Origin of the sequence: Leucobacter sp. gxy201, assembly GCF_051043335.1 — a bacterium.
Taxonomy (GTDB): Bacteria; Actinomycetota; Actinomycetes; order Actinomycetales; family Microbacteriaceae; genus Leucobacter.
Window position 1 is genome coordinate 1 of record NZ_JAMXWS010000001.1, and the last position, 56,658, is coordinate 56,658.

At 70.2% G+C, this 56,658-nt stretch carries 50 protein-coding genes and 1 riboswitch (1 of these 51 only partly in view); of the genes, 27 read left to right on the forward strand and 23 right to left on the reverse strand.

All coding sequences use genetic code 11. From position 1 onward, the window contains the following. Both NHL51_RS00005 and NHL51_RS00010 read right to left on the reverse strand, forming a co-directional pair. A partial coding sequence (locus tag NHL51_RS00005; RefSeq protein WP_434140842.1) for an extracellular solute-binding protein occupies nucleotides 1-1,183 on the reverse strand: 1,183 nt, incomplete at its 3' end. 99 nt (nucleotides 1,184-1,282) lie between these two features. After that, on the reverse strand, nucleotides 1,283-2,437 hold the full coding sequence (locus NHL51_RS00010; protein WP_434140843.1) for an ABC transporter ATP-binding protein: 1,155 nt from the start codon (nucleotides 2,435-2,437) through the stop codon (nucleotides 1,283-1,285). A 189-nt stretch (nucleotides 2,438-2,626) separates the two neighbouring features. Between NHL51_RS00010 and NHL51_RS00015 the strand changes: the two genes are divergently transcribed. Together NHL51_RS00015 and NHL51_RS00020 are read left to right on the forward strand one after the other, a co-directional pair. Beyond that, on the forward strand, nucleotides 2,627-3,451 hold the full coding sequence (locus NHL51_RS00015; RefSeq protein ID WP_434140844.1) for a FadR/GntR family transcriptional regulator: 825 nt from the start codon (nucleotides 2,627-2,629) through the stop codon (nucleotides 3,449-3,451). A 9-nt stretch (nucleotides 3,452-3,460) separates the two neighbouring features. Then, nucleotides 3,461-4,186 (forward strand): hypothetical protein, encoded by a 726-nt coding sequence (locus NHL51_RS00020; protein ID WP_434140845.1) that lies wholly within the window; start codon nucleotides 3,461-3,463, stop codon nucleotides 4,184-4,186. Nucleotides 4,187-4,228: 42 nt separating this feature from the next. Here NHL51_RS00020 and NHL51_RS00025 read toward each other — a convergent pair whose 3' ends face one another. Beyond that, a complete protein-coding gene (locus NHL51_RS00025; protein ID WP_434141662.1) occupies nucleotides 4,229-5,350 on the reverse strand; it encodes a mannose-1-phosphate guanylyltransferase in 1,122 nt (373 codons plus the stop codon). Between the two features lie 303 nt (nucleotides 5,351-5,653). On the opposite strand from NHL51_RS00025, the gene sdhC reads away from it, so the two are divergent. From sdhC to NHL51_RS00050, 5 genes are all read left to right on the forward strand, one after another. Further along, nucleotides 5,654-6,070, forward strand: coding sequence for a succinate dehydrogenase, cytochrome b556 subunit (gene sdhC, locus NHL51_RS00030; RefSeq protein ID WP_434140846.1), 417 nt, complete (start codon nucleotides 5,654-5,656; stop codon nucleotides 6,068-6,070). Between the two features lie 17 nt (nucleotides 6,071-6,087). Continuing rightward, nucleotides 6,088-6,534 (forward strand): succinate dehydrogenase hydrophobic membrane anchor subunit, encoded by a 447-nt coding sequence (locus NHL51_RS00035; RefSeq protein WP_434140847.1) that lies wholly within the window; start codon nucleotides 6,088-6,090, stop codon nucleotides 6,532-6,534. A gap of 66 nt (nucleotides 6,535-6,600) precedes the next feature. Then, entirely contained in the window at nucleotides 6,601-8,433 is a 1,833-nt protein-coding gene (sdhA, locus tag NHL51_RS00040; RefSeq protein ID WP_434140848.1) for a succinate dehydrogenase flavoprotein subunit, read from the forward strand. Nucleotides 8,434-8,436: 3 nt separating this feature from the next. Further along, nucleotides 8,437-9,204, forward strand: a complete 768-nt coding sequence (locus tag NHL51_RS00045; RefSeq protein ID WP_434140849.1) for a succinate dehydrogenase iron-sulfur subunit — start codon at nucleotides 8,437-8,439, stop codon at nucleotides 9,202-9,204. A 49-nt stretch (nucleotides 9,205-9,253) separates the two neighbouring features. Next, entirely contained in the window at nucleotides 9,254-10,291 is a 1,038-nt protein-coding gene (locus NHL51_RS00050; protein ID WP_434141663.1) for a YihY/virulence factor BrkB family protein, read from the forward strand. Between the two features lie 36 nt (nucleotides 10,292-10,327). Here the strand turns inward: NHL51_RS00050 and NHL51_RS00055 are convergent, their stop codons facing one another. Next, entirely contained in the window at nucleotides 10,328-12,103 is a 1,776-nt protein-coding gene (locus tag NHL51_RS00055; protein WP_434140850.1) for a sigma-70 family RNA polymerase sigma factor, read from the reverse strand. Nucleotides 12,104-12,458: 355 nt separating this feature from the next. Between NHL51_RS00055 and NHL51_RS00060 the strand changes: the two genes are divergently transcribed. Continuing rightward, complete coding sequence (locus tag NHL51_RS00060) at nucleotides 12,459-16,553, forward strand: DUF7507 domain-containing protein (RefSeq protein WP_434140852.1); 4,095 nt, start codon at nucleotides 12,459-12,461, stop codon at nucleotides 16,551-16,553. Nucleotides 16,554-16,949: 396 nt separating this feature from the next. Here NHL51_RS00060 and NHL51_RS00065 read toward each other — a convergent pair whose 3' ends face one another. From NHL51_RS00065 to NHL51_RS00075, 3 genes are all read right to left on the reverse strand, one after another. Next, nucleotides 16,950-17,894 carry an ADP-dependent NAD(P)H-hydrate dehydratase gene (locus NHL51_RS00065; protein ID WP_434140853.1) on the reverse strand — a complete coding sequence of 315 codons (945 nt, stop codon included), beginning with the start codon at nucleotides 17,892-17,894 and terminating at the stop codon, nucleotides 16,950-16,952. Between the two features lie 2 nt (nucleotides 17,895-17,896). Next, nucleotides 17,897-19,690, reverse strand: a complete 1,794-nt coding sequence (locus NHL51_RS00070) for a phospho-sugar mutase (protein WP_434140855.1) — start codon at nucleotides 19,688-19,690, stop codon at nucleotides 17,897-17,899. Nucleotides 19,691-19,869: 179 nt separating this feature from the next. Further along, nucleotides 19,870-20,562 (reverse strand): hypothetical protein, encoded by a 693-nt coding sequence (locus NHL51_RS00075; RefSeq protein ID WP_434140856.1) that lies wholly within the window; start codon nucleotides 20,560-20,562, stop codon nucleotides 19,870-19,872. 155 nt (nucleotides 20,563-20,717) lie between these two features. On the opposite strand from NHL51_RS00075, the gene NHL51_RS00080 reads away from it, so the two are divergent. After that, a complete protein-coding gene (locus NHL51_RS00080; RefSeq protein ID WP_434140858.1) occupies nucleotides 20,718-21,359 on the forward strand; it encodes a CueP family metal-binding protein in 642 nt (213 codons plus the stop codon). Nucleotides 21,360-21,606: 247 nt separating this feature from the next. On the opposite strand, the gene NHL51_RS00085 is transcribed toward NHL51_RS00080, so the two are convergent. Further along, nucleotides 21,607-22,587: an LLM class flavin-dependent oxidoreductase gene (locus NHL51_RS00085; protein WP_434140859.1), complete on the reverse strand. Its 981-nt coding sequence runs from the start codon at nucleotides 22,585-22,587 to the stop codon at nucleotides 21,607-21,609. 129 nt (nucleotides 22,588-22,716) lie between these two features. Beyond that, on the reverse strand, nucleotides 22,717-24,483 hold the full coding sequence (locus NHL51_RS00090; protein ID WP_434140861.1) for an acetyl/propionyl/methylcrotonyl-CoA carboxylase subunit alpha: 1,767 nt from the start codon (nucleotides 24,481-24,483) through the stop codon (nucleotides 22,717-22,719). Between the two features lie 220 nt (nucleotides 24,484-24,703). On the opposite strand from NHL51_RS00090, the gene NHL51_RS00095 reads away from it, so the two are divergent. The 6 genes from NHL51_RS00095 to panB all read left to right on the forward strand — a co-directional run bounded on the left by NHL51_RS00095 (nucleotide 24,704) and on the right by panB (nucleotide 29,538). Beyond that, nucleotides 24,704-25,147 (forward strand): FAS1-like dehydratase domain-containing protein, encoded by a 444-nt coding sequence (locus tag NHL51_RS00095; protein WP_434140862.1) that lies wholly within the window; start codon nucleotides 24,704-24,706, stop codon nucleotides 25,145-25,147. Nucleotides 25,148-25,163: 16 nt separating this feature from the next. Next, nucleotides 25,164-25,592, forward strand: a complete 429-nt coding sequence (locus NHL51_RS00100) for a MaoC/PaaZ C-terminal domain-containing protein (RefSeq protein ID WP_434140864.1) — start codon at nucleotides 25,164-25,166, stop codon at nucleotides 25,590-25,592. A gap of 74 nt (nucleotides 25,593-25,666) precedes the next feature. Next, on the forward strand, nucleotides 25,667-26,863 hold the full coding sequence (locus NHL51_RS00105) for an FAD-binding protein (RefSeq protein WP_434141664.1): 1,197 nt from the start codon (nucleotides 25,667-25,669) through the stop codon (nucleotides 26,861-26,863). 74 nt (nucleotides 26,864-26,937) lie between these two features. Next, complete coding sequence (locus NHL51_RS00110) at nucleotides 26,938-27,783, forward strand: DUF2520 domain-containing protein (RefSeq protein ID WP_434140866.1); 846 nt, start codon at nucleotides 26,938-26,940, stop codon at nucleotides 27,781-27,783. Further along, the gene (panC, locus tag NHL51_RS00115) at nucleotides 27,780-28,676 is read left to right on the forward strand and encodes a pantoate--beta-alanine ligase (protein ID WP_434140868.1); all 897 of its coding nucleotides are present in this window, start codon (nucleotides 27,780-27,782) and stop codon (nucleotides 28,674-28,676) included. The genes NHL51_RS00110 and panC overlap by 4 nt, the downstream gene beginning before the upstream one ends. A gap of 4 nt (nucleotides 28,677-28,680) precedes the next feature. Continuing rightward, nucleotides 28,681-29,538 carry a 3-methyl-2-oxobutanoate hydroxymethyltransferase gene (gene panB, locus NHL51_RS00120; protein ID WP_434140869.1) on the forward strand — a complete coding sequence of 286 codons (858 nt, stop codon included), beginning with the start codon at nucleotides 28,681-28,683 and terminating at the stop codon, nucleotides 29,536-29,538. A gap of 59 nt (nucleotides 29,539-29,597) precedes the next feature. Here panB and NHL51_RS00125 read toward each other — a convergent pair whose 3' ends face one another. The 3 genes from NHL51_RS00125 to NHL51_RS00135 all read right to left on the reverse strand — a co-directional run bounded on the left by NHL51_RS00125 (nucleotide 29,598) and on the right by NHL51_RS00135 (nucleotide 33,043). After that, nucleotides 29,598-31,019, reverse strand: a complete 1,422-nt coding sequence (locus NHL51_RS00125) for an O-acetylhomoserine aminocarboxypropyltransferase/cysteine synthase family protein (RefSeq protein WP_434140871.1) — start codon at nucleotides 31,017-31,019, stop codon at nucleotides 29,598-29,600. After that, on the reverse strand, nucleotides 31,016-32,428 hold the full coding sequence (locus NHL51_RS00130; protein ID WP_434140872.1) for a MalY/PatB family protein: 1,413 nt from the start codon (nucleotides 32,426-32,428) through the stop codon (nucleotides 31,016-31,018). Before NHL51_RS00130 ends, NHL51_RS00125 begins: the two co-directional genes overlap by 4 nt. Nucleotides 32,429-32,563: 135 nt before the next feature. After that, entirely contained in the window at nucleotides 32,564-33,043 is a 480-nt protein-coding gene (locus NHL51_RS00135) for an ATP-dependent zinc protease family protein (protein WP_434140874.1), read from the reverse strand. Between the two features lie 25 nt (nucleotides 33,044-33,068). Here NHL51_RS00135 and NHL51_RS00140 point away from each other — a divergent pair, with 25 nt between their 5' ends. Continuing rightward, nucleotides 33,069-34,265 carry a RimK family alpha-L-glutamate ligase gene (locus NHL51_RS00140; protein WP_434140876.1) on the forward strand — a complete coding sequence of 399 codons (1,197 nt, stop codon included), beginning with the start codon at nucleotides 33,069-33,071 and terminating at the stop codon, nucleotides 34,263-34,265. Between the two features lie 373 nt (nucleotides 34,266-34,638). On the opposite strand, the gene NHL51_RS00145 is transcribed toward NHL51_RS00140, so the two are convergent. The 3 genes from NHL51_RS00145 to NHL51_RS00155 form a co-directional block, all read right to left on the reverse strand. Then, nucleotides 34,639-35,685, reverse strand: a complete 1,047-nt coding sequence (locus tag NHL51_RS00145; RefSeq protein ID WP_434140877.1) for a hypothetical protein — start codon at nucleotides 35,683-35,685, stop codon at nucleotides 34,639-34,641. Nucleotides 35,686-35,983: 298 nt separating this feature from the next. Beyond that, the gene (locus NHL51_RS00150) at nucleotides 35,984-36,730 is read right to left on the reverse strand and encodes a YceI family protein (RefSeq protein ID WP_434140878.1); all 747 of its coding nucleotides are present in this window, start codon (nucleotides 36,728-36,730) and stop codon (nucleotides 35,984-35,986) included. Nucleotides 36,731-36,926: 196 nt separating this feature from the next. Beyond that, nucleotides 36,927-37,499 (reverse strand): hypothetical protein, encoded by a 573-nt coding sequence (locus NHL51_RS00155; protein WP_434140879.1) that lies wholly within the window; start codon nucleotides 37,497-37,499, stop codon nucleotides 36,927-36,929. Nucleotides 37,500-37,590: 91 nt separating this feature from the next. Here NHL51_RS00155 and NHL51_RS00160 point away from each other — a divergent pair, with 91 nt between their 5' ends. Beyond that, nucleotides 37,591-39,291, forward strand: a complete 1,701-nt coding sequence (locus NHL51_RS00160) for a deoxyguanosinetriphosphate triphosphohydrolase family protein (protein ID WP_434140880.1) — start codon at nucleotides 37,591-37,593, stop codon at nucleotides 39,289-39,291. A gap of 18 nt (nucleotides 39,292-39,309) precedes the next feature. Here the strand turns inward: NHL51_RS00160 and NHL51_RS00165 are convergent, their stop codons facing one another. From NHL51_RS00165 to NHL51_RS00180, 4 genes are all read right to left on the reverse strand, one after another. Beyond that, on the reverse strand, nucleotides 39,310-39,504 hold the full coding sequence (locus tag NHL51_RS00165) for a helix-hairpin-helix domain-containing protein (RefSeq protein ID WP_434140881.1): 195 nt from the start codon (nucleotides 39,502-39,504) through the stop codon (nucleotides 39,310-39,312). 66 nt (nucleotides 39,505-39,570) lie between these two features. Further along, nucleotides 39,571-40,311, reverse strand: a complete 741-nt coding sequence (locus NHL51_RS00170; protein WP_434140883.1) for an NUDIX hydrolase — start codon at nucleotides 40,309-40,311, stop codon at nucleotides 39,571-39,573. A gap of 26 nt (nucleotides 40,312-40,337) precedes the next feature. Continuing rightward, nucleotides 40,338-40,610 (reverse strand): hypothetical protein, encoded by a 273-nt coding sequence (locus NHL51_RS00175; protein WP_434140884.1) that lies wholly within the window; start codon nucleotides 40,608-40,610, stop codon nucleotides 40,338-40,340. Nucleotides 40,611-40,623: 13 nt separating this feature from the next. Then, complete coding sequence (locus NHL51_RS00180) at nucleotides 40,624-42,216, reverse strand: acyl-CoA carboxylase subunit beta (RefSeq protein WP_434140885.1); 1,593 nt, start codon at nucleotides 42,214-42,216, stop codon at nucleotides 40,624-40,626. A gap of 113 nt (nucleotides 42,217-42,329) precedes the next feature. On the opposite strand from NHL51_RS00180, the gene NHL51_RS00185 reads away from it, so the two are divergent. After that, a complete protein-coding gene (locus NHL51_RS00185; RefSeq protein WP_434140886.1) occupies nucleotides 42,330-43,187 on the forward strand; it encodes a biotin--[acetyl-CoA-carboxylase] ligase in 858 nt (285 codons plus the stop codon). A 22-nt stretch (nucleotides 43,188-43,209) separates the two neighbouring features. Here the strand turns inward: NHL51_RS00185 and purU are convergent, their stop codons facing one another. Next, a complete protein-coding gene (purU, locus tag NHL51_RS00190; protein ID WP_434140888.1) occupies nucleotides 43,210-44,094 on the reverse strand; it encodes a formyltetrahydrofolate deformylase in 885 nt (294 codons plus the stop codon). 66 nt (nucleotides 44,095-44,160) lie between these two features. Here purU and NHL51_RS00195 point away from each other — a divergent pair, with 66 nt between their 5' ends. The 6 genes from NHL51_RS00195 (at nucleotide 44,161) to NHL51_RS00220 (ending at nucleotide 51,169) form a co-directional block, all read left to right on the forward strand. Continuing rightward, nucleotides 44,161-45,555, forward strand: a complete 1,395-nt coding sequence (locus NHL51_RS00195) for a hypothetical protein (RefSeq protein WP_434140889.1) — start codon at nucleotides 44,161-44,163, stop codon at nucleotides 45,553-45,555. A gap of 211 nt (nucleotides 45,556-45,766) precedes the next feature. Beyond that, nucleotides 45,767-47,494, forward strand: coding sequence for a carbon starvation CstA family protein (locus tag NHL51_RS00200; protein WP_434140890.1), 1,728 nt, complete (start codon nucleotides 45,767-45,769; stop codon nucleotides 47,492-47,494). A gap of 3 nt (nucleotides 47,495-47,497) precedes the next feature. Further along, complete coding sequence (locus NHL51_RS00205) at nucleotides 47,498-47,821, forward strand: cory-CC-star protein (protein WP_434140892.1); 324 nt, start codon at nucleotides 47,498-47,500, stop codon at nucleotides 47,819-47,821. Further along, the gene (locus NHL51_RS00210; RefSeq protein ID WP_434140893.1) at nucleotides 47,812-48,816 is read left to right on the forward strand and encodes an ArsA family ATPase; all 1,005 of its coding nucleotides are present in this window, start codon (nucleotides 47,812-47,814) and stop codon (nucleotides 48,814-48,816) included. Before NHL51_RS00205 ends, NHL51_RS00210 begins: the two co-directional genes overlap by 10 nt. Before the next feature lie 51 nt (nucleotides 48,817-48,867). After that, nucleotides 48,868-48,950: riboswitch (ZMP/ZTP riboswitch) on the forward strand. Nucleotides 48,951-48,986: 36 nt separating this feature from the next. Further along, nucleotides 48,987-50,270 carry a serine hydroxymethyltransferase gene (gene glyA / locus NHL51_RS00215; RefSeq protein WP_434140894.1) on the forward strand — a complete coding sequence of 428 codons (1,284 nt, stop codon included), beginning with the start codon at nucleotides 48,987-48,989 and terminating at the stop codon, nucleotides 50,268-50,270. Between the two features lie 14 nt (nucleotides 50,271-50,284). Continuing rightward, nucleotides 50,285-51,169, forward strand: a complete 885-nt coding sequence (locus NHL51_RS00220) for a bifunctional methylenetetrahydrofolate dehydrogenase/methenyltetrahydrofolate cyclohydrolase (protein ID WP_434140895.1) — start codon at nucleotides 50,285-50,287, stop codon at nucleotides 51,167-51,169. Between the two features lie 42 nt (nucleotides 51,170-51,211). On the opposite strand, the gene NHL51_RS00225 is transcribed toward NHL51_RS00220, so the two are convergent. Both NHL51_RS00225 and NHL51_RS00230 read right to left on the reverse strand, forming a co-directional pair. Then, nucleotides 51,212-51,535 (reverse strand): DUF6907 domain-containing protein, encoded by a 324-nt coding sequence (locus NHL51_RS00225; RefSeq protein WP_434140896.1) that lies wholly within the window; start codon nucleotides 51,533-51,535, stop codon nucleotides 51,212-51,214. 75 nt (nucleotides 51,536-51,610) lie between these two features. After that, nucleotides 51,611-51,895 (reverse strand): helix-turn-helix domain-containing protein, encoded by a 285-nt coding sequence (locus tag NHL51_RS00230; RefSeq protein WP_434140897.1) that lies wholly within the window; start codon nucleotides 51,893-51,895, stop codon nucleotides 51,611-51,613. Nucleotides 51,896-52,077: 182 nt separating this feature from the next. Between NHL51_RS00230 and NHL51_RS00235 the strand changes: the two genes are divergently transcribed. After that, nucleotides 52,078-55,281, forward strand: a complete 3,204-nt coding sequence (locus NHL51_RS00235; RefSeq protein ID WP_434140898.1) for a DUF5979 domain-containing protein — start codon at nucleotides 52,078-52,080, stop codon at nucleotides 55,279-55,281. Nucleotides 55,282-55,386: 105 nt separating this feature from the next. Here the strand turns inward: NHL51_RS00235 and NHL51_RS00240 are convergent, their stop codons facing one another. Then, entirely contained in the window at nucleotides 55,387-55,551 is a 165-nt protein-coding gene (locus NHL51_RS00240) for a hypothetical protein (protein WP_434140899.1), read from the reverse strand. Nucleotides 55,552-55,798: 247 nt separating this feature from the next. Between NHL51_RS00240 and NHL51_RS00245 the strand changes: the two genes are divergently transcribed. Both NHL51_RS00245 and NHL51_RS00250 read left to right on the forward strand, forming a co-directional pair. Further along, complete coding sequence (locus NHL51_RS00245; protein ID WP_434140900.1) at nucleotides 55,799-56,482, forward strand: VTT domain-containing protein; 684 nt, start codon at nucleotides 55,799-55,801, stop codon at nucleotides 56,480-56,482. Between the two features lie 74 nt (nucleotides 56,483-56,556). Beyond that, nucleotides 56,557-56,658, forward strand: the beginning of a protein-coding gene (locus NHL51_RS00250) for an ArsR/SmtB family transcription factor (protein ID WP_434140901.1). 270 nt of this gene lie beyond the right edge of the window; 102 of the gene's 372 nt are visible here — the first part of the coding sequence; it begins with the start codon at nucleotides 56,557-56,559; its stop codon lies beyond the right edge, outside the window.

Sequence of the window (56,658 nt, forward strand, 5' to 3'; positions counted from 1 at the left end):
ACTTGACGGTCATCCAGGCGTCGGTCCACTGCTGGAAGTTGGTGCAGGTGACGTCGGTGCGGCCGTCGATGCACTGCTCGATCGGGGTGGTCCAGAACCATACCTTCGAGAAGTACTCTTCATCGGTCGCGTTGAAGGTGTCGCAGTGCTCGCGGGCCTCGTCGCTGGTCTCGCAGAATGCCGCGTTCGCGGGGGCCATGCCGAAGTTCATGGCGATCGCACCGTTCACCTCGGGCGACGAGGTGTAGTCCATCCACAGGTAGCCGCAGTTGGGGTTGTCGGATTCGGCTGCCAGCATCCAGGCATCCGACCAGCCGGTCGAGCCTTCTTCGGGCAGCGTGCCCTCGAGCGACGGGTTCTCCGACAGCTTCTTCAGCACCTCCCACGAGGTGCCGGCGACGACGTCGCCGCCGTTGAACGCGGTGATCTGCGCGGTCGGGTCCGACCAGTAGTCGCCGATGATCTCGTTCTGCTGCTTCAGCAGCTCGACTGCGGCATCGAGCTGATCCTGATCGAGCGCGTAGGGGTTGGTGATGCCGAGGTCGGGCTCGTGCTCCATGAGGTAGACGGCCGCGTCGGCGATGTAGATCGGCGCATCGTAGCCGATGATCTTGCCGGCGTAGGGGCTGTCCTTCTCCCAGGTGATGTCCCAGCTGGTGGGTGCTTCCTTCACGACATCGGTGTTGTACTGCAGGATGTTCGCCCCGCGGCCGATGGGCACGCCGTACGACTGGCCGTTGAGCGTGTCGTAGAGCTGGCCCTTCATGCCCTCCACGATGTCGTCGCCGAAGTTCGGGATGAGGTCGAGGTTGAGGGGCTGCACGTCGCCGCCGACGATGAGGCGCAGGCTCGCGTCGCCCGAAGCCGAGACGAGGTCGTAGTTGCCGGTGCGCATGAGCTGCACCATCTCGTCCGAGGTGCCGGCGATCTTGCGGTTGACCTTGCAGCCGGTCTCTTCTTCGAACTGCTGGGTCCATTCGGGCTCCACGAAGCCCGACCAGGCGACGATGTTGACTTCCTTCTCGGCATCGCCGAGCGACTCCATCATCGGGATATCGGGCACGTCGATCTTGAGTTCGCCCGAGCCGCCTGCGGTGTCGCCGCCGCCGGCGCAGCCGACGAGGGCGAGCCCGATCGCAGCGGTCATGGCGAGCGGTGCTGCCAGTTTCTTGAGTTTCATCATTACTCCTTCGTGTGATGTCCCGCTGTGCGAGAGAGTGCGGGCCGGGCCCGCGGTGGTGATGCTTCCGGGTAGTGGTGGGTGTACGGGGTCTGGGGGGGGTCAGGCGGCGGTCTGCTCGGCGCCCGTGCCATCGGCGCCGGGGATCGGCGTGGCGTGATCCCTGTGGAAGCGCACCGCGACCCGGTCGCCCCGCTGCGCCGAAGCGACAGTGGAGGGGGTCTGCGAGTTGTGCTTCTCGGCGATGATGCGCTCGCCGCCGTCGGTATCGATGAGGTAGCGGGTGTTGGGGCCGGCGTACACGGCCTCGGCGATGGTGCCGCCGAGGGTGACGGTGCCGAGCTCTTCGGGCGCCGTCGGGTCGACGAGGTGCACGCGCTCCGGGCGCAGGCTGTGGGTCTGCGCCGAGCCGAGCAGCTCGTGCGAGAGCTCGGCGGGGAGCAGGTTCGTGACGCCGAGGAACTTCGCGACGAACTCGGTCTGCGGGAATTCGTAGACCTCGCGGGGGCTGCCGACCTGCTCGATCTTGCCGTTGTTGAAGACGGCGACGCGGTCGGAGAGCGTGAGCGCCTCCTCCTGGTCGTGCGTGACGAAGATGAAGGTGATGCCGACTTCGCGCTGGATCTGCTTGAGCTCGACCTGCATCTGCTCGCGCAGCTGCTTGTCGAGGGCGCCGAGGGGCTCGTCGAGCAGCAGCACGCGGGGGCGCAGAATGAGGGCTCGGGCGAGGGCGATGCGCTGGCGCTGGCCGCCCGAGAGCTGCGAGGGGCGGCGGTCGGCCACGTGGGCGAGCTGCACCTGCTCGAGCGCTTCGGCGACGAGGCGGTCGCGCTCCGCCTTGGCGACCTTGCGCACCTTCAGGCCGTAGGCGACGTTCTCGGCGATGGTGAGGTGCGGGAAGAGCGCGTAGTCCTGGAAGACCGTGTTGACCTCGCGGTCGAAAGGGGCGTCGTTCGTGACGTCGTTGCCGTGCAGCTCGATCTTGCCCGCGGTGACGTTCTCGAAGCCGGCGATCATGCGCAGGACCGTGGTCTTGCCCGAGCCCGAGGGGCCGAGCATGGAGAAGAACTCGCCGTCGCGGATCTCGATGTCGAGATCCTTCACCGCCGTGAACGAGCCGAACTGCTTCGTGACACCTTGCACCGATACCGCGGTGGAGGCGGTGGGGAGCAGGTGGGTGTGCTCCTCGTGCTTGCGAGGCCGGGCGATGCCGTGGCCGAAATCCGCGCCGGTGTCGGCGGGTGAAGTGTGAGACATGTCTCGCTCCTCAACGTCGTTGTCGAATCGATGTTTGAAACCATAACATATGTTTTTATAGGTAATAATTGCAAACGGGCGCTCCCGAATCACGTTTTGGTTACGATCGATGCATCGGATTCAGTGGCTTCGAAGGCGGGACCTGCCAGAATCGAGGCGTGGCGCATGCCGCACGGAAAGGAGACTCCGATGAACACCATCGCCGCGCAGTCTCCGCCGAGCCGCCTGCGCACCGCGGCATTCGCCCCCATCGGCGAAGAGGGCCGCACCGCGCTCGTCGAATCGCGACTGGTGCAGGCGATCTCGGTCGGCGCGTTCACCGAGGGCGAGAAGCTGCCGAGCGAGAACGAGCTCTCGAGCCTCATGGGCGTGGCCGTCGTGACGGTGCGCGAGGCGCTCGGCACGCTGCGGCACCGCGGTCTCATCGAGACCAAGCGCGGCCGCAACGGCGGCAGCTTCGTGCGGCCGAGCCGCATGGCCGTCGAAGAGGTGAACGCGCGCGCCCTCATGGAGATCCCGCGCGTCGAGCTCTCGGATCTCGGGCTGCACTACGAGGTCGTCTCTGCCGCGTGCGCCGAATACGCTTGTCAGCGCGCGATGGAGGACGAGCTCGACATCGTCCGGGGCATCCTCGAGGCCGCGCGCGGTCTCGAAAGCGACGCCTGGCGCCGACGCATCACCGAGGTGCAGCTCGAGCTCGCCGCCCTCAGCCAGTCGGTGCGCCTCACGCGCGAGCATGTGCGCGTGCAGACGGAGTTCACGCCGCTGCTCGCGCTGCAGGATCTGGACGACGCGGCGCGCGGCGCCACCCACGAACTGCTCGCCGCCCAGATCGCCGCGACGCGCGCGGGGGATGTCGCCGCGGCCCGCGCTTCGGTGCGCGAGAGCGTGCGCGGGTCGATGCGCTGGCTCATCGGATTCCGCACCGAGCTCCTCGCCGCTCCGCAGGGGAGCGATCTTCATGACACACTTGAGGCACGTCGACAGCCGGAGGCGGCGGTCGAGAGCCGGTAGGGGGAGTTGATGACGCTGACGTGCCAGACCCGCGATGAAGCGCTGAGCGGGATGCTCTCGAAGGTCGACGTGTTCTTCGACGGGGTCTTCACGCCGCTCGAAGCGTGGCGCCCGCGGCTCGTCGACGAGCTGCGCGGCGCGGTGGCCTCCGGCCGCCTGACGGGCGCGCAGCTCGCAGCCCTCATCCGCCCCGGTGCCCACGAGGTGCTGTCGGTCACCGAACGGCCCATCTACGGCGCCGGCTACTGCGCGAGCGACGCGGTCGTGTCCGAGGGCAACCCGCTGGCCTGGTGGCAGGGCGAAGACCGCAGCCTGCTCGCCTCCTCGACGTTCGGGCCGGGCCAGGCCGCCATCGACCTCGTGCGCCTCGAGTGGTATCGGGTGCCGCAGGAGACGGGCGAGCGCCATGTCGCAGGCCCCTTCGTCGACTACCTCTGCTCGAACGAGATCACGCTGACCTCGGCGGTGCCGCTCGTCGTCGATGGCGCGTTCTGGGGCGTCGCGTGCGCCGACGTGCTGGTGTCGTCGCTCGAGCGCGCCATGCTCGCCGACCTCGCCGACGTGCCGAACGTCACCCTCGTGAACTCGGGCGGCCGCGTCGTCATCTCGACCGACCCCGACTTCGACACGGGGCAGCGCTACCCGGGCGCCGATGCCGCGGGCGGCGTCGGCGGCGACGGGGTGCGGGTCGCGCGCTCCGAGCGCTACCCGTTCTCGCTCGTCGTGCCCGAATAGGGGCGTTCGAGAGCAGGCGCGCGCCCGAATCTGGTCGGCCGGCTACAGCAGGTGGCGGCCGCCCGACCCCTTGATGCGGTTCACCAGGTTCTTCACGTCTTGAGCGCGGCTCTTCGAAGTGACGAGCAGCACGTCGGCCGTGTCGACGACGACCACGTCGTCCATGCCGACGAGCGCGACGAGCCGGTCGCTGTCCGAGACGACGATGCCGCTCGACGCGTCCGAGAGCACCTGCGCCCCGTCGCCGAGTACGGCGAGGTCGCTGCCTCGGCCGCGGGTGAGCAGGTTCGCGACCGACGCGAAGTCGCCCACGTCGTCCCAATCGAAGTGCGCGGCGACGCAGACCATATTGCCGGCCGCCGCCGCAGGCTCGGCGACCGTGTAGTCGATCGCGATCTTCGGCAGCGTCGGCCACAGGCGCTCGCGCACCGCCGCGGCATGCTTCGTGCCCCACGCGGCGGCGATCTCTCGCAGCGAGGCGACCATCTCGGGCTGCTGCTCGGCCATCTGATCGAGCAGCACGCTCGCCCGCGCGATGAACATGCCGGCGTTCCAGAGATAGCCGCCGTGATCGAGGTAGGCCTGCGCCTGCACGGCGTCGGGCTTCTCCACGAACTCGGTCACGTCGTAGAGGTCGAACGGCGCGATGTCGGTGCGGGCGCCGCCGCACGCGATGTAGCCGAAGCCGGTCGCAGGGTTCGACGGGTGGATGCCGATCGTCGCGATGTAGCCCTGGGCCGCGGCGCGGGCAGCTGCGGCGACGGCGCGCTGGAAGAGCACATCGCCGCGGATGACGTGGTCGGCCGCGAACGAGCCGAGGATCGCATCGGAGTCGCGCAGCTCGAGGATGGCCGCGGCGAGCCCGATCGCGGCCGACGAATCCTTCGGCTCGCTCTCGGTGATGAGGTTCTCGGGCAGCAGTTCGGGCAGCTGGTCGACGACCGAAGCGCGGTGCGCGTTGCCGGTCACGACGAGCACGCGCTCGGGCGGCGCGATCGGGGCGAGCCGCGACCACGTGTCGCTGAGCAGGGAGTCGCCCGAGCCCGTGAGGTCGAGCAGGAACTTCGGGGCGTTGGCGCGCGAGAGCGGCCAGAGCCTCGAGCCGACGCCGCCGGCAGGGATCACGCACGTGAGTCGATCCAACGCGCTGTCTCGCACAGGCATAGCTGAACACATGCCGACCAGACTATCGCGCGCAGGAGGGCGATCGGCTGGATGCGGACATCGGGCGGAACGATCGCGCCAGCGCCCGGGCGGCCGGCATCGGCCCGCCGGCATCGCAATCATCAGATGTTGCGGGGGTGCGGAGCGCAGCCGTGCCGTGCTGGAGCCGGGCGAGAATGGTGCCATAATGGGTCTGCAGCGGATTCTCAGTTACGGTTCGGCGCGCCTCGACGTGCCCGGGCCACGGAACCGCGGCGGCAGCGTCGGGCAGGCCCCGACTCGGCAGGACCAAGGAGGACGCACGTGACAGCCCAAACGGCAGAGGCCGCAGCCGCGCCGAAGCGGAAGAGCCGGCCCGGCGGCACGCTCTACCGCGGCAACGAAGGAATGTGGTCGTGGGTGCTGCACCGCATCACCGGTGTCGCGATCTTCTTCTTCCTCCTCGTGCACGTGCTCGACACCGCCCTCGTGCGGGTCAGCCCCGAGGCGTACAACGCCGTCATGAGCGTGTACAAGACCCCGATCATGGGCCTCGGCGAGGCCGTGCTCGTGGGAGCCGTCGTCTTCCACGCCTACAACGGCATCCGCATCATCCTCGTCGACTACTGGCGCAAGGGCGCGCACCACCAGCGCGCCATGTTCTGGATCGTTATCGCACTGTGGGTCATCACCATGGCCGGCTTCCTGCCGCGCCACCTGATGAACGTGTTCGGGTTCTGAGAGGGGAGACCAGGGATATGACATCGACCATCGAAGCTCCTCGTTCGCAGGCTCCGGCCAAGAAGCGCACCAACTGGGAGAAGTGGGGCTGGATCTACATGCGCGTATCGGGCGTTCTGCTCGTCGTGCTGGTCTTCGGCCACCTCTTCTCGAACCTCATCGCGACGCCCGGCGGCGTGCACGCGATCGACTTCGGCTTCGTCGGCGGCAAGCTGGCCAAGCCCTTCTGGCAGTGGTGGGATGTGCTGCTGCTCTGGCTCGCGCTCATCCACGGCGGCAACGGCATGCGCACCATCGTCAACGACTACGTGTCGCGCACGGGCGTCGCGAAGACCCTCAAGGTGCTGATCTTCCTCGCGGTGGCGCTGCTGATCGTGCTGGGCACCCTCGTGGTGTTCACCCTCGACCCCTGCCCTGCCGGAGCCGACCCCTCGCTCGTCGCCTCCTTCTGCCCGGCGAGCTGACCGGCATCCCGCTCACGGGCTGAGCGGCGCACGCAGTGAACACAGATTTCGAAGAATAGGAAGCACGTGACTACGAACACCCACGAGGGCGAAGAAGTTACCGTCAAGGACGGCGTCACCTACCACCAGTTCGACGTCGTCATCATCGGCGCCGGCGGTGCCGGGATGCGCGCGGCGATCGAGGCGGGGCCGAAGGCGAAGACGGCCGTCATCACGAAGCTCTACCCGACCCGCTCGCACACGGGTGCGGCGCAGGGCGGCATGGCCGCGGCGCTCGCCAACGTGGAAGAGGACAACTGGGAGTGGCACACCTTCGACACCGTCAAGGGCGGCGACTACCTCGTCGACCAGGACGCGGCCGAGATCCTCGCGAAGGAGGCCATCGACGCGGTCATCGACCTCGAGAACATGGGCCTGCCCTTCAACCGCACCCCCGAGGGCAAGATCGACCAGCGCCGTTTCGGCGGTCACACCCGTGACCACGGCAAGGCGGCGGTGCGCCGCGCCTGCTACGCCGCCGACCGCACCGGCCACATGATCCTGCAGACGCTGTACCAGAACTGCGTCAAGCTCGGCATCAACTTCTTCAACGAGTACTACGTGCTCGACCTCGTCATGACCGGCGAGGGCGCGGACCGCCGCCCCTCGGGCGTCGTCGCCTACGACCTCGCCTCCGGCGACCTGCACGTCTTCCAGGCGAAGTCGTTCGTCTTCGCGACCGGCGGCTTCGGCAAGATCTTCAAGACCACCTCGAACGCGCACACCCTCACGGGCGACGGGGTCGGCATCGTCTGGCGCAAGGGCCTGCCGCTCGAGGACATGGAGTTCTACCAGTTCCACCCGACGGGCCTCGCGGGTCTCGGCATCCTCCTCACCGAGGGCGCGCGCGGCGAAGGCGCGATCCTGCGCAACGCTTCGGGCGAGCGCTTCATGGAGCGCTACGCCCCGACCATCAAGGATCTCGCGCCGCGCGACATCGTGGCGCGTTCGATGGTGCAGGAGGTGCTCGACGGCCGCGGCGCCGGCCCGCACAAGGACTACGTCTTCCTCGACTGCACCCACCTGGGCGCCGAGGTGCTCGAGACGAAGCTCCCCGACATCACCGAGTTCGCCCGCACCTACCTGGGCGTCGACCCGGTGACCGAACCGGTGCCCGTCTTCCCGACCGCGCACTACGCGATGGGCGGTATCCCCACGAACGTGCAGGCCGAGGTGCTGCGCGACAACGAGACCGTCGTGCCCGGCCTCTACGCCGCCGGCGAGTGCGCCTGCGTCTCGGTGCACGGCTCGAACCGCCTCGGCACGAACTCGCTGCTCGACATCAACGTGTTCGGCAAGCGCGCGGGCAACGCCGCGGCCGACTACTCGCAGACCGCCGAGTTCACCCCGCTGCCCGAGGACCCGGCCCGCGAGGTGCGCGAGATGGTCGAGCAGCTGCGTACCGGAGGCGGCACCGAGCGCGTCGCCGATCTGCGCCGCGAGCTGCAGGAGAACATGGACCGCGGCGCCCAGGTGTTCCGCACCGACGAGTCGCTCACCCAGGTGCTCGGCACCATCCACGATCTGCGCGTGCGCTACATGAACGTCGGCGTGCAGGATCGCGGCAAGCGATTCAACACCGACCTGCTCGAGGCGATCGAGCTCGGCTTCCTGCTCGACCTCGCCGAGGTGCTCGCGTACACCGCGCGCAACCGCAAGGAGAGCCGCGGCGGCCACATGCGCGACGACTACCCGAAGCGCGACGACGAGAACTATATGAAGCACACCATGGCGTACCTCGTCGGCGACCCGCATTCACCGGACCCCGAGGATCACATCCGTCTGGACTGGAAACCGGTCACGTTCACGAAGAACGAGCAGGGCGAGTTGCGCTACCCGCCGCTGGAGAGGAAGTACTGAGCCATGAGTCACGCCACCGCACCCGCACCGAAGGCCGCTCCCGACGCGCCCCAGCCGTTCACCGTCACCTTCCTGGTCCGCCGCTACATCCCCGAATCGGGGCGCGAGGCGTACTGGGAGGACTTCGACGTCGAGATGTACCCGACGGACCGCGTGCTCGATGCGCTGCACCGCATCAAGTGGGAGGTCGACGGCTCGCTGTCGTTCCGCCGCTCGTGCGCGCACGGCATCTGCGGCTCCGACGCGATGCGCATCAATGGTAAGAACCGCCTCGCCTGCAAGACCCTGATCAAGGACCTCGACATCTCGAAGCCGATCTACGTCGAGGCGCTCAAGGGCCTGCCCCTCGAGAAGGACCTCATCGTCGACATGGAGCCGTTCTTCGACGCGTTCCGCGCCGTCAACCCGTTCCTGATGCCGAACTCGGCACCGGCGACGCCCGGTAAGGAGCGCCTCCAGTCGGCCGAGGATCGCGAGCGCTTCGATGACACCACCAAGTGCATCCTGTGCGCCGCGTGCACGACGAGCTGCCCGGTCTTCTGGACCGACGGCCAGTACTTCGGCCCGGCCGCCATCGTGAACGCGCACCGCTTCATCTTCGACTCGCGCGACGACAACGCGCAGGTGCGCCTCGACATCCTCAACGACAAAGAAGGCGTGTGGCGCTGCCGCACGACCTTCAACTGCACCGACGCCTGCCCGCGCGGCATCCAGGTCACCAAGGCGATCGCCGAGGTGAAGGCTGCGATCCGCACCGGCAAGACCGACTGAGTCAAGGCCCTCACGCCCGCTGCGGCGAGTGCGATAGGCTCTGCCCGTGATGACGCCCCCTGAAGCCCCCCGGCGAGATGCCGAGGCCGCTTCCGGGGCGTCGCTCGTCTCCGAGACCGTCGAACGCGGCAAGGGCTTCTGGGCGTGGGTGCAGCGCACCCGCGCCTGGCGCACCTTCTCGCGCTTCACCGACGTCGGCGGCAGCGTGCTCACCGGCGGCATGAGCTATCAGGCGCTCTTCGCGGTGTTCGCCGCGCTCTGGCTGGGCTTCGGCATCTTCGGCATCCTGCTGCGTTCGCACGACGAGCTCTTCGACACGCTCGTCACGCAGATCAACGGCTTCGTGCCGGGGCTGCTGTCCCTCGACGGCCAACCGGGCGCGGTCGACCCGGCCCTGCTGCTGCAGGCGCGCACGCTCGACTGGACGAGCGCCGTCGCCGGCGCCTCGCTGCTGTGGGTCGCCGTGAACTGGTTCACCGGCACACGGCGCTCGCTGCGGCTCATCTTCGGGCTCGAGGTGAAGCAGTACAGCAACGCGCTGCTGTTGAAGCTGCGCGATCTCGTGCTCGCGGTCGTCTTCTTCCTGCTGATCCTGACCTCGGCGGCGCTCACGGTGGCGAGCACGACGCTCATGTCGGTCATTCTCGACTGGCTCGGTGCGAGCCCCGACAACTGGCTGCTCGGCACGCTCGGCCGGCTCGTGCGCTATGCCGTCATGGTCGCCTTCGACACGCTGCTGCTCGCGATCATGCACCGCTACCTCGCCGAGATCGAGGTGCCGTGGCGGAGGCTGCTCATGGGATGCCTGGTCGGCGGGCTCGCCCTGCTCGGGCTCAAGCTCGGCGGCACGGCGCTGCTCGGCGGGGCGACGAGCAACCCCCTGCTCGCGACCTTCGCAGTGGTGGTCGGTCTGCTGATCTGGTTCAACCTGATCTGCCGCGCCCTGCTGCTCACCTCGTCGTGGATCGCGTGCGGCCTCGACCGCGCGCTCGGGGTGCGCGAGGCCGACCTCGGAACGTCCGATGCGTCCGCCCCGCTGCGGGAGGGCGTCGACGGCGCGAAACCCGACGGGGCGGAGCGGGACTGATCTCCGCTGCCGTTCCGGGGGCGCCGACGCTCCGGATCAGCAGTTCGGCGTCGCGCTGCCGGCGGTCTTGATCGTCTCCCAGGGGGAGACCGCGCCGCCCGGCGTGACGAGGCGGGCCTCGATGACGGCTGTCGCGTAGTCCGTGCCCACCGCGGCCGCGCCCCACTGATCGAGCGGTGCCAGCGCGGGGAGCTGCCAGTAGGTCAGCCAGCTCGGATCGGTCAGCGTCATGAAGCCGGTGGTGAACGCATTGCCCCGCGGGTCGATGTAGACGCCGTCCACGAACAGGGACGCGGGGCTCGCGGGGTCGAAGTCCGGGTGCACCAGTTCGACCGGTTCGCGGCCCGGCGATGTCGCGCGCATCTCGATCGCTCCATAGGCATTCGCGATGCCCCAGAACTCGAAATCCGTGCGGCAGACGAACCCGGTGGTGAGCATCGGATCGACCCAGGGGGTCGGCGGATCGACCGGCGGGACGACGACCGGCTGCTCGGTCTCCCCTGAGCCTTCGGAGTCCCCGGAGCCTCCGGAATCTTCGGGCGCCGGCGGCTCCGGGGGAGCGGCGGTCGACGGGTCGGCGGCGCCCGCCGCTGCGTCGACGACCGCCTTTCCGGGACCACCGGCGTCGCCCACGGGTGCGGCATCGGGTACGACGCGCGTCTCGCGCTCCTGCTCGGACCCGATATCCTGCTGGCCGTCTTCGTCGTCGGTATCGGAGGCGGCGCCGTTCGCGGGCTCGTCGGCGGAGGAGGCCGCGGGCGGCTGGGCGATTATCTCCGACGACGGCGGGCTGGACAGCCAGACCGACGCCGTGACTACCGCTGCGGCGACCGCGATCCCTGCCGCCACGAGCGAGATGCCGCCGAGCCCGATGCCCGCGCCGACGGTGCCCGCTGCGGTCGTGCCCGCTGCCGTCGCGCCCGCGGATACCGAGCCTGCTGAGGCCGTGCCGGCAGAACCCGCCGTTCCGGTCGAGCCAGCCGTGCCGGTCCCTGCGCCCGGGATCGCCGGCAGCGCGGCGGCCATCGCGGCCGTCGGCTGCAGCGTCTGCAGCAGCGCGGCGGCTCCTCCCATGCCGAGCACGATGCCCGCGAGCACGAGGCCGATGCGACGGTTCAGGGTGCCGAACTCGGCGGCGATCTGCGCGCACTGCTCGCAGTGCTCGAGGTGCGCGGCGACCTCGCGGCCCGCCCGCGCGGTGAGCGTGCCGCGCTGGTAGCGCTGCAGGCGTTCGATCGTCGTGCGGCACTCCGCGGCAGCGACCTCGCGGTTCGCGTGCGCCTCGACCCAGGCCGACTGCAGCGCCGACCGGGCTCGCGCCGCGAGCGCCGATGTGCTGTTCGCCGAGAGCCCGAGGTGCTTGGCAGCCTCACGGGGCGGCAGCTGCTCCACTTCGGTGTACCAGAGCGCCGCCTGCCAGCGCGGCGACAGCGTCTCCCAGGCCTCGGCGACGGCGTTGAGGTCGAACGCGTTGTCCTCCCACGGGCCCGCCTCGTGCAGCTCGGGCACGCTCTCGATGTCGGCGTGCATGCGCTCGGGCGAGCGCAGGCGGTCGGCGGCGACCGTCTTGATGACCTGGTACAGGTAAGGGCGGAACGCGCCCTGCGGCCCGCGGCCGTTGCGCACCAGCGTGAAGATCTTCAGATAGGCCTCCGAGACCACGTCCTCGGCCTCGAGGCCGGGGGCGAGACTGCGGGCGGCAACGATCCCTGCCCCGCGGTGCATCTCCCAGAGCTTGGAGAATGCGGCGGTATCGCCTTCGCGGCTGGCGCGGAGGAGCTCTTCATCGGCTCCGGACTCGCTGCGTTCCAAGATGGTCTCCCCGAGAAAAACGCACGCGCATCGTCCGAATGCGCATGCGCGTCGTGCGCGACTGATGCACCGCAACGGGCTGTTCCCGTCGAGTTCCCCCGCTCCAGTATGCGCAATTTTCCTGAAAGTTACACATCGACCGGAAATTTTTTTCAGATCTTGTCAACCGAGCGTCACGAAACGCGAATTCCGCCGTGTTAGAGAGTGCCCGGCTTCTGCCCTGAAGTTCCCCCCTGAACACATCGCGGGGTAGAAGCCGGGTCGGTGCAGCGCGATCTGGCGCTGCGGAGCAGACCTGGGGAAGAGGGTAGTGATGGAACTGCGGAACGAGTCGCCTCGCGGCGCGAGGTGGCGATTGAAGCTGAAGCGCGCGATCGCCGGAGTGGTCGGGTTCGCACTCGCGGCCACCGGAGCGGTCGCGACGTCGAGCGTCGCCTACGCCGCTGAGGGCGACGGCAACACGATCAACTCGATCACCCTCTCCACCGTCTACGACGGCGCCCAGGTGCCGAACGAGTTCGATGACGGCGCGAACAACGGCGTCGTCGCGAACAATGACGTCGTCGGGTTCCGCTGGGACCTGAACGCGACCGACCTCACCGGCGGCGTGTTCGAGCAGACTCTGCCCGAGGGCTGGAGCTGGGACCCGCAGTCGCTCGGCTCGCTCGACAGCTCGAGCAGCGCCTACCAGGCGAGCTACACGCTGTCGCCCGACGGCCGCACCCTCACCGCGACCGTGAGCATCGGGAGCGGCACGGGCAACCCGAGCGTCGTCGGCTTCGGCGTGCTCAAGGCGATTCCGTCGGGCGCGGTGCTGAACGGCAGCGTCTACGAGCCGGAGCTCACCGCATCGGTCGCGGAGACGCAGGTGACCGCGACGACCGGCCCGATCGAGGTGCGCGGCGCACCCCGCGCCGACATCGTGAAGACCCGCGCCGACAACAACAAGAAGTCGACCTTCGACTTCGGCGACGGCGCAGGCGCCGTGCCCGCCCGCTACATCGACTTCCCGATCACAGTGACGGACGCGGCCGGCAAGATCGGCGCGATCGACACCCAGCTCGCGCAGCCCTTCACCATCACCGACAGCTTCGCGCTCGAAGCCCCGAACGGTTTCGCCGACGCAGAGTTCGTCGCGCAGGTCGTGTCGGTCTCCGAGGCGAACGCGAGCGTCGGCATCGAGCAGTCGGGCAACAGCCTGACCCTGACCTACGACGGCTTCGCCCAGGCCCCGACGGCCTCGGCGACCGTGCGCTTCTGGGTGCGCGACGCCGAAGTGCCCGTCGACACCGTCGGCGCGATCAAGCTGAAGAACACCGTCGCCGCGGGCGACGGATGGACGAGCACGACCGGCGGGCCCGTCGCCGAGGAGCCCGCAGGCAACACCGCCGAGGGCACGGTGAACCGACCGCCGGCGCACGGCAACATCTCGCGCGACAAGTCCATCTGGCTCTACACCGACCAGCAGGGCGATTTCTCGATCACCGCCGACCCCTACCGCAAGGGCCAGCCGTTCCAGAACGTCAGCCAGAAAGAGATCTCGCTGGGCAGCGTCGTCGCCTCGCGCACCTCGCTGCGCCCCGCGGTCGACAACGCGACCGGCCAGGCGACGCCCGCGACGAACCTCGTCGCGTACGATTTCTGGAACCCGGCCGAGCAGCAGATCGTCGACGGCGCGAGCATCTACGTCGGCTCGAACAACGGAACCGCCCCGACGGATGCAGCGAACTACACGCTGCAGTACACCTCGGGCACCGACACCGCGAACCCCGAGAACAACACCTGGGTCGACTCGATCGCCGCAGCCGGCGGCGTCGCCGGCGTGAGCGGTGTGCGCATCGCCTACACCGCGGGCGCCTGGGTCGCGCAGAACGGCTACTTCACCGTCGCGGTGCCGCTGAAGATCGTGGCCCCGCTCGGCGCGAGCGTGCAGGATCACGCCCGCTGGTCGTTCACCGACTGGCAGGGCGCGACGCAGACCCCCGCCGTCACGCAGTACGTGAACATCGGCTCGTACCGTCTGGGCCTCGCGAAGAGCTCCGACCGCAGCTCGATCGTGAGCGGCTCGCAGCTCGCCTACACGCTCACGCCCACCGTGCAGCGCGCGCTCGGCGCGATCGAGGACGTCGAGGTGCGCCAGCTCCAAGTGGTCGACACGCTGCCGGCCGGCCTCGTGTCGGTCGACACGAGCTCGCTCCAGGCCCCGTGGCAGGTGACCCGCAGCGGCAGCGCCGAATCGGGCCTCGTACTGACCTTCACCTACGACGGCGTCGTGCGCACCGGCGACACGCTGCCCGAGATCACCTACACCGCCACCACCTCGGTGCAGGCGCCCGCCGACAGCCGCCTGGTGAACACGGCGGTCGTGAGCGCGGAGGGCACGCTGCAGCCCGAGCGGGCGCGCACCGCGACGAACACCGTCACGGTCTACCAGGCCGAGGTCATCACCGAGGAGAAGGTCGTCGTCGGCGAGGAGCAGATCGAGGTCGGCGACCCGCAGGTATCGTGGGAGGGCCGCTGGTTCAACTTCCAGACCGCCTCGCAGGGCGAGAGCCACTTCGTCGACGTGCTGCCCTACAACGGCGACGCGCGCGGCACGAGCTTCTCGGGCACCGCGAAACTCGCGTCGGCGGTCGTGACCGACGGCGCCGGCAACCCGGCGGCCGACGGCTACGGCACGCTGCAGTACACGACGGCCCCCGCGGCAGACGTGTATCAGGCAGCCGCGAACGATGACTCGATCGGCTGGGTCGACGCGACCGGCGTCGACCTCGCATCGATCGACGGCATCACCGCGCTGCGCGTGGTCGTGCACGACTTCGTGAGCGGCGCCGCCGGCACCGGCGGCCTGCTCGTCACGATGGATGTCGCCGGGCAGCGCTCGGGCGACCGCTACGTCAACACGATCAACGGCTGGCTCGGCCACAACGGCGAACTCGGCCGTTCGAACCCGGCCGAGGTGAGCGTAGTGGGCTCGTCGATCAGCGGCGTGGTCTGGGAAGACCTCAACGCCGACGGCGTGCGCGACGCGGGCGAGCCCCTCATCCCGGGCGGCACCGTCCAGCTGCTCGACGCCTCGGGCACCGTGATCGGCACGGCGCAGACCGCGGCCGACGGCTCGTACCTCTTCGACCAGCTGCACTCGGGCGAGTACCGCACCGTCGTCGACCCCGCATCGCTCGGGTTCGCCGCGAACATGGTCGTTGTCAACACGTACGACCTCGACGGCGATCTGAACAGCGACTCGGGGCCCATCGTGCTCGCGAAGGCCGAGCAGCGCACCCTCGTCGACTTCGGCTACATCACCCGCGTCTCGGATATCGATCTCGAGAAGACCGGGAAGCTCGCGGGCGAAGCGCGCGCGGGCGAGTGGGTCGACTGGTCGTTCACGATCACGAACTCGGGCGAGAACCCGCTGACGGCGGTCGAGCTGATCGACCACCTCGACGGGGTCGTCGACCTCGAGATCCAGTGGCCGGGCGCAGCCGGCGAGCTCGAAGCGGGCGCCAGCGCTCCCGCGACGGCCCGGTACCAGCTGACGCAGCAGGATATCGACCGCGGCTACGTGACCAACACGGCGACCGCGCAGGGCCTCGACCCCAACGAGACCCCCGTCGACGACCCCGCCGACGCCACGGTGACCCTGCCCGAGGGCGGTTCGCTGCAGCTGCTGAAGAGCGGCGAGCTGACGGGCGACGCCGCGGCGGGAGAGACGGTGCGCTGGAGCTTCACGCTCGTCAACACCGGCAATGTGACGCTCACGGGCATCGAGCTGCACGACGATCTCGCCGGCCTCGGCGAGATCGCGTGGGGCGAGTGGCCGGCCGAGCCGTTCGTGCTCGCTCCGGGCGAGCAGGTGCAGGCGACCGCCGACTCGGGCCTGACCCAGGCGCAGGTCGACGCGGGGTGCGCGGTGAACACCGCGAACGCCCAGGCGACCACCCCGGGCGACGCGACAGTGCCCTCGAACGAGGCGACTGCCGAAGCGTGCTTCAGCGCCGCGTCGTCGATCTCGCTGGTCAAGAAGACCAACGGGGTCGAGTACGACAAGGCGCCGGGCGCGCAGCTCACCGTGGGCGACAAGGTCGAGTGGAGCTACGTCGTGACGAACACCGGCGCGACGACGCTCACCGATGTGCGGGTCGATGACGACATGGAGGGCGCCATCGCACCCCCGGCCGGCTTCGACGGCGTGCTGCTGCCCGGCGAGTCGGTGACCTTCACCGCTCACGGAGTCGCGAAGCTCGGCCAGTACCACAACACGGCCGTGGCGACCGGCGAGACCCCGTCGCAGCAGGGCGTGACCGACGACGACGAGTCCTGGTACTCGGCGGCGGCACCGGTGCCCCTCGCGGTCACCGGTGGGCAGCTCGCGGGCCTCGCGGGCGGCGGTGCGTTGCTCATCGCAGCCGGTGCGGTGCTCTGGCTGATGCGCCGACGCCGCGCATAACCCGCAGCGGTCCCAGGGACCGCAGGGATCGACGGTGGCCCCCGGCGCTTGCGCGCCGGGGGCCACCGCTCGTCCGGGTGCATCGTCGCCGGGGCCGGGGCCGGGGCCGGGGCCGGGGCCGGGGCCGGGGCCGGGGCCTTGCCGATCCTTGCCGTGCCAGTTCGCGCACGGCCGCGAACGCTACGATGGTGCCCATCTGACCGTGTTCCGAAGGAGAACTACTGTGTGCGCACGCGTGACCTGTGAAAACTGCAGCAAGCCGACCTGGCAGGGGTGCGGCGAGCATATCGAAGACGCGCTCGCGGGCGTGCCCCAGGCCGACCGCTGCGCCTGCGCGCGCTGAATTCATCGGCGGGCTGATCGAGCCGGCTCGCTGAACTCATCGGCCGGCTGAACTCACCGGCCTGCTGGTCGAGACGGCCCGCTGAGCTCGCCTGCCCGCAGCCGCGCGAACGCCGCAGGCAGCGCATGCGCCGCATCGAGCGCCGTGATCGGTCGGCCCTCCGCCGCATCATCGATGCCGCCGCTCGCGATGCGGGCGGCGGCATCGTGCAGGTGGGCGGCCGCGGCGCCGAGCTCGGCGAGCAGCGCCGGGTCCTGCCGCACCGCATCGGCATGCGCGGCCACGAGCGCGCCCAGCGTTCCCGCGAGCACGTCGCCCGTGCCGGCCGTCGCGAGCCACGCGGTCGCAGGCCCCACGAGCACGGGGGCGGCGCCGGGAGCAGCAGTGATCGTCACCGATCCCTTCAGCAGCACCGTCGCACCGAGCGCCTCGGCGAGCCGGGCGACGCCCGCCGCCCGTGAGCGCTGCGACCCGGCATCGGGCGTCTCCCCGAGGCCTGCAGCGACCCAGAGCCCGGTGAACTCTCCGAAGTGCGGGGTGAGCACCGCGGGCGCGAGCGCCTCTCCCGAGCGCGCGATCTCGGCCGTGAGCCCCAGCGCCCCCGCGTCGACCACCACCGGTGCATCGCCCGTGAGCATCGCGCGCAGCTCGGACGTTTCGGCGTCCGGCCGCGTCGCCGCGTCGGTGCCCGAGCCGATCAGCCACGCGTCGCAGGGCCGCCCGCTCCCCTCACCGAAGACAGTCTCGGGGTGCGCGGCGAGTACGGCGGCGGCGGGGGAGGGCAGGCCGTGATCGGCCCGACGCACTTCGACCGGCGGCACGTAGCGCACCATGCCGATGCCGGCCCGCCAGGCCGCGGCGACGCCGAGTACGGCGGCCCCGGGGTATGCGGCAGAGCCGGTGCGGGCGCCGAGCACTCCGCGACGGTATTTGTGGTCATCGGCGCCGGGCACGCGCAACCAGGCGGCGGTACGCGTCTCATCCCAGCGGGCCGGCACGGTTACGCGTCTCCCTGCAGACCCTCGAACAGCGCCCGCACCGCAGCCTCTACGCGCGAAAGGGCCGCCTCGGCCGCGGCGCGCCGCTCGGCCGCCGTGCCCGTGTCGCTGAACGTGTCGAGATACACCTTCAGCTTCGGCTCGGTGCCGCTCGGCCGCATCATGATGCGCGAGCCGTCGACCAGGTCGAATCGCAGTACGTCGGCGGGCACCTCGGCAAGGCCCGGCTCGAGCAGATCACGCACCTGCTCGACCGCGACGCCCGCGAATGCGCTCGGCGGGCTCTGCCGCACCCGCTTCGACAGCGCGCTCGCCGCGGCCATCGACTCGAGGCGCAGCGTGACCTGCGTGCTCGCGAAGTGGCCGAATCGTTCGCTCGCCTCGTCGAGCAGGTCCCACAGCGTGCGGCCCGTCGCCTTGCACTCGCGCGCCATCGCGATGGCATCGGCGCTCGCCGAGATACCGTCTTTATCGCGTACGACCGCGGGGTGCGTGAGGTAGCCGATGGCCTCCTCGAACCCGAAGATGAGGTCGGGCACCCGCGACACCCATTTGAACCCCGAAAGCGTCTCGGCGTAATCGAGGCCGTAGGCGTCGGCGACGACGCGCAGCGCGGGCGACGAGACGATGGTGCAGGCGAGCGCGCCGCGCGGCTCGACGCCCGCGAGCTCGGCACGTACCCGTTCGCGTTCGGCGGCGCGCCAGCCGAGCAGCAGACCGAGTTCGTTGCCGCTCAGGCGGCGGTAGCCGCCGGCATCGCCGGGGCTCGTACCGGGCGCCGGAGCCGCGATCGCGAGCCGGTCGGCGTCGGGGTCGTGAGCGACGATGAGTTCGGCGCCGAGCGCCTCCGCGTCGCGGAACGCCAGATCGAGGGCGCCGTGCTCCTCCGGATTCGGGAACGCGACGGTCGGGAAAGCACTGTCGGGCCGATCTTGTTCGGCGACCGGATGCACCGCGGGCAGCCCGGTCGCGGTGAAGACGCGGCGGGCGATATCGGCGCCGACGCCGTGCATCGCGGTGTAGACGATCTCGAGGTCCTCGGTGAAGCCGATCGCGGTGCCGGGCGCTGCCGGCTCCTGCGGCAGGCCCGCCAGCACGGCCGCAGCGGTGAGCGCCACGTAGCGGTCGGCGACTTCGCCGCCCGCCGTGCGATAGGCGTTCGAGCGCGGCAGTTCGGCGACGGGCCCGGCCGCGGCGGCGCGCTCGATGCAGGCCGCGATCTCGGCATCGACCGGCGGCACGATCTGCGAGCCCGCGTCGGCGTCGCCCAGGTAGACCTTGTAGCCGTTGTCCTGCGGCGGGTTGTGGCTCGCGGTGACCATGATGCCGGCCGAGACGCCGAGCTCGCGCACGGCGAATGCGGTGAGCGGGGTCGGGCCGGCGACGGGCAGCAGCGTCACGGCGATGCCCGCGGCGGCCATGACCTCGGCGGCGTCGCGTGCGAAGACGTCGGAGTTGACGCGGCCGTCGTAGCCGATGACGACCGACGGCGGCGTCGCACAGGCTCCGGCTGCGGCACGATCGTGCAGGTAGGCGGCGAAGCCCGCGCTTGTCTGCGAGACGACGACTCGGTTCATGCGGCGGGGGCCCGGGCCGATCTTGCCGCGCAGACCGGCGGTGCCGAAGGCGAGGCGGCCCGAGAAGGCATCGCGCAGCTCGTCGATCGAGCTCTCGGAGCCGGTGCGGGCGAGCGCCACGAGGTTCAGCGCGGCGCTGCGGGTCTGCGGGTCGATGTCGAGCTCTGCCCAGGCCTCGGCCTGTGCGATCAGATCATCGAGCGCGGCGGGTGCAGCCATAGCCGGTTCCTCATCCCTCCCCGGGGACAGCCGGGTCGTTTCAAGCTATCACTTGAAGCCGCGCCCGCCTATCACGTGCGGCGCCGGTGTCGCGGCTCGGTCGTGTCACGGGTGCGCAGCGGCAGCCGCAGCGGCAGCCGCGCTGCTGCCGCGCTGCTGCTGCCGCCCGGTCGCAGCGGTCATGCCGCCCCTGCACCCGCGCGCTGCCGCCTGCCGAGTTCGAGCGCGTTGTCGGCCTCGAGCCTCGCCTGCAGCTCGGCGACGAGCAGCGCGAAGTGCTCGTTGCAGTCGGCGATCTCGGCTCCCAGCGCCCGTTCGGCCGCGTCGGAAGGCCGTGCCTCGAGCTCGAGCGCAGCATCGCGCACCCGGTCGAGCTGGAACGCGATGCGGGCGACGTGCTGCAGCACGTCTTCGTTGTCGCCGGTGGTGGTGAGAAATTCGGCCCAGCGGCTGAGCGCCTCCGAGAGCGCTCTGCGCTCGGTCGCGACGGTTTCGCGCAGGGCGTGCAGTTCGGCGGCGAGCTCGGGCGACGCCTGTCCGGCGACGGCCTCGGGGAGCCGCCGCGGCACGATCACCCCGTGCGCGATCTCGCTGCGGTCGTCGTCGGCGATGGCGTGCAGAAATTCGACGATCGCGATGCGGTTCACCGGCGCCCAGCGCTTCGCGGTCGCCCGCGCGACGAGCGAGCGGAGCACGAGCGTGGTGAGGAAGAACGACACGAAGCCCGCGGCGAGCCCCGAGAGGATGACGAGGTTCTGCCAGATGCCGGTCGCGACATCGATCCACACGATGACCACGATCATGAGCGCTCCGCCGACGAACGAGGCGATCTTGAGAATGCGCTGGCGATCCTCTTCGCGAATGCGGGTCACGGTCTGCTCCTTCTCGAACCGGCTGTGATTGCCGCCCACCATAGCGCGGAATCATGCCGCGCGGCGCGGCCTGCGGGGTGTCGCGTGCGGGTGCGGCTCCGTGCCCCCGGAACGTCTGCGGGACATCCCAGGCAGCGTGTGCCAGGATACCCGGTATGGGTATCGGAGTCAGGTTCGCGCCGCTGATCGTCGCCGCCGCGCTGCTGCTCTCGGGCTGCGCCGCCGGGACCGGAGGGGCAGCGGGTGCCGACGGCCCCGAAAGCTCTGACGGCCCTGCCGCGCCCGCGGGCGCGCTGCCGTCGCCGGCCGACGCGCTGCAGCAGCTCGGGCTTTCAGGCGATGACCCCCGAGGCATCGTCGACGCGCTCGACGCGCTACCCCTCGCCGAGCGCCCCGACGATCTCATCGTCTCGGTGCTGCCCAATGCACTGCGCGTGCAGCCCGACCAGCCCGACGAGCTCGTGCTGCCGCTCGAAGCGGGCGAGTTCTATCTCTCGATCGCTCCCTACAGGGATCAGACCCACCCCTGCACCTTCCACAGCCTGACGACGTGCGTCGGCGAGATGCGCTCGGCCGAGGTCGGGCTGCGCATCACCGACGCCGCGACCGGCGAGCTCATCGTCGACCGCCGGACCCGCACCGCCGACAACGGCTTCGTCGGCGTGTGGCTGCCGGCCGACCGCGAGCTCGAGGTCGAGATCACGGCCGAGTCGGCCGCCGGCACCGAGGCCGGGCGCACGACCGTGACGACGGGTGCCGGCGACCCGACCTGCCTCACGACGATCCGCCTGACCTGACCTGACCTGACCTGACCTGACCTGACACTGACGTCGCCGGCCCGGCCCTGACCTCGCCGGCCCGGCCCTGACCTCGCCGGCCGATCCCTGTCGACGCACCCGCGAATGCCCAAATATGTGCGTAATCCCGCCCGCATTCTGCACTCTTCCCCGCACTCGGCGCGGAAGCTCGGTGCGAAGGCTCGGCGCGGAAGCTCGGCGCGAAGGCACGGGCGGAGGGCCAACCGCGCGGCTACAAGGTCCCCGCTCACCCGGCGAGCGTCAGCCGCACCGACTCCAGCTGCTCGACCCGCGTTGGCGCGACGTGCACCGTGACGAGCTCGTCGGCGTCGGCGTGCGCGGCGAATTCCGCGAGCTCGGTGCGCACGCGCTCGGGCGACCCCATCGCCGTGAACCGCAGCATGCCGCGGATATCGCGGCCGGCGGGCGTATCGAACAGCGCCGAAGCCTCGTCGTCGGTGAGTTCGCGCTCACGGCCGCGCGACAGGAACGAGCGCACGCGGGCCAGCTCGCTGCGGGCGAAGAGGGCCTCGGCGGCGGCGTCGTCGGCGGCCGCGACGACGTTCACCCCGGCGCTCACGTAGGGCTCGGGGTGCGCCTCGCTCGGCACGTAGTGGCTGCGGTAATAGGCGACGGCCGAGGTGAGCTGCTGCGGCGCGAAGTGCGAGGCGAACGAGTAGGGCAGGCCGAGCTGGGCAGCGAGCGAGGCGCCGAAGAGGCTCGACCCGAGAATGGTGAGGGGCACGCGGGTGCCGTGCCCCGGGTAGGCGTTCACGGCAGTTCGGGGCAGATCGTCCGAGAGGTAGCGCTGCAGCTCGATGACGTCGCTCGGGAAGCTGTCGGCGGCCTCCATCGTGCGGCGCAGCGCGCGGAACGTCGCCCCGTCGGTGCCGGGCGCGCGCCCGAGTCCGAGGTGGATGCGGCCGGGGTGCAATTCGGCGAGCGTGCCGAACTGCTCGGCGATGACGAGCGGGGAGTGGTTCGGCAGCATGACGCCGCCGGCGCCGAGGCCGATCGTCTCGGTGTGCGCCGCGATATGGGCGATGAGCACCGAGGTCGCGCTCGACGCGATCGAGGGCATGTTGTGGTGCTCGGCGTACCAGATGCGCTCGTATCCGACCTGTTCGGCGAGACGGGCGACAGCGAGCGAGTGCGTGAAAGCGTCGCGTATGGTGCCGCCGGCCTCCACTGTCGCGAGATCGAGCAGGGACAGTTTCAGGGCAGCCATGCGAAGTGCAACCGGGGTCCGGTCCCGGGTATTCCGTTCGCCCCGAAAACGATCGACGCCCCTGCCCGGCGCGGGTGCTGCGCGGGCAGGGCATCTCGTCAGGGATCGCCCTGGGCGCGCCTCGGTTTCTTACTCCGGGTCGACGATGCTGAGCAGCACGTGCCCGTTCGGCACGGTCTGGCCGACCGGCGCGTCGATGGACTGCACGACGCCGCTGCGGTGCGCGTAGATGGACTGCTCCATCTTCATCGCCTCGAGCACGACGACGAGGTCGCCCTCGGCGACCGTGTCGCCCTCGGCGACGGCGAGCTTCACGACAGTCGCCTGCATCGGCGTGGTGACCGAGTCGCCGGCCGCGGCCGCGACGCCGGCGCCCTTCGCGCGCTTCGGGGCGGGGCCGCGGGTGACCTCCTGGTCGACGAGCGGCAGCAGCGTCGCGGGCATGACGACCTCGATGCGGCGGCCGTCGGCCTCGACGACGACGGTCTGACGCTTGGCGTCCTGCAAGAGCGGGGGCACCTCGCCCTCCCAGGCGTCGATGTCGTTCACGAACTCGCTTTCGATCCACAGGGTGTAGACGCCGAAGCGGCCTTCGGCGGCGACGAAGGCGGGATCCCTGACGATCTTGCGGTGGAAGGGCAGCACGGTGGGCAGCCCCTGGATCTCGAACTCGTCGAGGGCGCGGCGGGCGCGCTCGAGCGCCTCCTCGCGGGTGGCGCCCGTGACGATGAGCTTGCCGAGCATCGAATCGAATGCGCCCGAGACGACGTCGCCCGAGACGACGCCGGTGTCGACGCGCACGCCGGGGCCGAGCGAGGGGCGGAACACGGTGACGGGGCCGGGGGCCGGGAGGAACCCGTTGCCGGGGTCTTCGCCGTTGAGGCGGAACTCGAACGAGTGGCCGTGCGCGACGGGGTCGGCGTAATCGATGACGCCGCCCTCGGCGATGCGGAACTGCTCGCGCACCAGGTCGATGCCGGTGACCTCTTCGGAGACGCAGTGCTCGACCTGCAGGCGCGTGTTCACTTCGAGGAACGAAACGGTGCCGTCGCGGGCGACGAGGAACTCGCAGGTGCCGGCGCCGACGTAGCCGACCTCTTTCAGGATGGCCTTCGACGACGAGTAGAGGCGCTCGATCTGCTCGTCGGTGAGGAAGGGCGCAGGCGCCTCTTCGACGAGCTTCTGGTGGCGGCGCTGCAGCGAGCAGTCGCGCGTCGAGACGACGACGACGTTGCCGTGGGCGTCGGCGAGGCACTGCGTCTCGACGTGGCGGGGCTTGTCGAGGTACTTCTCGACGAAGCACTCGCCGCGGCCGAACGCCGCGACGGCCTCGCGGGTGGCCGACTCGAAGAGCTCGGCGACCTCGTCGCGCTCGTAGGCGACCTTGAGGCCGCGGCCGCCGCCGCCGAACGCCGCCTTGATGGCGATGGGCAGGCCGACCTCGTCGGCGAACGCGAGCACTTCGTCCGCGTTCTGCACGGGGTCGCTGGTGCCCGCGGCGAGCGGGGCGCCGACCTTCTCTGCGACGTGGCGCGCCGACACCTTGTCGCCGAGCTGCTCGATCGCCTCGGGCGAGGGGCCGATCCAGGTGAGACCCGCGGCGATGACGGCGCGGGCGAAGTCGGCGTTCTCGGCGAGGAAGCCGTAGCCCGGGTGCACTGCGTCGGCGCCCGAGCGGCGGGCGACGCCGAGGATCTTCTCGACGACGAGGTAGGTCTCGGCGCTCGTGGTGCCGTTCAGGGCGTACGCCTCGTCGGCCAGGCGGGCGTGCAGAGCATCCCGATCCTGGTCGGCGTAGACGGCGACCGAGGCGATACCGCTGTCTGCGGCGGCGCGGATGATGCGGACGGCGATCTCGCCACGGTTGGCGATGAGCACTTTACGAATACGCGACATGAGAACCAGCCTATTCCAGGTCGGGTCGCTCGCCTTGGATATACGTCACAAACCTTTCGAGAAATCGTTGCCGGAGTCCACTACGGAGCGTCGTTCGCGGCGCGACAGGGATCGCCGACCCATGAGGCCCTGCTGAGAGGTCTCGCTGCGACGCCACGCTGCGAGGCCCCGTGCGGCGCCCTCAGCACGGCCCCCGGGCGCGCCCCGTTAGACTGGATGCGTGGTGAATCCAGAGATCCAAGGCCGGGTATACCCGCCGACCGCCCCGTATCTTGTCGGCCGCGAGAAGGTGCGCGAGTTCGCGCGCGCCGTGCTCAGCGAGTCGCCGCTGCACCTCGACCCCGAGGCCGCGCGCGCCGCGGGCTTCGCCGACGTCATCGCTCCGCCGACCTTCGCGGTCACGGTGCAGGAGGCGACGCTGGCCCAGCTGCTCGCAGACCCCGAGGCCGACGTCGACTTCACCCGCGTCGTGCACGGCGACCAGCGCTTCACGTACACGCGCCCCATCGTCGCGGGCGACGAGCTCACCGCGACGCTCACGATCGCGGCGGTGAAGCAGCTCGGCGGCCACTCGATGGTGACCGCCTCGAGCGAGGTCGTCGACGCGTCGGGTGCGCACGTGGTGACCGCGATCTCGACCCTCGTGGTCCGCGGCGAGGAATAGGGATCGGGAGACAGACATGACTGCAGCACCGGATTTCGCAGCCCTGAGCGTCGGCGACGTCGTCGCCGAGCGCGAGCTCGTCTTCACCCGCGACCGCCTCGTGCGCTACGCGGGCGCCTCGGGCGACTTCAACCCCATCCACTACCGCGACGACGTCGCCCAGTCGGTCGGCCTGCCCGGCGTGCTCGCGCACGGCATGCTCACGATGGGCGCCGCCGGCTCGGTCGCGACCGACTGGCTCGGCGCCGCGGGCTGGGTCAAGGACTACCAGTCGCGCTTCACGCGCCCCGTGCCCGTCGACGCAGCCGACGGCGCAGCGGTCACGATCACGGCGACGGTCGGCGCGCTCGACGCCGATGCGCGCACGGCGCGCATCGATCTGAAGGCCGTCTTCGACGGCTCCACGGTACTCGGCAAGGCGCAGTTGGTGGCGGCGTTCGCGTGACCTCCGCAGACGCCTTCGACGCAGCGGCCGCCGGCGCCCTCGAGAGCACCGCGCGCCTCGCCGACCTCACGACGATGCGCGTAGGCGGCCCGGCCGATCGACTGCTCGTCGCCCGCACGCGCGATGAGCTGATCGCGCACGCGACCGAGCTGTGGCGCATCGACGAGCCGTGGCTGCTGCTCGGCGGCGGGTCGAACACGGTCGTCTCGGACGAGGGCTTCCCGGGCACGGTGCTGCTGGTGCGCACCTCGGGCATCGAGGCGGTCGACGACCCGGCGCTCTTGCCGGGCACGCTGCGGCTGCGCGTCCAGGCCGGGCACGACTGGGATGCGCTCGTCGCGGAGTGCGTCGAGCGCGGGCTCGTGGGCCTCGAAGCGCTCTCGGGCATTCCGGGGCTCGCGGGGGCGGCTCCGGTGCAGAACATCGGAGCGTACGGCGCCGAGCTGTCGGACGTGCTGCACTCGATCGAGTTTCTCGACGCCGGCACCGGCGAGGCGATCACGATGACGGCGGCCGAGCTCGAGCTCGGCTATCGCGATTCGGTCATCAAGCAGGGCCTCGAGGGCGTGGTGCTCTCGGTCGACCTGGTACTCGTCGACGGCGGCCAGGGTGCCCCGGGTGCTCCGGTCGGTCGCCGCCGCGGGCGCCACGGCGCCGACGAAGCAGGCGGCGCGGGCGCGGGCGCCGACCGCACCGGCGCCGAAGCCGGGGCGCTCTCGGCCCCGATCGCGTACGCGCAGCTCGCGAAGGCGCTCGGCGTCGAGCTGGGCGCGCGCGTGCCGGTCGCCGATGTGCGCCGCGAGGTGCTGCGCCTGCGCGCCTCGAAGGGCATGGTGCTCGACGCCGACGACCACGACACGTGGAGCTCGGGCTCGTTCTTCACGAACCCGATCGTGTCGTCGGGGTTCGCGCGCACGCTGCCCGAGGACGCCCCGCGCTTCCCGATCGACGATGTCGAACCGGCCGCTGCGGTCACCACCTTCGAGGAGCTCGCCGCGGGGCAGCCGCTGCGCGTGCCCGAAGCGGCGCGCGAGACGCGGGTGAAGCTGTCGGCGGCGTGGCTGATCGAGCGCGCGGGAGTGCCCCGCGGCTTCCGCCTGCCCGGCTCGGGCGCCGCTATCTCGTCCAAGCACACGCTCGCGCTCACGAACCGCGGCGGCGCGACGGCCGCGCAGGTGGCCGAGCTCGGCCGCTTCGTGGTGCAGCGCGTGCAGCAGGAGTTCGGCGTCGTGCTCGTGCCCGAACCGAACCTGTACGGCCTGGAGCTGTAGCCGGGGTCGGTCGGGGCATCGGCCGCGGCGCGCGTTCGCGGCCGGGCCATGCAGAAGCCAGGAGAAGCGCAGGTATGAGGGTACAGATCGTGGGCCGCGGCCGCATGGCGACCGCGCTCGAGGCGGCGCTTTCAGGGCGTTCGGGGGTCGACCTGCTGCCGCTCGCGGGTCGCGGCGCCGACGGCACGGTCGCAGGCCCGGGCGTCGGCGCGGTCTCGCCAGGGATCGCTGCGCGCACCGGCACCGAGCCTGTGCAGACCGAGACCGAGACCGAGACCGAGACCGGGACCGGGACCGGGACCGCTGGCTCCGCACGCGCCGACGTCGTCGATGTCGTGCTGCTCGCGGTGCCCGACGCCGAGATCGAGCGCGCCGCCCGTGCGATCGTGCCGGGCCCCCTCGTGGGGCACCTGTCGGGGGCGACGGGCATCGGCGCGCTCGCACCGCACGAGGCGTTCGCCGTGCATCCGCTCCTCACCGTCACGGGGCCGGGCACCTCGTTCGCCGGCGCCCACGCCGCGGTCGACGGCTCGACGGACCACGCGCTCGCCGCAGCCGAGGCGCTCGCACGGCTGCTCGGGCTCGAGACGTTCCGCATCGCCGACGCAGACCGCGCCGCCTATCACGCGGCCGCGTCGGTCGCCTCGAACTTCTTGCTCGCGGTCGAGCACTTCGCCGGCCAGCTCGCCGAGACGGCCGGGGTGCCGCGGGCGGCGCTCGTGCCGCTCGTGCGCGAGACCGTCGAGAACTGGGCCGAGCGCGGCGCCGCCGACGTGCTGACCGGGCCGATCGCCCGCGGCGACGAGTCGACGGTCGCGCGCCAGCGCGCGGCGGTCGCCGAGCGGATGCCCGACCGGCTCGCACTCTTCGATACGCTTGCCGAGGCGACGCGACAGCTCGCCCGAGAGGGAGCCCGATGAAGATCGTACGCACGGTCGCCGAGCTGCGAGCGACCATCCGCGAGCTGCGCGACGCATGCCGTCCGCACCACGGGGCACCCGGCGAGCCCGCGGGCGAGGCGCCGCAGGTCGGCCTCGTGCCGACGATGGGCGCGCTGCACGAGGGGCATCTCACGCTCATCCGCGCGGCGCGCGCCGAGAACGTCGTCGTCGTGGTGTCGATCTTCGTGAACCCGAAGCAGTTCGACGAGGCCGCAGACCTCGACGCGTACCCGCGTCAGGAGGCCGACGACGCCGCGCTCGCCGCGAGCGCCGGCGCCGACGTGATCTTCGCGCCGACCGCCGACGAGCTCTACCCGGCGGGCTTCGCGACGACCGTGAGCGTGCGCGGTACCGTCGCCGAGACGCTCGAGGGGGCGGCGCGCGGCGGCGCGCACTTCGACGGCGTCGCGACCGTCGTCTCGAAGCTGCTCATCGCGGCGCTGCCCGACCGGGCGTACTTCGGGCGCAAAGACGCCCAGCAGCTCGCCGTCGTCGAGCGCATGGCCGCCGACCTCGGGCTGCCCGTGACCATCGTGGGCTGCCCGACGTCGCGCGACGACGACGGGCTGGCCCGTTCGAGCCGCAACGTCCGCCTCGATCAGGCGGCGCGGCGGAAGGCGCTGGCGATCCCCGGCGCCCTCGATACCGCGGCCCGTCGGGTCGCGGGGGGCGAGCGCGACCTCGCGGCCCTCGGCGCCGAGCTCGAGGCCGGGCTCGCAGAGGCCGGGCTGGGCGTCGACTACGTCGCGTTCGTCGACCCGAAGAGTTTCGAGGCGGCTACCGCCCCCGACGGCCCCGTGCTGTGCGCGATCGCGGCGCGGGTCGGCGAAGTGCGCCTCATCGACAATCACATGCTGAACGTTGGAGACTGAAGCCATGGCGAAGATCACCATTCCGAATCTGATGCAGAAGAAGGCCGACCGCGAGCCCATCGCGATGGTCACCGCCTACGACTACCCGGGCGCGCGCATGGCCGAGCGCGCGGGCGTCGACATGGTGCTCGTCGGCGACTCGGGCGCGCAGGTCGTGCTCGGCTACTCGTCGACCGTCGAGGTCACCGTCGACGAGATGCTCGTGCTCGCGCGCGCCGTGCACCGCGGCATCGAGAGCGCCTTCATCGTGTGCGACGTGCCGTTCGGGTCGACCGAGCAGTCGGATGCCCAGGCCGTCGCGACCGCGATGCGCTTCGCGAAGGAGGCGGGGGCCGACAGCATCAAGATCGAGGGCGGCGGGGCGCCGCAGCTCAGCCGGATCCGCGCGATCGTCGCGGCCGGCATCCCGGTCGTCGGCCACGTCGGCCTCACGCCGCAGACCGCGACCGCGCTCGGCGGGCTGCGCGCCCAGGGCCGTACGGTCGCCAGCGCCGAACGCATCGTGCGCGAGGCGCTCGCGGTGCAGGAGGCGGGGGCGTTCTGCATCGTCGTCGAGGCCGTACCCGCCGAGATCACGGCGGTGCTGAGCGACGTGCTCGACATCCCGATCATCGGCATCGGCGCCGGCCCGACCGACGGCCAGGTGCTCGTGCTGCACGACCTCGTCGGTCTCACCGAGGGCAAGGGCGCGAAGTTCGTGAAGCGCTTCGGCACCGTCGGCGACGACATGACCGCCGCGATCGCCGCCTATGTCGCCGAGGTGCGTTCGGGCGCGTTCCCGGCCGATGCGCACCAGTACGCCGCGGCCGCCGACGCGGTCGAGGCGGCGCGCAGCATGGCGGCTCAGCTCGGCGAGGGCTGACCCCGGCGGGCAGCCCCATCGGTTCGGAACGGCCGGCCGTGCCGGCCGCCGAGCCCGGCTCAGGCGCCGAGCTCGGCGACCCGGTCGAGGCCCCAGCGCAGGTCGCGCATGAGGTCATCGGCCGATTCGAGCCCGATCGAGAGGCGCAAGAGGCCCGGCGTGATGCCGAGCTTCTCGTTGAGCTCGGGGCTGAACGAGGCGTGCGTCGACGTGCCGGGGTGCAGCACCATCGAGCGGGTGTCGCCGATCCCTGTCATGCGCGAGAAGATGCGCAGCCCGTTCACGAAGGCGCGCGCCCCGTCGATGCCGCCGCGCACGGTCACGCCGAACACCGAGCCGGTCTTGCCGTAGCCCGCGGCGTCGGCGCCGTAGTCGCGCACGGCGAGATCGTGGAGCGGGCTCGAGGGCAGGCCGGCGTAGTCGACCGATTCGACCTCGGGCTGCGTCTCGAGCCACGCGGCGATCGCGATCGACGAGGCGACGTGCCGCTCCACGCGCAGCGACAGCGTCTCCATGCCCTGGTGCAGCAGAAACCCGTTGAAGGGCGACAGCGACGGGCCGATGTCGTTCACGACCGACTCGCGCACGGCGCGGGCGTAGGCGGCGCGGCCGAAGCGTTCGAGCATCGGGGCGACGCCCGCGCGGCTCGACTGCGTGATGAGCGGGAACGAGCGCCCGGCCGCCTCGGCTGCGGCCCAGTCGAAGTTGCCGCCGTCGACGACGGCGCCGCCGACCGCAGCCCCGTGGCCGGTGAGGAACTTGGTCGTCGAGTGCACGACGATGTTGCAGCCGTGCTCGAACGGGCGGATCAGCGCCGGCGTGCCGACGGTGTTGTCGACGACGACCGGCAGGTGGTACCGCGCCGCGACCTCAGCGATGCGGCGCAGGTCGGTGATGTCGTTGCGGGGGTTCGGGATGGTCTCGGTGAAGATCGCCTTCGTGTTCGGGCGGATGGCCCGCTCCCATGCTTCGTCGTCATCGGCATCCCACACATAATCGGTCTCGATGCCGAAGCGGGCGAAGCTGCGGCCGAAGAGGATGCGGGTGCCGCCGTAGATCGAACCGGTCGAGACGATATGGTCGCCGCTGCGGGCGAGCGTGAAGAGCGCGGCAGAGATGGCGGCCTGCCCGCTCGAGACCGCGACCGAGACCTCGCCGCCCTCGAGCGAGGCGAGGCGGTCTTCGGCGACCCAGTTGGTGGGGTTGCCCTGGCGGGAGTAGATCGGCGATTTCTCGCTCGGCGAGAACGCTTCGGCGCCGTGCTCCTCGGCGAACCCGGCCTCCTCGGGCTGCCAGTGGATGCTGCCGTTGAAGCGGTTCACCTGATCGTCGAAGTCGTCGAAGAGGTAGCCCGCCGAGAGCGCGAGGGGCGGCACGCGCAGCCCGTGGTTCTTGTCGGGGTACTCGCCGGCGTGCACCTGGCGGGTGTCGAAGTCGAAGCCGTCCCAGTCGTAGATGGGATCGATGGCGTCCGCGGTCATGCCGGGTTCTCCTGCGAGTCGATGGTCGGTGGGACTGGGGAAACGGGGGTCGATGTCTGCGTCGATGCCGGCGGGGCCTGCGCCGGCGGGGCGCCCTCGGCGGCCCGCAGCACCGCGGCGACGCGGCGCACCGCCTCGCGCAGGGTCGCGGGCGCGCAGGCGAGGTTGACGCGTACGTGCCCGGCGCCCTCGCCGCCGAAATGCAGGCCGTCGCCGAACGCGACGCGGCCCTCGTCGAGGATGCGCTCGTACGCGCGCTCGCCGAGCGCCGTGCCGCGGAAGTCGAGCCAGGCGAGGTAGCCCGCCGCCGGCTTCGTGCGCCGCACGCCGGGCAGATGCTCGGCGACGAGCTCGCCGAGCAGGGCGTCGTTCCGCTCGATCTGCGCGATGGCGCGGTCGAGCCAGTCGCGGCCGTCGGCGAACGCCGAGACGTTCGCGTGCAGGCCGAGGATGCTCGCGCGGGTCACGGTCTCGGGCGGCAGCCGCTTCAGCCCCTCGTTCGCGCGCTCATCGGCGGCGACGATGACCGAGCACTTGCCGCCCGCGAGGTTCCACCCCTTGCTCGCCGACGTCACGGTCACCGAGAGCGCGCCTGCGGCGGCGGCGATGGGGGCGAACGGTACGAACGTCTCGCCCGCATGGGTGAGGGGTGCGTGGATCTCGTCGGAGACGACGAGCACGTCGTAGCGGGCGGCGAGGCGGGCGAGCTCGGCGAGTTCGTCGCGGGTGTGCACGGTGCCGTGCGGGTTGTGGGGGTTGCACAGGATCAGCGCGTCGATGCCGGCACCGGAGCCGGATCCGGAGCCGGTGCCGGAGGCGAGGCCGGTGCCGAGGCCGGAGCCCGCGAACTCGCGCTCGAGCGCGGCGAGGTCGAGTCGGGCCGGGGCGATGGCGCCCGCGGGGAGCCCCGCGGCGACCGCAGCAGGTCCGGCCCCCGCATCATTCCCCACCGCCGCATCCTCGCGCAGCGGCACCTCGACCACGTCGAACGGCACTTCTTCGAGCATCTCGAAGAATCCGGGGTAGGTCGGCACGGGCACCGCGATGCGGCCGCCCTCCGGCCGCAGCACGCGCAGCGCCTCGACGACGCCGGTGGCGACGTCGGTCGCGAGGTGCACATGGTCGTGCGGCACGGTCCACGCCCAGCGATCCCTGCAGAAATCGGCGAACGCCGCGGCGAGCGGGCCGGGGCCGTCGAGATAGCCGGTGTCCGAGGCCTCGATGCGCTCGACGAGCGTGCGCCTGATCACGGGGGCGACCGCGAAATCCATCTCGGCGACGAAGAGCGGCAGCACGTCGGCGGCGAAGCGCGTCCACTTGAGGCTCGTGCGCCGGGTGCGCAGCAGAGCCGGGTCGAGGTCGTCGAAGGGCACCCCGCTCGGGTCGAGACAGTCGTCGTGGTCGCTCATTCCCCCATGCTCTCGCGGGGCTGCCCGCTCCGCGAGCGGGGGAGTAAGACGGCGTCACACTTCGTTGAACACCTCAATCGTCGCCCGGCGAGGGCTCGCGCCGCCGCGGACCGGCCCGCGTCGGCAGTGAACGCGTCAGCCCTGCCCGCGATTGCGCCGGCGTACCCCGCGCGGGGGTTTGCCGCCCGCGAACGACGCCGCCGAATCGACGATGAAGCCCTGCCGCAAGAGCTCGCGCCCGATGAGCATGCGGAACACCATCTCGTCGCGATCGGTGAGCGTGAGCTCGGCGTGCACCTCGCGGCCCGCGAGCTGCACGTCGGCGAGCACCACCGGGCGCTCCTGCGCGTGCCCCGACGAGCTGCGCACGACGCGCCGATCGTGCACGGGCAGCTCGACGACCGTCGCGTCGGCCTCCGACTCCTGCCAGGGATGCACCGTGAATCGCACCCACGACGCGCCGTCGCGCTCGAACTCCGCGATGTCGGTCGCGTGCAGCGCAGAGGTCTGCGCACCCGTGTCGATCTTTGCCTTGATCCACGGCACGCCGAGACCCGGGAGACGCACCCATTCACGCCACCCCGTGAGAGTGCTTGAATGGTGTGACACAGTCATGCACCTATCTTGGCAGGTATCCCACGTGAAACTCGCGATTCTCTCGCGCGCCCCACAGGCGTACTCCACGCAGCGCCTCATGACGGCCGCCCTCGACCGCGGCCATAAGGCCCGCGTGCTCAACACCCTCCGCTTCTCGATCGACCTCGCGGGCGAGGAGCCCGATCTCGCCTACCGCGGCAAGCAGTTGAGCGATTACGACGCGATTCTGCCGCGCATCGGCAACTCCATCACCTACTTCGGCACGGCCGTGGTGCGCCAGTTCGAGCAGATGGACGTGTACACGCCGAACACGGCTAACGGCATCTCGAACGCCCGCGACAAGCTGCGCGCCATCCAGATCCTCTCGCGCCACAGCATCGACATGCCGGCGACCGCGTTCGTGCGCAACCGCGCCGACGTCAGGCCCGCGATCGAGAGCGTCGGCGGGGCGCCCGTCGTCATCAAGCTGCTCGAGGGCACGCAGGGCATCGGCGTCATCCTCGCGCCGCAGGTGAAGGTCGCCGAGGCGATCATCGAGACGCTGCACTCGACGCGGCAGAACGTGCTCATCCAGCGCTTCGTCGCCGAGAGCCGCGGGCGCGACGTGCGCGCGCTCGTCGTGGGCGACCGCGTGGTGGCGGCGATGCGGCGCATCGCGTCAGGCGACGAGTTCCGTTCGAACGTGCACCGCGGCGGCACCGTCGAGGCCGTGCAGCTCGACCCGGTGTACGAGCAGACCGCGGTGCGCGCGGCGCAGATCATGGGCCTGCGCGTCGCGGGCGTCGACATGCTCGAGGGCGACGAGGGCCCGCTCGTGATGGAGGTCAACTCGTCGCCCGGCCTGCAGGGCATCGAGGCGGCGACCGGGCTCGATGTCGCGGGCGCGATCATCGACTACATCTCGAACCAGGTGAACTTCCCCGAGATCGACGTGCGCCAGCGGCTATCGGTGTCGACCGGGTACGGCGTGGCCGAACTGACGATGCATGCGGGCTCCGAGCACGTCGGCAAGGCGCTCGGCGACCTGGGGCTGTGGGATCGCGACATCACCGTGCTCACGCTGCACCGCGGCGTGCAGGTCATCCCGAATCCGCGCAAGCACGTCGTGCTCGAGCCCGAAGACCGGCTGCTGTGCTTCGGCAAGCTCGAGGAGATGCGCGGCATGATTCCCGAGAAGCGGCGCAAGCGGGCGCGGGTGCGCAAGCTCCCGCGGGCGGCCCAGGAGCTCGCCGAGGGCTGAAGGGTTTCCTGCTTGCCGCCGGCCCGCCCGTCTTCGGGCCGACCGCGCCTTCCCCCGGCCCAATCCGCTCCGGTGCCCGATTAGGTGCGCAATCCGGCTCGGATTCAGCACAATTTCGTGCACACGGGGTGCACACGGGGTGCTCACCAGGGATCACCGCCGACCCGAATACGCCCGACCGTGGGGCTCGGGCGCTCGACGTCGGGGATGCACGACACGGCGTGCGAACGCTTCCAGGCCCGTCGGCCGGGTTTCCGGTGAGCGACGAGATCGTTCTGCGCTGAAGTGCTGGCCGGCGGTAACGGTGCAAGAGCGACCCTGCGCCCCGAAGCCGTTGGCGGCGTCCTCTACCACGGTCTCAAGGCCGATCGCATCACCCGCTCCATCCGAAGCTGCGGAACCGACTGAGCAACCGTTCACGCAGCTCAGCGCGCCGGATATAGAGCAGCTCGCTCGTCACGCGGAACACTTCCCACCCGTGCTCGCGGTAGTCGTGGTACTTCTCGATATCTCGATTCCACTGCCGCGCTTCGACCCGGTGATGATCGCCCTCGTACTCGATGGCGAAACGGTACTCGGGGTACGCGAACTCGCTGGCGCCCAGCAGGCGGCCGCTCGGGCTCGTCACGTCGTAGTCGAGCCGCGGTTCCGGCAGGCCCCAATCGAGCAGCAGGAGCCGTATGAGGCTTTCCGGCGGCGACGCCGAGTGCGGTGAGAGCAGGGCCAGCATCTGCCGCAGCGCGGGCCCGCCCGGGCGGCGAGGCATCGCGGCCAGGCGTTCGAGCTCCGCTATCTCGGCGTGCGGCGGCCGCTCGAGCCGTGCGGTGCCGGGGATGCGCGCTTCGCGAATGACGGCATCGCCGAGGGCGACCGCGTCGCCGCGACCGAGCTTCGGGGCGAGCATCGCCCAGGTCGACGCGGGGTCGGTCACGCGCAGTGCGCCGCGAGCGACGACGGTGACGTGCGCCGCCTGGACGACCTGCATCGCGAAGCCCCGCGAGTCGAGGCGCTTCGCGCGGGTATGGCAGCCGAGGTCGATGCCGCCGAGGGCGAGCGCGAGGTTCGCGACGACTGCGGGCTCGCGCCCGGCGGGCCCGGCCTGCGGTAGTGCACGGGGCGCCGGAACGGGGAGCCGATGGATCGCGGCCGCAGTGCGCCCGGCAAAGAACACTCCGCCCGGCAGTAAGGGCCCGATGAGCTTCGCGACTGCGCGCTGGTACTGGCGCCACCGTTCGGCCGGATGCCCGGTCGCGGCATCACCGGGCCAGAGCGGCAGCGGAGCGCGCGCATAGTAGCCGGGTGCGAGACGCACGACGTCGACCGCGTTCAGCCTCCGCGATCCGAGGCCGAGCGCCCGTGCCTCGGCGGCGGTGAATGCGGCCCCGAGCGTACGAGGCAGAGGGTCGAGATGCCGGGCCATGCGGCCAGCTTGGCCGGGCCGGCCGGCTCACGCACCCGGTACTCGAGCGAAATGAATAACTTCTGCGCTTTCGCCCTATTCGGCGGCCTGTGGAGGAAGGTCGCCAAGCGCGAATGCCCGATCTGATGCACAATTCGGCACCGATTCCGCACTATTTCCCGCACCCGCACCCGCACCCGCACCCGCAGCCGCAGCCGCACCCGCAGCCGCACCCGCAGCCGCACCCGAAGCCGCACCCGAAGCCGCACGGCCCCAAGCCCCACCCGCACCCGCACCCGCGGCCGAAGGCCCGACATGCCTACCGCGTCGCGGTCAGCTGAAACTCCACATACCCTGTCGGTTCGACCTTCACGAACCCGAGCGACGGCGCGTCGACCCCGAAGTCGGCGAACGCGACGGGGATGGTCCCCGCGATCTGCGCGGTCTTCCCGTCGCTGCGCACCGACACGTCGGCGGTGACCGAGTGCGTGACGCCGGCGATGGTGAGGTCGCCGGTGGCCTGTGCTTCGGCTGTCGCGCCCGAGGCGGGCAGCTCACCGAACGCGACGGGCGACGTCAGCACGAAGGTGGCGGTCGGGTACTCGTCGGCGCGCAGGGCGCGGTCGCGGAAGTAGGCGTCGCGCGACGAGCTGCCGGTCTCGATCGAGGCGACGTCGACGGTGAGCGCGGCTGCCTCGAGCGCGGTGCCGGTGGGGTTGATGGTGAGGGTGCCGGAGACATCGGGGGTGCGTCCGGTCACGGTGACGCCCGCGCCGTTGAGCACTTCGTCGACGCGGTACCCGGCCTCCGATCCGCTGCCGATGGTCCACGCACCGGCGAGCGCGGCGGCGTCGAGCGGCGCTCCCGAGGGCGACATCGCATCGGTGGAGTCGGGTGACTGCGGTGCCTCGCCGAGCAGGTCCGAGTTCGAGCCGAGCGTGGGGGCGTGCGCGGCGGGCGGGGCGATGAAGTCGCGGTAGACGATCGGGCCGATCGTGGCGGCGACGACGGTGACCGCGAGCACGCCGGTTCCGACGCCGATGAGAATCTTCTGCGATCTCTGCACTGCCTCCCCCTCTCCGGCCGTTTCGCATGAACTGTGCGCTCGTGAGGCGAACGCGCACGTTCACTCTCGCAGGGCAACCGATGAAGAAGCCCGGAGCCAGCCTGAAGCCCGCTGAGTTTCATAAGAACGGGCATCGCCAGGGATCGCCGAGCGCGCCCGCCAGAAGTTCGATAGGCCTGTAGCGCGCCGGCCCGGCTCAGAGCTCGGCGAGCAGCGTCTTCCAGTGCGCGCGCCAGGTCTCGATGAGGTCGCCGTCGGCGAGTTCGGTGTGGTTCACCGCGAGGATGGTGCGGTCGTCCCCTTTCGGGGTTGCCGAGATCTCGACGCGGCCCGCGCCGTCGAGGTCGAAGCGGCGGAAGCTGCGCTTCTCCGTGCGCGAGAACCGCGGTTCGCCCGAGGCGTGCCCGAGGTGTTCGGAGAGGGCGCCGTGGGCGGCGCCCCAGGCCTCGATCGCGGCGTCGCGGTCGAGGGGCAGGGTGCGGCTGACGCTCACGCGGAAGGTGCCGGTCGACGACTGGCCGGGCACCCGCATGCCGGCGTGGTGCTCGTAGGCGATGGCTGCGCCCTGCGCCCACCAGTCGGGGTTCTGCAGCGAGTCGGGCATCGCGGCCCGGGCGATGCGGGCGATCTCGGGGTGTTCGAGGGTCTTCGCGTTCGCGGCTTCGAAGAGGTCGACCCATTCGGCCCAGCTCTTGCCGCTCGCGCGCTCGAGGGCGGGGAGGTTGCTGGCGCGCGTGCGGTTGCCCGCGTCGGATGCTGCATTGCTCATGCTGGCAGTCTATGGCGGGCCTGCGACACGAGACAGTGCGAGACGCGAGCGGCGGCGCGGAGGGGTGGCGGCGCATCAATAGAGTAGAAGCATGAACGCAGGCAACGCGAGCACCGAAGCGAGCACCGAAGCGAGTACCGCGACTCCCACGCACCGCGAGACCCGCCGTTACGTCGAGCACGTCTCGTCGCAGCATCGTTCGGCGGGTCTCGACGGCAGCGCCGGCAGCGACGCCGCGGCGGGCATTGACGACGAGACGGGCCCGCACATCGACGCGGCCGAGATCGCGGGGGTGCGCGAGGCGCAGGAGTACCGGGTCGACCTCGAGCGCATCCGCTTCTCGTCGTTCTTCGCGAGGCTCTCCGATGTGACGCAGGTGGTGCCGCAGTCGGGCGTCGGCCCGGTGATGCACAACCGCCTCACTCACTCGCTCAAGGTGAGCGCGGTGGCGCGCGTCATCGCGGCGCAGCTGGCCGGCCGAGAGGCCCGGCACGAGGCCTTCGAACGCGGGCAGCGCGCCGAGGATGACGCGGTGGGCGCGGTCGTTGCGCGTCTCGGCGGGTGCGATACGGTCGTCGCGCAGGCGGCGGCGCACGCGCACGATCTGGGGCATCCGCCGTTCGGGCATCTGGGGGAGCGCGTGCTCGATCGGGTGGCGCGCGAGCGGCTCGGCCTCGCCGAGGGGTTCGAGGGCAACGCGCAGAGCTTCCGCATTCTGACGCAGCTCGACACGCTCGGCCGCGATTTCCCGGGCCTGAATCTGACGGCGGCGACGCGGGCCGCGACGCTGAAGTATCCGTGGACGCGCGCCGATTGGCTCGGCGAGGCGAGCGGGCGGGTGTCCGAGAGCGAGCGCCCGCGCGGGGTCGGTCGCGCCGAGGCCGAGGGTGCCGAGAAGTTCTCGGTGTACTCGCTCGATGTCGCCGAGATGGATCAGGCGCTCGCCGCTTTCCCGACGGTGGGCCGCGGTTTCCAGACCATCGAGTGCGCGGTCATGGATCTCGCCGATGACATCGCGTACGCCGTGCACGATCTCGACGATTTCGCGCGGGCCGGGGTGCTGCAGCAGGCGGCGATCTCGGCCGAGTTCCGGGCCTGGCTGAGGGATTCGGGCGAGCTCGCGGCCGAGCCGCTGGGTGAGCTCGCGGGGGCGTGGCGCCGGCCGGGCCGGTCGCTCGAGCTCTTGTGGCGGCGGCTGCAGCGCAAGGATGCGTGGATCGCCGACCGCGATGCCTTCCAGGAGGCGGTGCACCGGGTGAGCACCGACATCGACGAGTCGCTGCTCGCCGCACCGTACGACGGCGGTATCGAGAGCGAGCGGGCCGTGTCGACGTTCACCCGCAGCTGGATCGAGCACCTGCGCACGTCGATCGTGGTCGAGGAGCACCCGCACGTGCGCGGCGGCTACGTGCATCTCGACCGGCGGGCGTGGCACGAGGTGATGGTGCTGAAGTTCGTGCACGCGCATTTCGTGCTCGAGCGGCCCGAACTGGGGCAGTCGCAGCGCGGCATGGGGCGCGTGGTCGAGGAGCTCGTGCTCGGCTTCGACGAGTGGTTGAGCGATGCCGACGATGCCGGTCGGGCACCGCGGCGCTTGCTCGAGTGGGTCGACGAGGCGACCGATGCCGGTTTCGCGCTCTTCCGCAGCCGCCCCGAGATCATCATGGGCGACACGAGCGATGCGGGCCTGCGCCGTCAGGGGCGTGCGCGGGCGATTCTCGACTACGTGTCGTCGCTGAGCGACCAGCAAGCGGTCACCACGCATCGCGCCCTCACCAGCGTCGAGGGGTGAGCCCGGACCGCGCTGGCGCTACTCCGCCGCTGAGCGGCGCTCCCGCTCCTCCGCGAGGCGCCCGAGCGCGCTCGGGCCGAAGCCGTGCAGCGGCAGCAGTTCGGCGAGGTCGTCGGGCAGGGTGTCGAGCGTCGTGTATCCGGCGTCGATGAGCGCGCCCGTCGCGGGGCGGCCGATCTTCACGCCGTCGAATACGGGGCCGCGGTCGTCCATGCCCACGATGATAGCCGCCGGCGGCACCGGCAGACCCGGCAGACCCGACAGCGGCACCGTCTGCCGCTACGGCAGCACCTCGAATTCGCGCCCCGCATCCCACGGCACCGACCAGCCGAGCCGGTCGAACATGGTCGCGAGCAGTATGCCCGTGAAGCCCCACAGCACGCGGCCGCCGAAGCGTTCGTGCAGCGCGAAGGCAGGGCCGCGGTGGGTGTAGCCGCCGCGCCTGAGCACTGACGACCCGCGGCTGGCGGGGTCGAGCAGTTCGGCGACGGGGGTGCGGAAGACGTCGACCGATTCCGAGTGGTCGGCGGCGACCTCGCTGGGCGAGCGCCACCAGCCGACGACGGGGGTGACGAGGTTGTTGCTGACAGGGATCAGCACTTCCGGCAGCCTGCCGAGCACCTCGACGCCGTCGGGGTCGAGGCCGGTCTCCTCCTGCGCCTCGCGCAGCGCGGTGCGGTCGGGGGAGTCGTCTGCGGGTTCGGCGCCGCCGCCGGGGAAGGCGATCTGGCCGGGGTGGTGGCGCATGCCGTCGGCGCGGCGGGTGAGCAGCACGTCGAGTTCGGCGGGCACGGGGAGGTCGGGCGCCCGGGGCGCCGCGGATGCGGAGGTCGCCTCTGGATCCGCGAGCCGGCCCGAGGGCTGCGCGATCGTGCGGTCGAGCGCCCCGAAGAGGATGAGCACCGACGAGTGCCGGGCCGGTCGGTCGGCGAGCGGCCCCTGCGGTTCGATGTCGTAGGGGCGCGGGTCGCGCAGCAGCTCGCGCAGGTCTCGCTGCACGTCGTCGATGCTGCGGGTCATGCCCGCCAGCCTAGCGAATCCGACTGTCAGCCCTCGACGAGCAGTTCGTGAATGCCCTCGGGTACGCGCTGCGAGCGCGACCACGGTTCGCGGTCGCGGCGTGCGACGCGCTTGACGCGGTCGGTCTCCTCCGTGCGCACGCGGGTGAGCACGGCGATGACGGCGGCGCGCTCTTCGGGGCGCACCTGGCGGGTGACGAAGCGGATGTCGTCGCCGCTGAGCGCGGCGTCGGCGTCGCCCTGCTCCTCGCGCCGTGCGGCATCACGGGCCGCCGCGTCGGGCGGCAGTGGGGTGTCCATCGTCTCTGCCTCCTTACAGCGGGATGTTGCCGTGCTTCTTCGCCGGCAGCTCGTCGCGCTTGCCGCGCAGGCCGCGCAGGGCCTTGATCACGGCGAGGCGGGTGCCGGCGGGCTCGAGCACGTTGTCGAGCTCGCCGCGCTCGGCGGCCAGGAAGGGGGAGGTGACGTCGGCGGCGTACTTCGCGGTGAGCTCGGCGCGCAGCGCCTCGACGTCCTCGCCGCGCTCGGCGGCCGCGGCCAGCTCCTTGCGGTAGAGGATGTTGACGGCGCCCGAGCCGCCCATGACGGCGATCTCGGCGGTGGGCCATGCGATGTTGAAGTCGGCGCCCATCTGCTTCGAGCCCATCACGATGTACGCGCCGCCGTAGGCCTTGCGGGTGATGATGGTGACGAGCGGCACGGTCGCTTCGGCGTAGGCGAAGAGCAGCTTCGCGCCGCGGCGGATGACGCCCTGCAGCTCCTGGTCGGTGCCGGGCAGGTAGCCGGGCACATCGACGAGGGTGAGGATCGGGATCGAGAACGCGTCGCAGAAGCGCACGAAGCGTGCGGCCTTCTCGCTCGCATCGATGTTCAGGGTGCCCGCCATCTGCGCGGGCTGATTCGCGACGATGCCGACGGTGCGGCCCTCGACGCGGCCGAAGCCGATGAGGATGTTGGGGGCGAACAGGGGCTGCACTTCGAGGAAGTCGCCGCCGTCGAGAATCGCCTCGATGACCACCTGCATGTCGTAGGGCTGGTTCGGGCTGTCGGGGATGATGCTGTTGAGCGCGCGGTCGGCCGCGGTGATCTCGAGCGCCGTGTCGGTGTCGTAGATCGGGGCCTCTGCCAGATTGTTGTCGGGCAGGTAGCTGATGAGCGCGCGGGCGTAGTCGAGGGCGTCGTGCTCGTCGCTCGCGAGGTAGTGCGAGACGCCGCTCGTCTTGTTGTGGGTGAGCGCGCCGCCGAGCTCTTCGAAGCCGACGTCTTCGCCGGTGACGGTCTTGATGACGTCGGGGCCGGTGACGAACATGTGGCTCGTCTTGTCGACCATGATGACGAAGTCGGTGAGGGCGGGGGAGTACACGGCGCCGCCGGCCGACGGGCCCATGACGATCGAGATCTGGGGGATGACGCCCGAGCACGCCGTGTTGAGACGGAAGATGTTCGCGTACTTCGAGAGCGAGACGACGCCCTCCTGGATGCGCGCTCCGCCCGAGTCGAGGATGCCGATGCAGGGCGCGCCGGTCTTCAGCGCGAACTCCATCGCCTTGACGATCTTCTCGCCGGCGACCTCGCCGAGCGAACCGCCGAAGGTGGTGAAGTCCTGCGAGTAGACGACGACCTGCCGGCCGTGGATCATGCCGGCGCCGGTGACGACGGAGTCGCCGAAGGGGCGGCTGTTCTCCATGCCGAAGCCGTGGGTGCGGTGCTTCACGTACTTGTCGAACTCGACGAACGAGCCCGGGTCGAGCAGCTGGGCGATGCGCTCGCGTGCGGTCATCTTGCCGCGCGCGTGCTGCTTGGCCGCGGCGGCGGCATCGCGGTCGCCCACGGCCTCCTGGTACTTGCGGCGGTGGTCGGCGATACGGCTCGCAGTGGTTGCAAGCGGGGCGTTGTCTCCAGTCACGCAGCCAAGCCTAGCGCGGGCCGTATGCCTGACGCGCAACAACTTCTCCAACTGATCCCGAAATCCTTAGTCGAAAGCCTACGAAGGCGCTCCGTGGGCGATAACGTGTGGGCATGGAGTTGCCGCGTACCCGGGATGTGCTGCCGCAGGTGATCTGGCGCGAGAGCTCGCCTTCGACGAACGCCGAGCTGCGCGATCTCGCGCTCGATCGGGCGGGGGGCGCCGAGCCACTGCCGCACGGCACGCTGCTCGCGACGACCGAGCAGACGGCGGGCCGCGGCCGCCTCGGGCGCGGATGGGTGACGCCGCCCGACATGGCGGTCGCGGCATCGCTGCTCGTGCGCGGGTTCGGGCAGGGGCACGGTGCGGGCCAGGGATCGGGCCTCGGCCCCGGCTGGCTGCCGCTCATCGCGGGGGCCGCGATGACGGCTGCGCTGCAACCGTATTTCGGCGACGGGATGCGGGTCGGGCTGAAGTGGCCGAATGACGTGCACGTGCGCGATGAAGACGATGCGATGGCGGGGCGGCCGGGGTTGAAGCTCGTCGGCATCCTCTGCGAGATGCTGCCCGACGGGGCGATCGTCGTCGGCACCGGTGTCAACCTGCTGCTGCCCGAATGGGAGCTGCCGACCGAACGCGCCACGTCGCTGCTCGCGGCCGGCGCCGACGTCGACGGCGCCGAGTCGCTGCACGATGCGGCCGGGCAGCGCCTGCTCGACGACGTGCTCGCCGACTACGCGACCGATCTGCTGCGGCTCATCGAGCTCGCGGGCACGAACCCGGGCGCCGTGCGCTCGCGGGTCGCACGCACCTCGGTGACGCTCGGAGCCGAAGTGCGGGTGCACTTGCCGGCCGGCGAGGTCGTCGACGGGCGGGCGCGATCCCTCGCCCCAGACGGTTCGCTCGTGGTCGACCTGCCGACGGGCGGCGAGCTCACGGTCGCGGCGGGCGACGTCGAGCACCTGCGCTGACCGACCGGCGGGCGGCGCCCCGCTACTTGAAGATGATGGTGCGGTGACCGTCGGCGAGGATGCGGTTCTCGGCGAACCAGTTCACCGCGCGGCGCAGCACCCGCGCCTCCTCGTCCTGCCCCAGCTGCACGAGCTGGCGGGGCGAGTACGAGTGGTCGACGCGCACGACGTCCTGCTCGATGATCGGGCCCTCGTCGAGGTCGGTGGTGACGAAATGCGCCGTCGCGCCGATGAGCTTGACGCCGCGCTCGTGCGCCTGCTTGTAGGGGTTGGCGCCCTTGAAACCGGGCAGGAAGGAGTGGTGGATGTTGATGGCCCGGCCCTCGAGCGCCGCGCACAGCCCGGGCGAGAGGATCTGCATGTAGCGGGCGAGCACGACGAGCTCGATGTCGTGCTCGTCGATCGCCTCGAGCACGCGGGCCTCGAAGGCGGCCTTGTCGGCCGGCTCGGCGATGGCGCGGTGCTCGAACGGCACGTCGTAGAACGCGGCGAGGTCGCGCACGGTCTCGTGGTTCGACAGCACGAGCGGCACCTCGATCGGCAGTTGGCCGGCGCGCTGGCGGTAGAGCAGGTCGTTGACGCAGTGCGTGGCGGTCGAAGCGAGAATGAGGGTGCGCACCGGGCGGCCGACGCGGTCGAGGCGCCAGGTCATGCCGTAGCGTTCGGTGACCGGGGCGAGGGCGGCGGTGAAGCGCTCGTCGAAGGTGCCGATGTCGGTGAGCGCCTCGATCTGCAGGCGCATGAAGAAGCTCGCGGTGTCCTGGCTCGAGAACTGCTGGCTCTCGGCGATGTTGCCGCCGGCCTCGACGATCGCGCCGCTGATGGCGTGCACGATACCCGGCCCGTCGATGCATGAGAGGGTCAGAACCCATTGGGCGCAGGTGTTGGTCGTCTCGATCGTGCTCACGAGGCACAAGGCTAGTAGATCGCGGCGCGTCGGGTGAGACGCGGCCTCTGCGATTACAGTCGAACCATGGCGACACCTGCAGCACCGATGGCGGCCCCCGAATGGGCGCCGCCGCGAAAACGCGCGAAGAAGCCCAAGGCCAAGGGCGTCGGGGTGCTCTGGAGGTCGTGGCTGTGGGTGTCGTGGTTCATCTTCCCGGCCGCGTTCCTGTTCCGCTCATTCGCGGGCGTCGGCGGCTGGGAGTCGCTCTTCGCGGTACTCTTCTCGCCCCTGATCGTGCCGGGGGTCGGGCTGCTCGGCGCCGTGCCCCGCTTCGTGCTGAAGCATCGCGGGTTCCGCAGCATCCCGGTCTCCGTCGGCGTCACGATCGTCACGAGTTGCTGGGGCCTCGTGATGATCTGCCTCTCGATGCCCGGCGCTACGGACGCGGCGCCGATCGAATCGGTCGTGCGCGCGACGTTCGGCTTCGTGTCGCAGCGCGCCGAGGAGACGCTGCTCGGCATCTCGTTCATCGTGTGGGTGGGTGCCTACCTCGCGGCGCTCGTGCTGGTGTTCGTGCTGCGCCCCGCACCGCCGGCGCTGGCGGGCGCGGTAGAAGCGGCCGTACCGCAGCAGTTCGGCGCTGCAGGGATCGCTGCTCCCGACGCCGAGCCCGCGCCTGCGGCCGCGCATCGCGCTCGCCGCAGCAACATCGCAGCGCTCATCGCGGTGTGCGTCGTGCCCGCGATGCTGATCGGCGGGGCGGTCGCGGCCGATTACGTCTCGATGAACGGCGAGCGCGACTTCGGCGGTCAGAAGGAGATCGAGGTGGCGGGGCTTTCGCTCGACCAGCAGCGCGACCGACACGAGGCGCAATGGCGCGAGGCGCAGGAGGCGCTCGCGCCGCTGCGCACCGAGATCTCGCCCACCGGCTGGCGGGTGCTCGGCGGCGCCGGCATCGACTACGACGAGTACAGCTACTCCGACACCTTCAACTACCAGGTCGACGTCGTCTGGGGTCGGGCTCTGGCGGGCGACCCCGAGTCGGTCGCGAAGTCCGCGCGCAAGTCCGCCGAACAGCAGGGGTGGATGCTGCGCGAGATCGACGACGGCCCCACCTACACGGCGAGGCCCGGCGAGCCCGGCATCTTCTGGGAAGACGAGAACGGCGAGGTCGAGTCGGTGCGCTACGAGTTCGAGAACGAGCGGGGCTACCGCCTCTCGATGACGGCGGCGCGGCCCGATACTCCAGCGCCGGGCGACGAAACGGCAGACCCCGAGTTCGACCTCGACACCGACCAGCCCGCCATCCCTGAGGCGACCCTGGCGCTCTTCCTCTCGAGCGGCGACTACTGGCAGAGCCGCGGCGGCATCTTCGACTGGTTCGACGTCGAGCGCACCGGCGTGAGCCTGCCGAAGACCTATGCGAGCGACCAGTGGCCGACCCTCATGGAGCTGGCGTCTGAACCCTCGAGCTCCTGAGACTCGAAGCGAGACGCTGCGGGAGCGGGATCGAGGGCCCGAATGCGACGACGACCGGTTGCTGGCTATCGCCTCGGCGTTGTTGGTAGCTTCGAGGGGAGAGGTACGGGCCGCACCGTCGCGGCACGCGCCTCTCAAGGTGTGACCCGACTTCACCCGCCCGACGGAGGCCTCGCAGAGACGCGCGGCCAATGAGAGGAAGAACAGTTCTATGAGTCCCGTCATTCTCATGTTCATCGGTCTCGCGATCTTCGTGTTCGGATACCTCGTCTATTCGAAGTATCTGGCGAAACGCGTCTACCGGTTGGACGACGATTTCGAAACCCCGGCGCACGAGCTCAACGACGGCGTCGACTACGTACCTACCAACAAGTTCATCCTGTGGGGCCACCACTTCACCTCGGTCGCGGGAGCCGCACCGATCGTGGGCCCCGCGATCGCCGTCATCTGGGGCTGGCTGCCGGCCTTCCTCTGGGTGACGATCGGCACGGTGTTCTTCGCCGGCATGCACGACTTCGGCGCGCTCTGGGCCTCGGCCCGCAACAAGGGGCGCTCGATCGGCGCACTGTCCGAGCGGTACATCGGCAAGCGCGGCGCGAACCTGTTCCTCGTCGTGATCTTCCTGCTGCTGCTCATGGTGATCGCCGCGTTCGCGGTCGTCATCAAGAACCTGCTCATCAGCACCCCGACCGCGGTCATCCCGACCTGGGGCGCGATCATCGTCGCGCTGCTCGTCGGCGTGGCCGTGTACCGTCTGCGCTGGCCGCTCATCCCGGTCACCATCGTCGGCGTGACGGCGCTGTACGCGCTCATCGTGCTCGGCGACCAGGTGCCGGTCGTGCTGCCCGAGTCGGTGCTCGGCATGAGCCCGGCGACGTTCTGGATCGTCGCGCTGTTCGTCTACGGCGCGATCGCCTCGCTGCTGCCGGTGTGGGTGCTGCTGCAGCCGCGCGACTACATCAACGGCGTGCAGCTGTTCGTCGGTCTCGCACTGCTCTACGGCGCGGTGCTCATCGGCTCGCTGTTCGTGGGCAACTCGCACACCATCGTGGCGCCCATGATCAACAACGCGGTGCCCGACGGCACCCCGAGCATGGTGCCGCTGCTCTTCGTCACGATCGCGTGCGGCGCGATCTCGGGCTTCCACGGCATGGTGTCGTCGGGCACGAGCTCGAAGCAGCTCGATAAAGAGACCGATGCGCGTTTCGTCGGCTACTTCGGCGCCGTCGGCGAGGGCCTGCTCTCGCTCGGCACGATCCTCGCCGTCATCGCCGGCTTCCGCACCGTGGCCGAGTGGGACGAGGTCTACAACGCGTTCGGCGCGGGCGGCGTGAACGCCTTCGTCGAGGGCGGCGGCATGCTCATGCAAGACGGCATCGGCCTGCCCGCATCGCTCAGCGCGACCGTGCTCGCGACGATGGCGGTGCTGTTCGCGGCGACGACCATGGACACCGGCATGCGTCTGCTCCGCTTCGTGGTGCAGGAGATCGGCGAGACCATGAAGGTGCGCATCACGAAGGTGCCGGCCACCCTCATCGTCGTGATCGTCGGTCTCGGCCTCACCTTTTCCCAGGGCCTCGGCGGCGACGGCGGCCTGCGCATCTGGCCGCTGTTCGGCACGACGAACCAGCTCATGGCATCGCTCACGCTGTCGATCATCGCGGTGATCCTCATCCGCAAGCGCCGCAGCCCGCTGCCGGCGCTCGTGCCGCTCGTGTTCGTGTTCGTCACCTCGTTCTGGGCCGCGATCGACCAGCTCGCGTCGTTCGCGAACCCCGAGAACCCCGACTGGCTGCTCTTCGTGCTCGACGCCATCATCATCGTGGCGAGCATCTGGGTCGCCGTCGAGGCGGTGCTCGCGATGCGCCGCGCGGCGAACGAGCCGCCCGAGGCGTTCGACGCCGACGTGAAGCTCGAGGCCGTACGCGAAGAGGTCTGACGCATGGCAAGCGCACCGCGCCCGCCGCACCACGATGGCGGGCGCGGCACCCGGCGCCGGGGGAGCGAACTCTCCCGGCGCTGGGCCGCGCTGCGCGACGGCCTGCAGGAGTACTATGCGGGCCCCTACCGGCAGGCGATCGCGCGCGACAAGCGCGACGAGGACGACTTCTTCACCCTCGCCGTGCTCGGCGAGGCGCTCGGCGTGCCCGACCCGGCCGCGTACTACACGGTCGAGCTCATGCCGAGCCTCTACGACGACTTCCATCAGTGGCATCGCCGCATGGGCATGCCCCGAAGCCCTTTGGATCACGTGTCATGCTGCTAGACGCCACGCTCCTCGAGACCGTGCGCGCGCGCCGCGTGCTCTTCGTCGGCGGCAAGGGCGGGGTCGGCAAGACCTCGGTGTCGTCGGCGGTCGCGCTCGCCCGCGCCCGCGAGGGCTCCCGGGTGCTCGTCGTGTCGACCGACCCGGCGCACAATCTCGGCCACCTCTGGGGGTGTCGGGTCGGCGACTCGCCGGCGCGACTCGCGACCACGGAGGGCGGCGGCCGCGTCGACGGCATCGAGATCGACCCGCAGCGCACCGTCGACGCGCACCTGCGGGCGGTCGCCGAGACCATGCGCCGCATGCTGCCCGAGCGCATGCACGCGCACGCCGAACGCCACCTCGCGCTCGCCCGCGAAGCACCCGGCAGCCACGAGGCCGCCGTGCTCGAACGCGTCGCCGACGCGGTCGCGCTCGGGCTCGAGGGCTACGACCTTGTCGTGTTCGACACCGCCCCGTCGGGGCACACCCTCCGGCTCATGCGCCTGCCCGAACAGCTCACGGGATGGACGGAGACGCTCCTGTCGAATCGCGACCGCTCCGAGCGCTACGCCTCGGCAATGCGCGGTCTCGCGAGTAGCCGCCAGCGCACCCCCGACGAGAGCGCCGACGCCGAACTCAGGCGCGTGCTCATCGCGCGCCGCGAACGGTTCGCGAGACTGCGCACCACGATCGAGGACGCGTCGCTCACCGGCTTCGTCATCGTCAGCATCGCCGAACCCATGCCCGTCTCTGAGACCCTCGAACTCGCGGCCGCGCTCGACGGCATCGGCGTCGACCTCGCCGCCCTCGTCGTGAACCGCGTCTCGCCCGACGACGCCGGCCCCCTGCTCGCTGCTCGCCGCGCGCTCGAGAACGAGCAGCTCGATCGCCTCGCCCGCGAGCTGCCCCGCGCCCCGCGCGTACTCGTGCCGCTCATCGGCGGTGCTCTGGTGGGCGAGTCGGCGCTCGGGGCGCTCGCCGCCGAGTTCGGGGCCCCGGCCGAGGCCCGCTGACGGACGGTGCGGAGAAAATCCGTGCGCCTCGCAGGCGGGGCTTGCTAGGCTGGTGGGCGTCGTGACTGGCGTGCAGATGGGCGACCATCGGGGAGCGACGATTCGAACATAGGCCGCTCGCCTGGGCCGCAGGAACAGACCTGCGTGCGCAGGAGGAACGAGGAGTCCGTATGTCCCAGCAGTCCGCCTTCTTCAACGAGCCGCTCGCGGCCGTCGACCCCGAGATCGCCGCGGTGCTCGAGCAGGAGCTCGGCCGTCAGCGCAGCACGCTCGAGATGATCGCGAGCGAGAACTTCGTGCCGCGCGCGGTGCTCGAGGCCCAGGGCTCGGTGCTCACGAACAAGTATGCCGAGGGCTACCCGGGCCGCCGCTACTACGGCGGCTGCGAGTTCGTCGACATCGCCGAAGATCTCGCCAGGGATCGCGCCAAGGCGCTCTTCGGCGCGAAGTTCGCGAACGTGCAGCCCCACTCGGGCGCCTCGGCCAACGCGGCCGTGCTGTCGGCGATCGCCGAGCCCGGCGACACCATTCTCGGCCTCGAGCTCTCGCACGGCGGCCACCTCACTCACGGGATGAAGCTGAACTTCTCGGGCAAGCTCTACACCGTCGCCTCGTACGGCGTCGACCCTGAGACGATGCTCGTCGACATGGATGTCGTGCGCGCGAAGGCCCGCGAGCATCGGCCGAAGGTCATCATCGCCGGCTGGTCGGCGTACCCGCGCACGCTCGACTTCGCGGCGTTCCGCGAGATCGCCGACGAGGTCGGCGCGACCCTGTGGGTCGACATGGCGCACTTCGCGGGCCTCGTCGCGGCGGGCCTGCACCCGAACCCCGTGCCCTACGCCCACGTCGTCTCGTCGACCGTGCACAAGACCATCGGCGGCCCGCGCTCGGGCTTCATCCTCACGAACGAGGCCGAGATCTCGAAGAAGCTCAATTCGAACGTGTTCCCCGGCCAGCAGGGCGGCCCCCTCATGCACGTGATCGCCGCGAAGGCGACCGCGTTCAAGCTCGCCGCGACCGATGAGTTCACGGAGCGCCAGGTGCGCACCCTCTCGGGAGCGAAGCTGCTCGCCGCGGCGCTCACCTCCGATGCGTCGAAGGCCGCCGGCGTCGACGTGCTCACGGGCGGCACCGATGTGCATCTCGTGCTCGCCGATCTGCGTAACTCCGCGCTCGACGGTCAGCAGGCGGAAGACGCGCTGCACGCCGTCGGCATCACGGTGAACCGCAACTCGGTGCCGTTCGACCCGCGCCCGCCGATGGTCACCTCGGGCCTGCGCATCGGCACCCCGGCGCTCGCGACCCGCGGCTTCGGCGACGCCGAGTTCGCCGAGGTCTCGGACATCATCGCGCTGACGCTGCAGGGCGAGGCCGACTCGGACGCGCTGCGCGGCCGCGTCGAGGCGCTCGCCGAGGCGTTCCCGCTGTACCCCGGCCTCGAGAACTGGTGAACGGAGCACGCGAGATGACTGCGCAGAAACTCGACGGCCGCGCCGCCTCCGCGGCGATCAAGGCGGAACTGACCGAGCGTGTCGCAGCGCTCGCCGAGCGGGGCGTCGTGCCCGGCATCGCGACCGTGCTCGTGGGCGCCGACCCGGCCTCGCAGCTGTACGTCGGCATGAAGCACCGGCAGTCGCAGGCGATCGGTATGAACTCGATGCAGCGCGAGCTGCCGGCAGACGCCACGCAGGCCGACGTCGAGGCGCTCATCGACGAGCTGAACGCCGACCCCGAGTGCCACGGCTACATCGTGCAGCTGCCGTTGCCGAAGCATCTCGACACCGATGCGATTCTCGAGCGCATCGACCCGGCGAAGGATGCCGACGGGCTGCACCCGACGAATCTCGGCCGTCTCGTGCTGAACGTGAACGGCCCGATCGACACCCCGCTGCCGTGCACGCCGCGGGGCGTGATCGAGCTCTTGACCCGCAACGGCTACGATCTCGCAGGCAAGCACGTCGTGGTCGTCGGCCGCGGCGTGACGATCGGGCGCTCAATGGGGCTGCTGCTCACGCGCCGCGAGTTCAACGCGACCGTGACGCTGACGCATACGGGCACGGTTGATATGCCGTACTACCTGCGCCAGGCTGATGTCATCGTCGCGGCTGCGGGCGTGAAGCACATGATCCGCGCCGAAGACGTGAAGCCGGGCGCCGCGGTGCTCGACGTGGGCGTGAGCCGCGAAGAGGGTTCCGACGGCGGTCAGGATCGCGTGTTCGGCGATGTCGACCCGGCCGTCGCCGAGGTCGCGGGCTGGGTCTCGCCGAACCCCGGCGGGGTCGGCCCGATGACCGTGGCGCTGCTCATGACGAACGTCGTGGAGATGGCCGAGCGCCGGGCCGGTATCTAGCGGGGTGCCCGCCGGCCCGCGGCCAGCGGGTCGACGGGCGTCTCAGGGGCCGCCCTCGCGGAGATGGACCATCTCGTCGGTGAGGCGTGCGAAGCTCTCCGCGCTGATCTCGATCTCGAGGCCCGCGTCGTCGCCGATGAAGTACCAGACCCGATCTTCGCCGTCTCGCTGCCAACGGCCGAGGGTCAGGCTGCCTTCGTGGATGCGCTCGACGAGTCGGCCCTCGTGGAAATCGCGGTGGCGGAACACCGCAGGGATCGCGATGCCGGCGTCGCGATGGGCGCGGTCGTCGGGGTGATCGGCCTCGTCGTGGTCGATGACGCACCACTCGGGGCAGGGGCTGCTCTGCCAGCTTGTTCGGAACACGGGCCCTCCGTATACGATGACTGCGGCACGGCATTCACAGGCTAGGCCGGACCCCGGACATCCGGAGGCGCAGGGTCAGTCGTCGAAGAGACCGAGATCCGGCCACGGTTCCGGGAGCAGCTCGTCGAGTGTGCAGCCGAGCTGCTGCGCTACCGCCATGATGGTGCGCAGACTCGGGTTCGCGGGGGTGCCGGGAGCGGATTCGCCCTTCTCGAGCTTCTGGTACGTGTAGCGCGTGATCCCTGCGGATGCCGCGAGACGCTCCTGGCTCACACCGAGCTCGATGCGCCTGCGCTGCAATCGCGTGCCGATGTCGCGTGCGTACTCGACCCAATGCTCCCCCGGGATGTGCTTTGCCATGCCTCCAGATTGAAGGTTTCGCCTAACTCATGAGGCCTCTTTTATTTTGCTTTCCGTTTCATTATATGCATAATAAAAGAGGCCATTCGTCTTATGTGAGCTCTCAATTTCAACGCCCGAATGGTCGGGAATGCTCCGAAACCGGACCTTCCTCTATCCGTGTGAAGAATCGAGGAGACTGCATGAGTACCTTTGCGCTGCGAAAGGGGGACCACGACTCGAGGTCGAGACGCGTGCGCTTCGAAGGCGCCATACTCGCCTTCCTCGCGTTGGTGGCCACCCTCGTCGTCCTGCCGCAATCAGCTGCGCTCGCCGCTACCGCGGCGACCATCGACAGTGTGGATTTCGTGAACGACGAGTTCCCGGGCGGCAGCCGTCAGGAGATCAACGTCGCTTGGAGCGTGGCGGATAACCCGTCGACGCCGCTCACGGCCACGGTGGAGCTGCCGGAGGAACTGCGTGGGCACGCCGACCGGTTCCCCGCGATCGATTCCGACGGTGAAGTGGCAGGCGAATGCATTGTCTCAGCGCAGCAGGTGGTGTGCACGATCGATGATGACTACGTTGCGAGTCATCCGGTCGAGATCAGCGGCACCTTCACATTCCTCGTGAACGTGAACATCTACAACACCGAGGAGGTCGAGCGCACTTTCGACTTCGGCAATGTGACGGCACCTCCGGTGACGGTGACGCCGAACCCGGTCGTCTGCATCGAGGACTGCGACTACGAGGGCTCCTGGCAATGGAAGGGCGGCTGGTACGACAACCTCACTGACCAGATCGAATGGACGGTGGCGGTCGACGATAGCGTCAACGGCTCGGCGCGCGGGGACGGTATGCCGGTCGGTCTGAACGTCGAGGTCACCGACCTGCTCGACACCTCGGCGTTCGAGCTCATCGGTGATCCTGTGGTATATGAGGCGGGCAGCGTGCGGCGCAGCCCGCAGACCAACCGCGAAGACCTCGTGTGGCACAAGATTCCCGACGACCTCGTAACGGTCTCTGCCGACAAGCTGACCGTCTCGTTTACGACGCGCGAAGGCTTGCCCGATGACCAGCCGAACGCGGGCGACCGCGGCCTTACCGGTTCGGTCTACCATGTGGAGTGGCTTGTGAAGGTGCTCGACGAGGGCAAGGCGAAGACCTACCGGAACCAAGCGGAGTACACCGTCGAGGGGCAGAAGAAGCGTATCGTCGAGGGCAGCGCGACCCGCTACTCCGGTTCGGGCACCGTCGTCGGGAAGAACTTCGGCAAGTTCGCCGTCACCAAGGCGCTCGCCGGTGACGCCGCGTTCAACCCGACTCCCGAGTTCACCCTGAACTGGACGGCCTACGATACGACGGACGCGAACTACCCCGGCACGCCCGGTTCGACGAAGATTCGCGTAGGCGAGACCTTCTTCAGTGAGGAGTTCTTCAAGGACACCCGCCTCGTCATTACCGAGGTGCAGCCGACGGATCCCGCGAACGTGACCTGGGGCACGCCGAAGTTCATCGCGACCAACGCGAACGGCGAACCCCTCGAGGGTGCGGAACCGACCGACAGTATCGAGATCACCTTCTCCGCCGCCAACAAGAACTTGGCGAAGGTCTCGTACTTCACGCTCACCAACGAGGCCATGCTCGACAAGACGACTTTCCAGGCGAAGAAGACCGTCGAGAACCCCGACGGCGCGAACCTCGACGGCGTCGACGGCTACACCGTGAACTACAGCTACCCGGCTTCGAGCACCTGGGCCGCGGGCTCGGGTACCCTCACGCTGCCCGCAGACGGCACGCTCGTCACGAGCGGTGAACTGCCGGTGGGTGCGAAGCTCACCTTCTCCGAGGTCATGCCGAACGCGATTCCGGGCGCGACCTGGGATGCGCCGGTGATCAGCCCGCAGACCCTGACCGTCGGGGTCGACGCCGAAGCAGTGGTCGAGGTGACCAACCGGATCACGAAGGATCTGGGCGCGTTCAGCATCCAGAAAACCCTCTCCGGCGACGGCTCAGGGCTCGTGCCCGAGGGCACTGAATTCCGGGTCGCCTGGTCGCACCCGGCAGGCCCCGGCTACGAGGCCGACACCGGCACCGTGACCGTGGTCGCCGGCGGCGATCCCGTCATCGTAGAAGGCCTGCCCGCGGGCGTCGAGATCACGCTGACCGAGGCCGCACCGGATCCGGTGACCGGCGGCGAGTGGCTCGACCCGGTGTTCTCGCAGTCGACGTTCACGATCATCCAGAACCAGAGTGTGACGATCGACCTCGACAACCCGATCCTGCTCGGCAACGGCGACTTCCAGATCCGTAAGGTTCTCGAAGGCACGGGCGCGGAGCTGGTGGACCCGTCGACGACGTTCACCGTCGAGTACGGCTACCCGGCAGGCATCGGCTTCGAAGCCGGTTCCGGCACAGTGACGATCTCGGCGGACGGCGAGCCCGTCGCGAGCGGCCCCCTCCCGTACGGCGCCGAGGTGACGCTCGCCGAGATCGACCCGGCCCCGGTACCCGGCGGCACCTGGGAAGGCCACATCTTCGACCCGCAGACCTTCACCATCGGTGACGGCACCACGGCCGAAGTGACGCTGACCAACACGATCAGCCGCGATGTGGGCGCGTTCAGCCTCGCCAAGACGGTCACGGGCGACGCCCTCCACCTCGTACCCGACGGGCAGGAGTACACCTTCGAGTACGCCTACCCGGCCGGCGACACCTTCGACGCCGGCGAAGGCACCATCAATGTGACCGCGGGCAGCGACCCCGCGACCGTCAGTGACATCCCCGCCGGTGCGGTCGTCACCGTGACCGAGGTGGCGCCCGAGAAGGTCACAGGCGGTACCTGGCAGCCCGTCGAGCTCGACGGCCCGAGCACCTTCACCATCGAGAAGGATGTGACGGTCGAGCTGCTCGCGACGAACGAGCTCTCGCTCAACAGCGGCGGTTTCGCGGTCACGAAGCAGATCGCCGGGAGCGGTGCGAGCCTGGTGGCCGACGGTACCGAGTTCGAGGTGCGCTTCACCTACCCCGCTGGCGACGGCTTCGAAGCCGGTGTGGGTTCGCTCACGGTGGCCGCGTACGGCGAGACCATCAGTGTCGAGGGGCTGCCCTACGGCGCCGAGGTCACGTTGACCGAGGTCACACCCACGAAGATTGAAGGCGGGGCCTGGCAGCAGCCCGCGTTCAGCACCGACACGTTCACCATCGGCGACGGCACCGTCGTCGAGGTCGAACTCACGAACACCATCACCCGCGACCTGGCTCCGGCATCCCCCAAGAAGCCGAACCTCGTCGCCACCGGCGGCGCTCCCTTACTCCCCCTGGGGATCGCCGGTGCCCTGCTCCTCGCAGCAGCCGGCGGAGTGATGGCGCTATCCGCGCGGCGACGCAGTTTCAAGACTGAGTAAGTCGAACGGATAGCACCTCGGGCCCGCAGTCGGAGTATTCCCTACTTCCGGCTGCGGGCCCACCCCTTTTCGGGTGCGCCGTCCCGATGGAGCGCTTCGTCGTATTCAGGCCTGATCGGTGGGGAAGATGCGCTTGGTGATCGCCTGCACGTCGCGGTCGAGGTGGATGATCTGGGTGCGCACGTTTCCGATGTCTGCCGGTAACTCGGGTCGTACGTTCGGGATCTCGGCGTGCAGGTCAGTACGAATGCTCGTGCCTTCGATGCGCACGCTCGTGACAGCGGACGTCGGCCCGCAGCTCGTGCCCGAGCGACTTCGATTGCTGGAGCGTGGTCGCGAACTGTATGTACACCGTGCGGAGAATCACCGTGATGGTGCGGATCATGATCTCAATGACAGCACCGATCATGGTTCAGGTTTGCGGTTCGGTCATCGCGCACATCCCTTCGTTGCGCCGGTGAGTTCAACCACCATGCCCGGGGTTTCTCACTGGCCCGCCTGGTATCTTGACGGGGTGATGACCCCCCTTCTCGTGCCCGCACTGCTCGGCATCGACTGGCTCGACCCCGAGACCCTGCTGCAGGCCGGCGGCTGGTTCGCACTGATCCTCGCGTGCGTGTTCGTCTTTCTCGAGACCGGTGTCGTCGTGCTCGCGTTTCTGCCCGGCGACTCGCTGCTCTTCACGGTCGGGCTCTTCAGCGCGACGGGCCCGGGCGGGGTGCCCATCATCGATATCCCGATCTGGATCACCTGCGCGGTGCTGTTCGTGTTCGCCTTCGCGGGCGACCAGCTCGGATTCATGCTCGGCCGCAAGATCGGCCCGGCCATCTTCAACCGGCCGAAGAGCAAGCTCTTCAACCCCGAGAACGTCGAGCGCACGCACGCGTTCTTCGAGAAGCACGGCCCGAAGGCGATCATCATCGCGCGGTTCCTGCCCATCATCCGCGGCTTCGTGCCGGCGGCGGCCGGTATCGGCCACATGACCTATCGCCGCTTCGTCGTCTACAACGCGGTCGGCGCGCTGCTGTGGGCGGTCGGCGTGACGCTGCTCGGCTACTTCCTCGGGCAGATTCCGTTCGTGCAGAAGTACAGCGAGATCTTCATCATCGTGCTCGTACTGATTCCGGGGATCCCGATCCTGATCGAGATGTGGCGCGCGTTCTCTTCGTGGCGCGAGAAGCGCCGCAGCGTCGCCGAGTAACGGGCCGGGCTGTCCCGAGCGGTTTGCCGCTCGGGGGTTGACAACGGCTTTCGGCGGACGTAACGTACAACCAAATGGTTGCACAAATTGATCTTGACGACGACCGGGTAGATCGTATCTTCCGGGCCCTGGCCGACGCGACGCGGCGCGATATCGTGCGCCGCACGCTCGTCGGC

Bases quoted from the DNA above. Each gene is read 5' to 3' on its own strand.
- NHL51_RS00010 (WP_434140843.1), bottom strand. From the start codon at position 2,437: ATGTCTCACACTTCACCCGCCGACACCGGCGCGGATTTCGGCCACGGC.
- NHL51_RS00155 (WP_434140879.1), bottom strand. From the start codon at position 37,499: ATGAGCAATGCAGCATCCGACGCGGGCAACCGCACGCGCGCCAGCAAC.
- NHL51_RS00210 (WP_434140893.1), top strand. From the start codon at position 47,812: ATGCTGCTAGACGCCACGCTCCTCGAGACCGTGCGCGCGCGCCGCGTG.
- NHL51_RS00085 (WP_434140859.1), bottom strand. From the start codon at position 22,587: ATGGCTGCCCTGAAACTGTCCCTGCTCGATCTCGCGACAGTGGAGGCC.
- NHL51_RS00100 (WP_434140864.1), top strand. From the start codon at position 25,164: ATGACTGCAGCACCGGATTTCGCAGCCCTGAGCGTCGGCGACGTCGTC.
- NHL51_RS00015 (WP_434140844.1), top strand. From the start codon at position 2,627: ATGAACACCATCGCCGCGCAGTCTCCGCCGAGCCGCCTGCGCACCGCG.
- NHL51_RS00020 (WP_434140845.1), top strand. From the start codon at position 3,461: ATGACGCTGACGTGCCAGACCCGCGATGAAGCGCTGAGCGGGATGCTC.
- NHL51_RS00220 (WP_434140895.1), top strand. From the start codon at position 50,285: ATGACTGCGCAGAAACTCGACGGCCGCGCCGCCTCCGCGGCGATCAAG.
- NHL51_RS00175 (WP_434140884.1), bottom strand. From the start codon at position 40,610: ATGGACACCCCACTGCCGCCCGACGCGGCGGCCCGTGATGCCGCACGG.
- NHL51_RS00165 (WP_434140881.1), bottom strand. From the start codon at position 39,504: ATGGACGACCGCGGCCCCGTATTCGACGGCGTGAAGATCGGCCGCCCC.
- NHL51_RS00090 (WP_434140861.1), bottom strand. From the start codon at position 24,483: ATGTCGCGTATTCGTAAAGTGCTCATCGCCAACCGTGGCGAGATCGCC.
- NHL51_RS00025 (WP_434141662.1), bottom strand. From the start codon at position 5,350: ATGCCTGTGCGAGACAGCGCGTTGGATCGACTCACGTGCGTGATCCCT.
- NHL51_RS00070 (WP_434140855.1), bottom strand. From the start codon at position 19,690: ATGGCTGCACCCGCCGCGCTCGATGATCTGATCGCACAGGCCGAGGCC.
- NHL51_RS00230 (WP_434140897.1), bottom strand. From the start codon at position 51,895: ATGGCAAAGCACATCCCGGGGGAGCATTGGGTCGAGTACGCACGCGAC.
- NHL51_RS00170 (WP_434140883.1), bottom strand. From the start codon at position 40,311: ATGACCCGCAGCATCGACGACGTGCAGCGAGACCTGCGCGAGCTGCTG.
- NHL51_RS00045 (WP_434140849.1), top strand. From the start codon at position 8,437: ATGAGTCACGCCACCGCACCCGCACCGAAGGCCGCTCCCGACGCGCCC.
- NHL51_RS00050 (WP_434141663.1), top strand. From the start codon at position 9,254: ATGACGCCCCCTGAAGCCCCCCGGCGAGATGCCGAGGCCGCTTCCGGG.
- NHL51_RS00195 (WP_434140889.1), top strand. From the start codon at position 44,161: ATGGCGACACCTGCAGCACCGATGGCGGCCCCCGAATGGGCGCCGCCG.
- NHL51_RS00105 (WP_434141664.1), top strand. From the start codon at position 25,667: ATGCGCGTAGGCGGCCCGGCCGATCGACTGCTCGTCGCCCGCACGCGC.
- NHL51_RS00160 (WP_434140880.1), top strand. From the start codon at position 37,591: ATGAACGCAGGCAACGCGAGCACCGAAGCGAGCACCGAAGCGAGTACC.
- NHL51_RS00080 (WP_434140858.1), top strand. From the start codon at position 20,718: ATGGGTATCGGAGTCAGGTTCGCGCCGCTGATCGTCGCCGCCGCGCTG.
- NHL51_RS00235 (WP_434140898.1), top strand. From the start codon at position 52,078: ATGAGTACCTTTGCGCTGCGAAAGGGGGACCACGACTCGAGGTCGAGA.
- NHL51_RS00125 (WP_434140871.1), bottom strand. From the start codon at position 31,019: ATGACCGCGGACGCCATCGATCCCATCTACGACTGGGACGGCTTCGAC.
- NHL51_RS00145 (WP_434140877.1), bottom strand. From the start codon at position 35,685: ATGGCCCGGCATCTCGACCCTCTGCCTCGTACGCTCGGGGCCGCATTC.
- panC (WP_434140868.1), top strand. From the start codon at position 27,780: ATGAAGATCGTACGCACGGTCGCCGAGCTGCGAGCGACCATCCGCGAG.
- NHL51_RS00035 (WP_434140847.1), top strand. From the start codon at position 6,088: ATGACATCGACCATCGAAGCTCCTCGTTCGCAGGCTCCGGCCAAGAAG.
- NHL51_RS00185 (WP_434140886.1), top strand. From the start codon at position 42,330: ATGGAGTTGCCGCGTACCCGGGATGTGCTGCCGCAGGTGATCTGGCGC.
- NHL51_RS00205 (WP_434140892.1), top strand. From the start codon at position 47,498: ATGGCAAGCGCACCGCGCCCGCCGCACCACGATGGCGGGCGCGGCACC.
- NHL51_RS00135 (WP_434140874.1), bottom strand. From the start codon at position 33,043: ATGACTGTGTCACACCATTCAAGCACTCTCACGGGGTGGCGTGAATGG.
- NHL51_RS00130 (WP_434140872.1), bottom strand. From the start codon at position 32,428: ATGAGCGACCACGACGACTGTCTCGACCCGAGCGGGGTGCCCTTCGAC.
- glyA (WP_434140894.1), top strand. From the start codon at position 48,987: ATGTCCCAGCAGTCCGCCTTCTTCAACGAGCCGCTCGCGGCCGTCGAC.
- NHL51_RS00245 (WP_434140900.1), top strand. From the start codon at position 55,799: ATGACCCCCCTTCTCGTGCCCGCACTGCTCGGCATCGACTGGCTCGAC.
- NHL51_RS00110 (WP_434140866.1), top strand. From the start codon at position 26,938: ATGAGGGTACAGATCGTGGGCCGCGGCCGCATGGCGACCGCGCTCGAG.
- panB (WP_434140869.1), top strand. From the start codon at position 28,681: ATGGCGAAGATCACCATTCCGAATCTGATGCAGAAGAAGGCCGACCGC.
- NHL51_RS00200 (WP_434140890.1), top strand. From the start codon at position 45,767: ATGAGTCCCGTCATTCTCATGTTCATCGGTCTCGCGATCTTCGTGTTC.